Raw genomic sequence first — 57,671 nt, 5'->3', positions numbered from 1 at the left:
CGTTTACAGTGATTTGGTTCTTTTTACAAGCTTCGGTTACCATATTTCTGGTCTTGTAATAACGAACGCACCATAAGTATTTATCTATTCTCATAATTTTTCTAAAATCCAAGTTAAATTCTTTACAAAAATAAATCAATATTGTATCTTGCGCACCTAAAAAATTAACAATAATGAATAAATTTAAATATTATTTTGTTTTATTACTCGCAGGACTTGCAATTGTATCTTGTAATAAAAAGGATGATGATGAAGAGATTGTGCCTCTAAGAGATTATCAAGAACAATATAATACTGATAATGCAAATATTGAAGAATATTTAAATACCTATTTTATAACAGTAACAGATGCTCCGGGAGAACAAACTGATCAGGATGTTACATTTACTAAAATTACTGATCCTTCAACGCAGCCTTCAATAATGTCTTACCTTAATAGTCCAACATTTCCAAAGCTGTTAAAAAGAGAAGTGCCTATGCATGGTATTGTATATCAAATGTATTATTTGGTTTTGAGAGAAGGTACCGGGACTTCCCCAATGAATACTGACGGTGCATTTACATCATATAGAGGTGAGTATTTAACTCGTGTTGCAAAAACAGATACTGAGGCAGAACATTTGTCAACAACGTTTTTTGAGCAGGTTTTATTTCCAACTAAAGCGTTAGATTTATATGGTACGATTATAGGCTGGAGCGAAGCTTTTCCTCAATTTAAAACAGGAACTGCTACAATGAAACCTGATGGCAGTATGAAATATGAAAATTTTGGTGCAGGAGTATTATTTATTCCTTCTGGTTTAGGTTATTATGGTTCGGGAGCAAGTGCAATTCCGGCTTATTCTCCTTTAATTTTCAGCATTAAATTATATGATTTAACTCGTTTGGATCATGATCTAGATGGTGTTTTTGATTTTGAAGAAGATATTAATGGAGATGGATATGTGTATGATTTTAGAAATACCACAGAATACCCAACTCCTCCTGCAAATCAATATGATGATGATACAGATAAAGACGGTATAGCAGATTTCTTAGATTCAGATGATGATGGTGATGGTTATTCTACCCTTTTTGAAATTACAAAACCTACTGGAACTGAATTTTTGGGTGGTTTGAGTAAATATTATCCATACAATCCTGTTTCAGATAATCCTGCTACGCCAAATTATGATGAAACAGAAAAATATGGTATTCCTAGAAGACCAACAGGAGAATTAACAAATCCTAATTTACCTGAATCTATAAATAATCCTAGAAAGTTTATTGAAGATGATTATTTAGCTGCAGGAAGAAAAAGAATTCATTTAGATAATACATATCCTTATAAAAAGAATTAAGGAGCGAAATAAATAGAATAAAAAAAACCTCGAATTGAATTTCGAGGTTTTTTTATGACGTTTTTCAATCCTTGGAAGCTTACATTCAATTGTTTTTGCTGGTGAATTGTGAATTCGATTGAATTTGATACCAGCTGGAAAAAGAAAAGCCTCGAAATTTGAGTTTCGAGGCTTTTTTGTATGTATGAAAAGATTACTTTCTTTTGATAACTTTTTCTACAGCTTCAACAATCGCTTGATTGTTTAATTTGTATTTTTCCATTAACTGCTCAGGAGTTCCAGATTCACCAAAACTGTCTTTTACAGCAACAAATTCTTGTGGAGTTGGATTGTTTAAAGCTAATACGCCTGAAACGCTTTCTCCAAGACCTCCTAGGTAGTTGTGCTCTTCTGCAGTTACTACACATCTTGTTTTAGCAACCGATTTAAGAATTGCTTCTTCATCAAGAGGTTTAATAGTGTGAATGTTGATTACTTCTGCAGAAATTCCTTTTGCTTCTAAAGCTTCAGCAGCAATAAGAGCTTCCCAAACTAAGTGTCCTGTTGCGATAATCGTAACATCTGTTCCTTCGTTTAATAAAATTGCTTTTCCAATTACGAATGGTTCGTCAGCCGGAGTAAAGTTCGCTACAACTGGACGTCCGAAACGTAAATAAGCCGGTCCGTGGTGGTCTGCTAATGCAATTGTAGCAGCTTTAGTCTGGTTGTAATCGCAAGTATTGATTACTGTCATTCCAGGAAGCATTTTCATTAATCCGATATCTTCTAAAATTTGGTGAGTTGCACCATCTTCTCCCAGCGTTAAACCAGCGTGAGAAGCACAGATTTTTACATTTTTATCTGAATAAGCAACAGATTGACGGATTTGGTCGTAAACTCTTCCTGTAGAGAAGTTAGCAAAAGTTCCAGTAAATGGAATTTTCCCTCCAATTGTTAAACCTGCAGCGATTCCAATCATATTTGCTTCAGCAATTCCAATTTGGAAAAAACGCTCTGGGTGATTTTTTTTGAAATCATCAAATTTTAATGATCCAATTAAGTCAGCACATAATGCTACAACATTTTCATTTTTTTGACCTAGTTCAGTCATTCCCGCTCCAAAACCAGAACGAGTATCTTTACTTCCTGTATTTTCGTATTTTTTCATTTTGTTTTTTGCTATACGCAATAGGCTGTAGGCAATAGGCTTAAAGCTTAATGCTTACTGCTTAAAGCATTTTTTAATAATCCGCTAAAGTTGAAACGTTTTGAGCTAAAGCACTAGCCAATTGGTCATTGTTTGGTGCTTTACCGTGCCAAGCATGAGTGTGCATCATGAAATCTACACCATTACCCATTTCTGTATGTAATAAAATACAAACTGGTTTTCCTTTTCCTGTTCTTGATTTAGCATCAGTTAAACCAGCGATGATAGCATCAATGCTGTTTCCTTCTTTAATTTCTAAAACATCCCAGTCAAAAGCTTCAAATTTAGCGCGGATACTTCCCATTGGTAAAACTTCATCGGTTGTTCCGTCGATTTGTTTTCCGTTAAGGTCGATTGTTGCAATAATGTTGTCTACTTTTTTAGCAGAAGCGTACATAATAGCTTCCCAGTTTTGACCTTCTTGTAATTCTCCGTCTCCGTGTAAACTATATACAATATGATTGTCTTTGTTTAATTTTTTAGCTTGCGCTGCTCCAAGAGCTACAGATAAACCTTGTCCTAATGAACCAGACGCAATACGAACTCCAGGTAAACCTTCGTGAGTAGTTGGGTGTCCCTGTAAACGAGAATCTAATAATCTGAATGTAGCTAATTCTGAAACTGGAAAATAACCGCTGCGTGCCAGAACGCTGTAAAAGACAGGAGAGATGTGTCCGTTTGAAAGGAAAAATAAATCTTCTCCAATTCCGTCCATATCAAAACCTTCTTTGCGGTCCATTATATTTTGATATAGTGTTACCAAAAATTCAGTACAACCTAAAGAACCACCTGGGTGTCCAGAGTTTACAGCATGTACCATTCTAAGAATATCTCTTCTTACTTGGATCGTTAAATCGCTTAATTGTTGTGTGTTAGGCTTCATTTTATATGTAAAATTTTAAACTGTAGCAAAAGTAACGGATATTTTGTGGGGAGACAAATGATTTTCTGCTTTAGTTTGTTTCAATTGTTAAATTTTTTTGCTCTTTTTTTATCAGATTTGGAAAAAATACAAGAAGTTGATAATTGCATATAAAAATTTTGCCGCAGATTAAATGAATCAAAATGATTTTAGAAATCAACTGAATTCGTTTAATCTGCTGCAAAAAATATTCTCGAAATTGATATACTTTTTAATTCGTATCGCTTTCGCTGTAATAGTTGTTTTCTTCATCTTCAGAACCAATATCTTCCTGCTGGTCGTCTAGTTCAGAGCCTGGAACATCTAAATCGTTGCCAATTTTATCACTGTTCTGTTTCCATTCGTGATTGTCATTGTTAATTATTCTTTCTCCAGAAATATCTTGAGGGTCAATATCTTCTAATCTTTCTTCTTGATTGTAAATATCTTCGTTTGCTGGGTAATCCATGTTTTCAAGGTTTTTTTCAATTTTTTCATCCTTGATGTCATCTAATTTATCTTCTGAGTTTATCATGATTTCTATATTTAAAATGTTCTTAATAAAGTTATGAAATCTATGGTTTGAGTTCTTATATTTTTAAAATCAGAATCTTATAGTATTCGCATCAATATAAAATCATCTAATGGAAGAAATTTCTTTCCAGGTAATTAATTGAATGTTATTTTTTTTAAGTTTTGCTTTGCATTCATCACTGGTGAAAAAATCAAAATCTATTTGACGCCATTCTGAACCAAAATTAGGATGGTTAACCGTAATTCCCTGCATTTCAAAATCATCATATGCAGGATGAAGCAGGAAAACATTGAATCCCGAAACAACATTGTCTAAAGCTTTTTCATATGATTTTCTAAGTTCACCTTTTTCGAAATCTGCATAATATCCAATAAGAAGATTATCAGCTAAAAGAGTGTCTTCAAAATTGTATTGTTTATCAGATAGACTTATAGATTCTACAAAACCTTTATTAATGAAAACCGGTAAGTTGTATGTTTTTCCTAATTCTCTATAAATATCTAAAATTTCTGGTGTTACACCAACACTGCACATATGTGAATCCAGATGTGTGGGCTGAATGCCAAATTGCAGCGCTTTTTCAATTTGAGCAATAAGTTCTTTTTTAATTTCAGAAAGTTTAGCGTTGTCTTTAAAATCTTTTCTGGTTTTATAAAAATAACCGTTTTGATCTGCTAAGCTAGAAACTTCGGAAATAGGAAGGACGGGACCAAACTTGTAATTTTCCCATTCGCAAGTCAAAGTTAAATGAATACCGCAATCAAAATCCGGATTCTTTTTAGCAAATTCAGCCATTTCGTAAAACCACGGACAAGGAACCATAATACTATAAGAGTTTACAGATCCGTTTTGAAGTGCTTTTATTGTGGCCTGATTTTCTGAATGCGATAATCCGGCGTCATCAGCATGAATAATTAATAGTTTGGCATTTTCGGGATATCCAAGTTTTTGAGCTAAATTCATTTGATTTTTTATTGTTGCGGATATACTGCGTGAAGACTTTGGCTGAACTCTGTCTGACAGCATTACATTTCATTTTTAATAGATTTTACTCAAATTTAAAAATTTCTGAAGTTTAGCTTTTATGTTGTTTTCGAATTAACTCAATTTTATAATTGACAAATAATCTAATTAATTAAATTTCCGTGAAATTAGATTATCTTTGCCGACTGAAAAAAGAAACAAATGAAGTTCGATTTATTACAAAAAGATCCGCAGTCGAAAGCAAGAGCGGGGAGTATTACTACTGATCACGGCGTAATTGAAACGCCTATTTTTATGCCAGTTGGAACGGTTGCATCTGTAAAAGGTGTGCATCAGCGTGAGCTTAAAGAAGAAATAAATCCGGATATTATTCTAGGAAACACTTACCATTTATATTTACGTCCGCAGACTGAAATTCTTGAAAAGGCAGGCGGACTGCACAAATTTATGAACTGGGATCGTAATATTTTGACCGATTCTGGAGGATATCAAGTATATTCTCTTTCTTCAAATAGAAAAATTAAGGAAGAAGGGGTAAAGTTTAAATCGCATATTGACGGTTCATATCACTTTTTTACGCCAGAAAATGTAATGGAAATTCAGCGTACGATTGGAGCCGATATTATTATGGCTTTTGATGAATGTACGCCTTATCCTTGTGATTACCGTTATGCACAGCGTTCTATGCATATGACGCACCGCTGGTTAGATCGTTGTATCAATCATTTGGAAAAAGTTCCTTATAAATACGGTTACGAACAAACGTTTTTTCCAATTGTTCAGGGAAGTACTTATAAAGATTTACGCCGTCAGTCAGCAGAATATATTGCTAACGCTGGCCAACAGGGAAATGCAATTGGCGGACTTTCTGTTGGTGAACCTGCAGAAGAAATGTATGCAATGACTGAGGTTGTCTGCGAAATTCTTCCTGAAGATAAACCTCGTTATTTAATGGGAGTTGGTACTCCTATAAATATATTAGAAAATATTGCGTTAGGAATTGATATGTTTGATTGTGTTATGCCAACGCGTAATGCGAGAAACGGAATGTTGTTTACAGCAAACGGAACAATTAATATTAAGAACAAAAAGTGGGAAGCAGATTTTTCTCCAATTGACGAAATGGCGCATACTTTTGTCGATACAGAATATTCAAAAGCGTATTTACGCCACTTGTTTGCTGCAAACGAATATTTAGGAAAACAAATTGCAACGATACATAATCTTGGTTTCTATATGTGGTTGGTTCGTGAAGCTAGAAAACATATCTTAGCAGGCGATTTTAGACCATGGAAAGAAATGATGGTTAAAAATATGAGTCAAAGACTATAAAATGCGTTAATTTGTTTAATCGTTTATTCGGTTAAACGGTTAAACAAATAATCGATTAAACTTTGTTATGTTAACAATAATAGACAAGTATATTTTAAAAAGATATTTAGCCACTTTTTCGGTGATGATTTTGTTATTTATTCCAATTGGAATTGTAATAGACGTTTCAGAAAAGGTAAATAAAATGCTGGAAAACAAAATTCCGTTTACACAAATTGCGATCTATTATTACAATTTTACAGTTTATTTTGCCAATTCATTATTTCCGATATTTTTGTTTTTATCGGTAATATGGTTTACTTCAAAACTGGCGAATAATACAGAGATTATAGCCATTTTAAGTTCTGGAATTTCTTTTACGCGTTTCTTGCGTCCTTATATTATTGGTGCATCGATTGTTTCTGTTTTTGTGCTTTTGATGGGATTTTTTATTGTGCCTGCGGCTAGTGAAGGATTTAATAATTTTAGGTACACTTATTTAAAAGGAAATGGTAAACAGCTCATGCGGGGAGAAAATACCAATGTTTTTAGACAAATTAACGATCACGATTTTATTTTTGTAAATAGCTTTAATGAAGAGTCGAAGACAGCTTTTAATTTTACTTTAGAGCATTTTGAAAAAGAAAAATTAACATACAAAATAACCGCAAGTCGTATAAAATGGGATCCCAAAAAGAAAATATACACTTTATACGATTATACAAAAAGAACAGTTGGAGATTTGAATGATGTAATTGAAAAAGCTCCTGAGAAAAATGTAGGTTTTAAATTTGAACTTGCAGATTTGACTCCTGTTGTTTATATCGCAGAAACCCTGACTCTGGGAAAACTAATTGATTTTATTGAAAAAGAAAGAAAAAGAGGTTCTGGAAATATTAATACTTATTTAGTGGTTCTGTACAAAAAATACAGTGTGCCGGTTTCGGCCTTTATTTTAACTATTATTGCTGTTGCAGTTTCTTCAATGAAGCGCCGCGGCGGTATGGGAATGAACCTTGCTATTGGAATTGCCATTGCATTTTCATTTGTTTTCTTTGATAAAATCTTCGGTACACTTGCCGAAAAATCTACTTTTTCACCTTTATTAGCTGTTTGGTTCCCAAATATTGTTTTCGGAATTCTGGCAGTTTATTTATTACGTAATGCGAAACGATAATTTAAAAAGTTATTTAAATCTTCACTTAATAGTTTTTATCTGGGGTTTTACAGCCATTTTGGGCGCTTTAATTACCATTGATGCCGATAATCTGGTTTGGTACAGAATGTTGATCGCCATGATTTTTCTAGGCGGATTTATTGCATTTAAAAAGCAGTCTTTTCAGGTTCCTGTAAAAGAATTTTTTAAATTGATTTTTGTTGGATTATTGATTGCATTGCATTGGATTTTCTTTTTTAAGGCAATTCATGTTTCTAATGTTTCAATCACCCTTTCTATATTTTCTTTAGGAGCATTTTTCGCCTCTTTATTAGAACCGTTATTTTACGGACGAAAAGTCCTTTGGTATGAAGTTTTCTTCGGACTTGTTATTATTGCAGGTTTGGGACTGATTCTTCAGGTTGAAATAAAATATCTTACGGGAGTTTATTATGCTTTAGCAGCAATAATTTTAGGCGTTTTATTTACTTTAATGAATGGAAAATTAATCTCAGATCACGAACCTTCGGTTATTACTTTTTATGAATTTGGAGCGGGAGTTTTCTTCATTACGATTTATTTTTTATTTCAGGGAAAATTCACAGCAGATTTCTTCCAAATGTCCTTAAATAACTGGGTTTTATTATTGATTTTGGCTTCAATCTGTACAGCTTATGCTTTTACGGCTTCTGTAAAAGTAATGCAGCGATTAACACCGTATACAGTAATGTTAACGACTAACTTAGAACCTGTTTACGGGATCGTTTTGGCTTACTTTATTTTAGGAGGAAAAGAAAAAATGAGTGTCGAATTTTACATAGGAGCTGTTATAATTATCATAACAGTTATTCTAAACGGTGTTTTTAAACATTATCAAAACAAGAAGGAAAACTTGTAATAGTTTACTTATTTTTAAATTGCATTTTTATACTTTAAATAACAATTAACTTCGCCAATGATATAATATTTTTATATTTGCGGTTCGATTTACAAACAAAATTCAAAAATACATGGAATATTTAGATTTTGAGCTTCCAATTAAAGAACTTGAAGAACAGCTAGAAAAGTGCGTTATTATTGGAAAAGAATCTGACGTTGATGTAACCCCAACGTGCAAGGAAATCAATAAAAAATTAGAGCAGACTAAGAAAGATATATACAAAAACCTTACGGCTTGGCAGAGAGTACAACTGTCAAGACACCCAAACAGACCTTATACTTTAGATTATATCAAAGCAATTTGCGGTGATACTTTCTTAGAGCTTCATGGAGACAGAGGCTTTAAAGATGATAAAGCGATGGTGGGCGGTTTAGGTAAAATAAACGGTCAGTCGTTTATGATTGTCGGGCAGCAAAAAGGTTACAATACAAAAACACGTCAGTACCGTAATTTTGGTATGGCAAATCCAGAAGGATACCGTAAGGCTTTGCGTTTAATGAAAATGGCGGAGAAATTTGGTATTCCGGTTCTTACTTTAGTAGATACTCCGGGTGCATATCCAGGTTTAGAAGCTGAAGAAAGAGGACAGGGAGAAGCTATTGCCAGAAACATTTTTGAAATGGTTCGTCTGCAGGTGCCAATCATTACGATTATCGTAGGTGAAGGTGCTTCGGGAGGAGCATTAGGAATTGGTGTTGGAGACAGAGTTTATATGTTAGAAAACACTTGGTACTCTGTAATTTCTCCAGAATCATGCTCTTCTATTTTATGGAAAAGCTGGGAGTACAAAGAACGTGCAGCTGAAGCTTTAAAACTGACTTCTTCTGACATGAAAAAACAAAAATTAGTTGATGATGTAATTCCAGAACCACTTGGCGGAGCGCACTACGACCGTGAAACTACTTTTAAAACAGTAGCAGATTACATTACTAAAGGATATAATGAATTAAAAGACTTATCAACAGCCGACTTAATTGCCCAGAGAATGGACAAATACAGTAATATGGGCGAGTATAAAGAGTAAATTCATATTTAATGATTAAAAATCCGAAGCCCTGCGGTTTCGGATTTTTTTTTGGTTATCAACAAAAAAAACATATTTATAAACAACTGAATAGTTATAACTAGATAGCAATTTTTTTTTAAATTTTGTTACTTTCGCTATATGGAAAATTTCAAGAATGTAAACCCCGTAAAGGTCGATAAAACCACAATAATTAATCTCGAAAAAGGAAAACTCCCTCCGCAGGTTCTTGATTTAGAAGAGGCTGTGCTTGGAGCAATGATGATTGATAAAAAAGGGGTAGATGATGTAATTGATATTTTACAGCCAGATGCTTTTTATAAAGATGCGCACAAACATATTTTTGAAGCAATTCTGCAGCTTTTTACAGAAACACAGCCAATAGACTTGCTGACAGTTTCGACACAATTAAAGAAAAACGGAAAATTAGAATTAGCAGGAGGTGATTTTTATTTAATTCAGTTAACGCAGAAAATTGCTTCTTCTGCCCACATCGAATTTCACTCGCGTATTATTCTTCAAAAATTCATTCAAAGAAGTTTGATTAGAATTTCTTCAGAAATTATTGAAGAATCTTATGATGAAACTACAGACGTATTCGATTTGCTGGATAAAGCCGAATCTAAATTGTATGAGGTAACACAGGGAAATATCAAACGTAGTTCTGAAACTGCTCAGAGTTTGGTTCTTCAGGCGAAAAAACGTATTGAAGAAATTGCAGGAAAAGAAGGTTTGAGTGGTGTTGCAACCGGATTTGAAAAATTAGATGAAGTAACTTCAGGATGGCAGCCTTCGGATTTGATTATTATTGCGGCACGTCCGGGTATGGGTAAAACCGCATTCGTACTTTCGATGGCAAGAAACGTTGCCATTCAGTTTGGACATGCGGTGGCAGTTTTCTCTCTGGAGATGGCTTCGGTTCAGTTAATTACAAGGCTTATTTCTTCGGAAACAGGATTGTCTTCTGAAAAATTAAGAACAGGAAAATTAGAAAAACACGAATGGGAGCAACTAAGTACTAAAGTAAAAGATTTAGAAAAAGCCCCATTGTTTATTGATGATACGCCTTCGCTTTCAATTTTTGATTTACGTGCAAAATGTCGTCGTTTAGCATCACAGCACGGAATCAAATTAATTATTATTGACTACTTGCAGTTAATGACTGCCGGAGGAAATGGTAAAGGAGGAGGAAACCGTGAGCAGGAGATTTCGACTATTTCCCGAAACTTAAAGGCATTGGCAAAAGAGCTAAACGTTCCTGTAATTGCACTTTCACAGTTATCGCGTGCGGTTGAGACCCGTGGATCAAGCAAACGTCCGTTACTTTCGGATCTTCGTGAATCTGGTGCGATTGAGCAGGATGCTGATATTGTATCGTTTATTTACCGTCCGGAATATTATAAAATTGAAGAATGGGATGATGATGAAGCATCTCCAACTGCGGGACAAGCAGAGTTTATTATAGCCAAACACCGTAATGGTGGATTGGAAAATATTCGTTTAAAATTCTTAGGACACTTAGGTAAGTTTGACAACCTTGAAGACTTTACAGGTGGTTATGATGATTTACCTTCAAAAATGAATCACGAGGATAATCCATTTATTACAAAAAATCTGCCATCGGCCAATGAAGCATTTGGAAGCAACCTGAATGACGATGATGATGATAGTGATGTACCGTTTTAATCAGAATAAAAATCCTAATAAAAACCTTTGTAAGTATGTTCTTTCAAAGGTTTTTTTTATTTTAATTAATTACATAATCGAATCTATAATTTACTCCATAATATTTCTTACATAAAAATTAATTCGGTAGTTTCGCTAGACCATAAACAAATTAACTAATATTAAATTTTTAAAAAACTATGAGCGAAGAAGCCTTTCCAGACGCAGTTCTGATTCCTTTGGGTATAGCCAAAGAGTGGGAAAAAAGGTATCAAGATGACACCACCATCGAAGATCCTAAAACCAAAGTAAAATCTTTTTTAATTCCAAGAGAAACTTTAGAAAAAGTTTTAAAACTTGAAACTGAGGTTGTACGTGCATGTCTTGCTATTAATGACAAAGACGAAAGAACCTTACTTTTTGTTGGAGCTAGATTAGATAAAGAAACTGGTAAATACATTGATGTTTACGGAGAAGGTTCTTCTTATATGGCTAAATCTGCAGCAGATGATGCTGAAGAAGTAGTTTATGACGGAATACGTCCTAGTCCGCCATTTTAATTCTAAAATATTATAAAGTATATAAAATGATTGATATTTTAGTGTACTCTACATATTTTGTTTTAATAGTAAACTTAATAGCCTATTCATATAGCTTTTTCCGAAAGGAAAAAGCTAATGTTTTTTTTCTCTGCTATTTAGCTTTTTCAACTGTAATGCAATTGTCAATGGAATTATTATACCATTTAGGAATGACTAATTTGGTGGTTGTCAATATGTTTTTTGCTGGACAAATGTTGTTGCTTGGAATGTTTTACAATTCGCTGACAAATGTTAAAAGCCAAAAAATGTTCATTAAAATTAGTTTAATAATTGCATTATTAGTTTTAGCGATACAATTTTGTATGAATTCAAGCGTATTTCTTAAGTTCAATTTATTTGAAATCATCTTAACCAATCTGCTTATTGTGGTTTTTGCTCTATTTCACTTTTATAATATGCTTACAGAAGATAAAACATATTATTATATAAGTGTAGGTCTCATATTTTACTTATTAGCGAGTACAGTATTGTACTTAATTGGAAATCTTTCTATAGGTTTAAGTGATGATGTTAAGCTTTTAACCTGGATATTAAACAGTTTTTTAGTTTTATGTTATCAATTTTTTATTTTGTTCGAATGGATAAAAAGTTTTTCAAAAAAAGCATTTTCACCTAATAAAACTACCTTGAAATAAATTTGATATGAATACCCACTCAATACCAGAAAAAGAGCTTGTCGCTATAATATTATATATATCACTTTTCTTTATAATCGTTTCAGTCGTACTGATCGTATTTTTCTACTTCTCAAGAAAAAAAATCATTCAAAAAGAATTAGAAAAGAAAGATTTAATACTTCAGTATCAAAAAGAACAATTACATGCTGTTTTGCAGATACAAGAAGAAGAACGCAAACGTATTGCTCAGGATCTTCATGATGATATTAGTTCTAAACTTAATATTGTTTCCTTAAATACACACTTGTTGTCAGCGCCAAATTTAACAGAAGCTGAAACAACTGAAATTACAGAGAACATTATAAATTTAACAGCAAAAGCTTTAGAAAATTCAAGGAAAATTGCGCATAATTTATTACCTCCGGTTTTCGAAAAGTTTGGACTTCATGCAGGTATAGAAGAATTATGCGGGGAATTTGAGAGTAGTAAATCAGTAAAAACCTATTATAAAAACGAACTTGATTTTGATGATAAAGAAATCGATCGTCATTTGCATGTTTTTAGGGTTTTACAAGAACTAATGAATAATTCTCTTCGTCATGGAAAGTCTAATTAAATCTGGATTAATTTTAAAGAAGATAAAGGAACAAATACCTGTTATTATAAAGATAATGGAGTAGGATTTGACAGCGAAGATTTTGAAAATTACAGAGGATTGGGAATGAAAAACATCAACAGCCGTATTTCTTTCTTAGACGGAACGATCAGTTTTGAATCTGAAAAAGGAAAAGGAGTTGAAGTTATATTTACATTTTAAGTTAAAAAGTGAATTTTACATCAATAAAATAAGGCGAAATGGCTTTTTTTGATTCATATTTCGTATTTTCGATATACCAAACGACCAAAAACGTAAAAAATGAATGCCATTATCAAAATAGCTTTAGTCGACGACGAAGTTTTATTCCGGAAAGGAATAGCTTTTTTATTGCAGAGAGAAGATAATATTGAGATTGTTTTCGAAGCTTCAAACGGAGAAGACCTTGTAAATAAACTTCTGGAAAATGAAATTAAACCAGATATTATTATCATGGATTTAAAAATGCCGGTTTTGAATGGCGTTGAAGCAACAAAAATAATTAGGAAATCTTTTCCTGAAATAAAAATTATTGCACTTACCAGTTACGATTCAAAATCTTTTATTGCCAATATGATTCAGGTTGGCGCTGTTGCCTATTTAATTAAAAATACAACTCCAAAAGATTTAATTAAAACCATTAATGAAGTTAACAAAAAAGGATTTTATTATAACGAAAGTGTTTTGAAGACTATTCAGGAAACAATAGTTTCTTCAAAAAATTCAAAAGGAAATCTGGAAACAAGTTTTCTTTCTCCAAGAGAAATAGAAATTTTACAGCTTATTTGTCAGCAAAAAACAACTTCAGAAATTGCTGAACATCTTTTTTTAAGTCCAAGAACAGTTGAAGGGCATCGAAATAATTTACTTCTTAAAACAGAATCAAGAAATATTGCCGGTTTAGTGGTATATGCTATTCAAAATGAAATAGCAGTTTTAACGCTTTAACTTCCGCTTGTTAAAAACTGAATAGATAAAACATAATAAGCTACAATAGTAATTACAAGAACTCCAAGACCAATTTTTTGCATTACATTTAAACCTCTAGGCTGATGATTATTTTCATTAAACTTCATGACTGTTGTTTTTTTATGGCGGTTATTTAGATTATGGATTTCAAATGTAAGTAGAAAAAATAGTACAAAAATAGGTGTTTTTACCTGTTTTTACGAAAAGTATGGTCAATTTTACCGACGTAAAACTTTAACGTACTGCATTAGGGCAAAACCTTTGGATCGGTTATGTTTTTAATGACTTCCTCATTATCTTTACTAAAATATTTTTTTGATGAAAAAGAGTTTACTGTATATTTTTTTGCTGGTATTTTCATTGCAGACGAAGGCATCTTTTATTTTGCTTCCAATGGACGAAACTACACAGCAAAATCATCTAAAAGCATACGGAATAACATATTGGTGTTTAAGCCGCGATTATAAAGCAAGCTGGCTGTTAAATTATCGAGGTGGTTCATTCTTACTACCTGATGCTGAGGAAATACGAAAAGAATGTAAAATTAGAGGCGTTAGTTTTGAAGTGCTTTCTGATACTGAAGAAGCCTCTCTTTTAAATGATATTTCGAGTCCGTCACAAAATATGGAATCTGTAATTCTTGAAAAAGCACCAAAAATTGCTGTTTATACACCAAAGGGAAAACAACCGTGGGATGATGCCGTGACGCTGGTTTTGACTTATGCCGAAATTCCATTTACTCCTATTTATGATGAGGAAGTTTTGAGTGACCAGTTATTACTATATGACTGGCTGCATTTACATCATGAAGATTTTACCGGTCAGTATGGTAAGTTTTATGCCGCTTATAAAAATACACCTTGGTATATTGAACAAAAAAGAGATTCTGAAGCTTTAGCAGCAAAACTTGGTTATTCTAAAGTTTCACAGGAAAAAGGAGCTGTAGCAAAAAAGATTAGAGATTTTGTTATTGGAGGCGGTTTTATGTTTGCTATGTGTTCTGCCACAGATAGTTTTGATATTGCATTAGCTGCAGATGGAGTTGATATTTGCGAAACTATGTTTGATGGTGATCCAAGTGAATCTAACTATCAGGCAAAATTAAATTATGGAAATTCTTTTGCCTTTAAAGATTTTATTTTAGAAAGAAGACCAGAAGTTTATGAATTTTCAGATATTGATATGACTGGAAAACGCAGAGTTCCTATGGAAAAAGATTATTTTACTTTAATGGAATATTCTGCAAAATGGGATCCTATTCCTAGTATGTTATGTCAAAACCATACTCAATTAGTAAAAGGTTTTATGGGGCAGACTACTTCATTTAACGAAACATTGATAAAATCAAATGTTTTGGTTATGGGGACTTGTGAACTTAATGGCGAAGCTAGATATATTCATGGCGAAAAAGGAAAAGGAATGTTTACTTTTTTTGGAGGCCATGATCCGGAAGATTTTCAGCATCAGGTTGGTGATCCGCCTACAGTTCTGGATTTACATCCTAATTCTCCGGGATATCGTTTAATTTTAAATAATGTTTTATTTCCGGCTGCCAAAAAGAAAAAATTAAAAACATAGTTTTAATTTAAAAAGAACTCAAACCAAATAGGAATGTGGTCTGATATTTTTCTGGCTTCCTGAAGTGAATCGTAATTATTATAAAATAAAACAACTCCTGACTTAATAGGTTTTAACGTATTTGATTTGTAAAAAATATTATCAAATTCAGAAGCAAGACAGACTTCTGCTTTGCATTTTTGCTTTAAAGTTGTTTTTTGTTTTTGAAATACAGAAACATATCCCATTTTTTTTAATGGATTAAAAACGGTATGTGATTCGGGACAATTAAAATCGCCGGTAAAAACCAGATTTAGATCTGGGTATTCTTGCGGAAGAAATTTGAAGTATTTAATTTCAGTTTCAGGCTGTTTACTTTTTGTTATAGCATGAAAATTAACAAACGTAACTAGTTTTTTGTTTACTTCGAAGGTTGCAAAATAAGGTTCCCGGTCTATTTCTAAGTGATATTTTTTTTCCAGCCAGGGTTTGCCTTTCAATTTTACTTTACTTGTTTTCCAAATAAAAGCATAGCGCTCTTTTTTGTAACTGTTTCCACTTGTGGGATCACTTATTGTATAATCCCATTTTGAACCTTTTTCGTTTAATATTGAAGCAAGTTTTGCGACAGCCTGTGAGCCTCCGTATCCGGCAACAACTTCTTGGATAGCTATAATATCGTATTCTTGTACCGTTTTTGCAATAAAACTTAAAGAGGCTTGATACTTAGATTTTCCAAAGTTTTCTAAATTCCAGGAAATAAATTTGGTTTGAGAAAAGGCTTGGAATGAAGTAAGAAGGAATAAGAGGAAATAAAATGTACTATTTTTCATTAAATTTTAAAATCCAAATATAGTATATAGATTTCTATTTTCCTGCTTACTTACAATTAATGTTTCTTGTACCTGTTTTTTAGAGCTGTTCCAATAATTATAATTTGCAAAACCAGAAGAGCCGGGATACAAATTAGTTTCCAATCAATATCAAGCCAGCCTGTTTTCTCAGAAACAAAAGCAAAACTTACAGAAAGAAAAAGACAAAGAAGCATAGTTTTCATAATAATTCTATTATTGGGTGTATTGATCTTGGTAATGGGATCAAACTTATATTTAGGTTTCATCAGTTAATAATTTATACAAACTTAAATCTATGTAAGAGAATTTCCTTACGGGAAACCGTAACACATGTGTTAAACTCTACACCAGACCAAAGTCTTTTGCAATGGCAATTAAGTGTACATTGTTATTTGCTTTAAAATATATTTTTAATTTGTTGATTCGTTTTTCTATACTGCTGGTTCCATTTGGTGTAATCGATTTTTCTTTAAACTCATTTGAAATGTTTTCTAATATGTAACCTTTTGCCAGAAGTGATAAAATAGAGATATCATAAGATTCAATTTCGATAAGAGATTTGTCATTGAAACTAAAGTTTAAATCAGATGAAAGTATTCTTTCTTCGTTTTTAAAAGTTTTTTCAAGGGCAGATCTTAATTCCTGAATACTATTTCTTCCTTTAGATACATATGCATTTATTCCTAACTCATCAAAAAGAGTTTTAATGCGATACGATTTGTCTTCAATTGAAAACACAATTTTTTTTAATTCAGGCTGCACTTTATTGATTGCTTCAATTAATTCATCACCGCTTTCAATATTTGCTTTCCTATGGTCAGTCTTAAAAGATAAATCAGTAATAAGTAAATCGTACGGTTCTTTTTCGTTTAATGCTTTTTTTACTTTTAATAAACCTTCGTCACAATATTTAACATGGTCAATAACAGGAATATTAAGGTCTTCGAGAACTTGAACAACTGCAATACTAATACTATCTAAATCTTCTGCAACTAAAACTTTCTTAAACATATTACTTGTTTTATAATGGGAATGTGAAACTTATTTTGAAACCATTTTCTGTATAATTGCCAAAATTAATAGTTCCATTCGTGGTTTTAATACGGTTTTCCACATTTTCAAGATGTTTTTTTAAAATTATTCTTTCATTTTGCGTTTTAGAACTGTTGTCGCTGTATGTAATTACAATATTTTTATTGATTATTTTAAATGATAATATGATCAAAGTCAAGTCGTTGTATTTTTTCATGTTGTAAAATAGCTCTTGTAATACCCTGTAAATAATAATTTTTTTGATCTTGTTAATTTTATTCCACTTTATGGTATCAAGACCATTTACTAATAAATTTAGATTTGGAGTTTTAAAACCCGATATCATTTCCTTCAACCCCATATCGTAATTTTCATTGGTTACAATAGAACTGTTTTCTCTGGAAATGTTTCTGGTTTGAGAGTATATTTCATCTAATTTTATTAAAAACTGATTTTTATTTTCATCATTTTGTAAATCTTTATTTTGTGCAAAAAGCAATGTATGATGCACCTTATTTGTCAATTCATTACGCAGTTTCTTAGAAATTCTCATTTCACTTTCAAAAACAGCTTCTTTTTTTTCTTTTTCTCCTTTTATAAATAAGTAGAGTGGCAAAAGTAAAAGAACAGCTATCGTGAAAGTAATAATGATATAGGATATGGTATTTCTATTTTTATGCTTTTGTAATAACAGTTCATTTTCCGCTTTTTCGGCTTTGAGTTTTAGATTTTCTTCTTTATCAGTTTTAGATTCGTATTTAATTATTGAGAATTGATTTTTTGCTTGTTTTCTGCTGGATAATATACTGTCAATTATTTTTACGTATGCTTTAGAATATTTTTTAAGTTCTTTTCCTTCAGATTTTCTAATTAAGTCTCCTAAAGTATTTGCTTTAAATGATGCAGACTTTGCCCTGCAGGCAGACTGATATTGTTTTTCTGTATATATTTTAGATAATTTAGGATTGGTTTCAGCATAAACCATAGCTACACTAGAATAGGTACTCATTAATTCATAATCTGACTTTAATCTTTCCTGTATCTTCAGACTCTTTTTATAATATTCTAATGCTTTTGGATTTCCGAGCTTGAAATAACAAAATCCTAGGTTGTTTAATAGTAAGGAATAATTAATATCGGTTTTTGCAGAATCAGTTTCGTGTTTAATTTTTATTCTGGCTAATGGCTCCAATGCATCTATTATCTCTTTATATCTTTTTTGTCTTAAGTAAACTAAAGCAATGTCATTTATGATTACTGATTTTTTGTATGGTGTTGCAGCTAGTCTCAATGCTTTTCTGTGGTATAACAGTGCATCACTATTGTCATAAGTAAAGAAATAGTTGTAAGCTAAGAGGGTGTAAGTGTTATAAGTGTATTTAGGTTTGCTTGTTTTTTTTAAATATGGAAAAACTTTTAATAAAGCTTCTTCGCATGCCGTGTAGTTGTTTGTATTCTGATGTAAATTTGCTATAGATAATTGAGAATAAACATAATCATCTGCATAATCATCAATAGGATCACAAAGTGCAATTGCTTTTTTATAAAAGAAATATGCGCTGTCGTAATTAATTTGGTCAAATAAGCGATCAGCTTCAGTTATGTTTTTATTTATTTCAACAGAATTGTTTTTTTTAATCTGTTGAATAATTATTACCTGGTTTCTATGCAGCTGATAAAGTAATACTACCCCAATTAAAAGTATAATCAGAAAAAAAATAAGATACTTTAGAAAAGTTTTATTTTTTATAATTTCAAGCATCTTCATATTAAAAAGGAATTTTAATTGATATTTTAAATCCATTGTCGGGATTTGATTCAAATTGAATTTCACCTTTTACATTTAAAATACGATTCTCAATTATTTGAAGACCACTTTTAGATACTTGGTTCATGTTAACACCTTTACCATTATCTGTATAATTTATAATAATATTTTTTTTAATGACTTTAAAATTAACTCCAGCAAGTGTTGCGCTGCTGTGTTTTTTCATGTTTACAAGTAGTTCTTGTATGACTCTGTAAATAATTATTTTTTTGTTTTTATCAATTTTAATCCAGTTAATATCAGTAAGGCCATTTGTAAAAACATTTGTATCTGTTGTTTTAAAAGTAGATATCATATTTTTCAATGTCAAACTGTATCTTTTATCAGTTATAATATCGCTGTTTTCTTTTGAGATATTTCTGGTTTGAGAATAGATTTTTTCGAGACTTTCTAATAATTCATTTTTATTATCAGCAGTTTCTAAATCATTATTTTTAGCATATGTTAAAACATTCTGAACTTCATTTAAAAGTTCATTGCGTAATTTGTTAGAAATCCGGGTTTCACTTTCTTGTATGGCATTGTTTTTTTGTTTCCTCCCTTTTATTGATAAGTAAAAACTAAGTATGATGCACAATGTTAAAATAAAAGTTATTATTACCCCCGAAATTATATTGCTGGTTTTATGCTGCTGAAGTTTAAGTTCGTTTTCTGCTTTTTCTGCTTTAAGGTGTAAATTCTCGTCTTTATTTATTTTTGAGTAATATTTGATGTTTGTAAATTGATTTCTAGCCGATTTTCTAGAATTAATTACACTGTCAGTCAGTTTTATATAATCTATAGTATATTTTTTTAACTCAGATCCTTTACTAAGCTTTATTAAATAAGCAAGTAGTTCCATTTTGGCACTGTTAGCATTTACTTCCCTTGCTGTTTCGTAGGATTTCTTTGCGTACTGTAAAGCAAGCTCAGGATTATTTTCCATGTAGTAATCAGAAAGAGATTTATAATTATTAAGCAATATGAACTTATTAGTTCCCTGTAAGGTGGTTGCTAAACTTTTGAGATAAAGATCTAATGCTTTAGGTTTTTTTAAATTAAAATAACAGACTCCAAGACTGTTCTGCAAAGAAGCATAAAAATAATCACTTAACAGAGGTTCTCTTTTGTAAACTATTTTTCTTGCAGTCAGCATTTCTAGTATTTCTGCAGCTATATCGTAACGGTTTTGTTCCATATATACACGAGCTATGTCGTTTAAAACAATAGCCTTTTTATAGGGTGTGCCAGGTAATTTTAATGCTTTTGTGTGGTAAAAAAGCGAATTTTCAAAATCATAAGTATTATAATAATTCATTCCCATATTACTGTAAACATTTCGAGCATAAATAGGCTCTTTAATTTTACTTAAATAAGGAAGGGTTTTTGTCAATAATTCTTCACTTTCAATAAAATTACCAATAAGTGTTTGTATTTCAGCCATCGAAGACAGCGTATAAACATACTTTGTATAATCAATTTCTGGATCATACATTGGTAAAACCTTATTATAAAAATAATAAGAGCTGTCTAGTTTTTCTTCATCATAATATTTATCAGCTTTCTCTATAAGCTTATCAAGTTCTATTGCTTGATATTTCTTTTTGCTTTTTTTCTCAACTGTCTTCTCATTGGGATTTATAAAAAAAACAGCCCCAATAAATGAGATAAGAATTAAGCCTATATACAAAGACTTTATGGAATGATTAATAAAAAAACTTTTTTTACTCATTTATCGAGAAAACTTAAAAGTTAGTTTAAATCCTTTACCTGCTGCCGAATCTATTTGCATTTCTCCTTTAAGATGGAGAATTTGATTTTCGATATTATGTAAGCCGTTTTTAAAAATAATATCTTGATTGTCTACACCCTTTCCATTATCATAATAATGAATTATAATATCCTTTTTTGCTGTTTTAAAATTGATTCCTACGACAGATGCATTACTGTGTTTTTTCATATTTACAAGTAATTCTTGTAATATTCTATAAATCGTTTTCTTTTTGTTTTGGTCAATATCTTCCCAGAAAATAGAATCTAAGCCATTTATGATAATATTAATAAAAGGCGTGTTAAAACTTGAAATCATTTTCTTTAGATGAGAAACATAGTTTTCATCTGTTATTCTATAATTATTCTCTTTAGAAATGTCTTTTGTTCTGTAGTAAATAGCATCAAGACTGTTTAATAACTGCTGTTTATTTTCTGCAAGCGATAGATTTTTATGCTCAGCAAAAGCCATCGTATGATAGATATCATTTGCTAATTCATCATGTAATTTCTTTGCGATTTTTGTTTCAATCTTATAACTGGCCTCTATTTTATCTTTGTTAGCTTTAGAAGTTAAAAAGAAATACAATACTAAAATCAAACTTAGACTTAGCAGAATAATAAGATATAGAATGATGTTTCTTATTTTTTGTTTTTCTAATTGGAGTTCATTTTCTGCTTTATTGGTTTTAAGTATTAGATTTTCTTCTTTTTCTTTCTTAGAGTTATACTTGATTTTGGCAAATAAGTTTTTCGCTTTTTGACGTACTTCATATATGCTGTCTACTAAATCTATATATTTAATTGAATGCTGTTTGAGTTCTGTATTCTGACTGTTGTTCATTATGAGTTTAAGTGCAGAAAGCCTCCCATCAACATTCTTAGCTAAAATATATTTCTCATAACTTGTTTTCATATATTTTTTTGCCAAAAGAGGATTTTTATTTTCATAAAAAAGAGCTAAGTTGTAATTGCTTTTGGCAATTTCAAGAGGATCTTTTAGCTGCACTCGTATTTGTAAAGCATCATTTAAAAAAGTATATGCTTCAGAATTGCTTGATAAGTAATAACAATATCCAATTCTGTCCAGTATCTCGGCATGAGTTTTTGGGTTATCTTTTACCTCCTTTTTATCTATAAGTAATAATAAAATCTGTATTGCTTCTTGGTGTTTGTTTTCAGCTATAAAAACTTCGGCTATATTTTTTTGTGATTCAATATTTGTAAACTCATCGATATTTAGTTCTAAAGCTTTTTTGAAATATTTCTCAGCTTTTCTGAATTGATATGTGTTTAAGTAATTAACCCCTAAAACTGAATAAGTATCCCAAATATGTTTAGAATTAGTTATGAGTGTTAAAAAAGGCAGAGCTTCTTTTAGTGTAGTTTTACTGCCAACAAAATCATTTTGATTCTGCTGTATAACGGCCATAGAATTTAGGGTGACAACATATGTGTCAGGATATGTTAACGGATCGCAGATTGATTTTGCTTCATTATAATAATAGAAGGCACTATCAGTTTTTTTCTTCTCAATAAAGAACTCTGCTTTTTTTGTAAGAGCGGCAATTTTTGGCTTTTCATTGTTAGAAGCGTCAAATTTAGGTTCCTTTTTTTGGCATGAAAAAAGAACTAAAATAATAGCTTGAAAGCAGTAAAAATGGACATTTTTTAACATCATGTGCCAAAAATAAAAAATCTGAATTCCTGTGAAAGAGTATAAATACCTGTTTTTGCAAAATCGTTAATTTTCTAATTTTACTAATGTTCATTTACAGCTATATACAAACAACCCCTCACATAGGAGGGGTGTTAAAGTTTTGTAATGTTGTAAATTTATACTTATAAAGCAATTATACAGCTCTCAAACCTGTTGTAATAGCTAATCTGTTCCATGAGTTAATTGTAATGATGGCGAGAATAATTTCGGCAAGATATTTTTCATCAAATAAACGAGCTGCATTTTGATAAACTTCATCAGAAACATGGTTGCTGATTAAAGTTACTTGTTCTGTTAAAGCTAATATTGCTTTCTCTTCTTCGGTATAAACATCAGCTTCACGCCATGCACTTGTTAGGTATATTCTTTGTTCAGAAATTCCATGTTTTCTTGCATCAGCACTGTGCATGTTTATGCAATAAGCACAGCCATTTATTTGAGAAGCGCGTATTTTAATTAATTCCTTGTGTACTGGAGTTAATGAAGTAGATGAAATATATTTTTCCAGGTTTAATAAAGCATTATATGCTTCTGGAGCAACGTTTGGGATAACAATTCTTGATTTCATTTTATATGTTTTAAAAGTTCATTACAAAGGTCAATAATGTATGCTTCCAAAAACTTGAACTACTTCAAGAAATTCAAATCAGACTTTCCCATCTCTTATTTTACTCATAAATTCAGCCGAAAAATCTAAATAGGAGGCAAGCATATATTGTGGTACACGTTGTACAAATTCAGGGAAATGATCATTAAAATGATGATACCTTTCTTCGGCTGACATTGTAAATAAGTACTTAATTCGCATTTGCATAGCGCCAAAACTTTTTTGAGTAACGATTCTGAAATACCTCTCCAGATTCGGAATTTCAATTAGGAGTGCTTCAAAAACAGTTTTATCAATAGCTATTATTTCCGAATTTTCAACAGCCTGCAGATAAAAATTGGATGCTATGTGGTTATGATAACTCAAATAATCGGTAATCCACCAATTTTCAATTGCAAACTGCAGTGTCTGCTCACTTCCTTTAGAATTGATGATGTACTGGCGCATACAGCCCTTTAACATAAAATATAAGGTATTGCAAACTTGTCCTTCCTGTAATAAGTGCTCTTTCTTTTTGACTTTAGTGACACCCAGGTATGATTCTAAAATATCAATTTCTGATGGTTCTAGTATTATAAATTTCTGTATATGATCAAAAAGAGAAGTGAGCATTTAATAATTGTTTTTAAGAAGTTTAAAGGTAAAACAGATTATTATAAAAACAAAAAACCATTCGAATTAACGAATGGTTTCTTTATGATAAGTAAGTAATCTAAATTGAGTTTATAAAACGTTTATTTTACTTTATTAAGTATTGCTTTGAAAGCTTCTGGGTGGTTCATAGCTAAATCTGCAAGAACTTTACGGTTCAATTCGATTCCGTTAGCTTTAACTTTCCCCATGAATTGAGAATAAGACATTCCTTCTAATCTAGCTCCAGCGTTAATACGTTGAATCCATAATGAACGGAAGTTTCTTTTATTCTGTTTTCTGTCACGGTAAGCGTAGCTCATTGCTTTCTCTACCGCGTTCTTAGCAACTGTCCAAACGTTTTTACGTCTTCCAAAGAAACCTTTGGCTTGCTTCATTATTTTTTTTCTTCTTGCTCTTTTAGCAACTGAATTTACCGATCTTGGCATAATTTTAATGTGTTTTTGTAGCAGGCGTCCTGAATTGAATCAAAGGAACTTGAAAGCCATACTCCAAGGTTATATAAATAATTTTTTAACCTAAAGAAAATCTTTAGCCTAATGTCTTAAAGTCAAATGTCTAAAGTCAGATACTGACTTTTAAACTTTATGACTTTCTAACTTTTGACTTATAATTAGATAATTCTTAATTGTTGTTTGATGCTTTTCTCATCAGTTTTGTGAACTAGCGCTGAGTGTGTCAAAGCTAATTTACGTTTTTTAGATTTTTTAGTCAAGATGTGACTTTTAAAAGCATGCTTTCTTTTAATCTTTCCAGAGCCAGTAACTTTAAAACGTTTCTTAGCGCTAGATTTAGTTTTCATTTTAGGCATTTTTCCTAGTGTTTTAATTTATTCTTACTTACTTATTTTTTTAGTTGTCAGTCTCGGTTTTCAGTTTACAGTGCGAAAACTGAAAACTGTGACTGCAAACTGTTTTACTTTTTCTTCTTCGGAGCAATGAACATAATCATTCTCTTTCCTTCTAGAACCGGCATAGCTTCAACTTTACCATATTCTTCTAAATCAGTAGCAAGACGTAATAATAAAATTTGTCCTTGATCTTTATAGATGATAGAACGACCTTTAAAGAAAACGAATGCTTTTAATTTAGCTCCTTCTTTTAGGAACTTCTCAGCATTTTTTCTTTTAAATTCATAATCATGTTCATCTGTTTGAGGACCAAAACGAATTTCTTTTACTACAACTTGAGATGATTTAGCTTTTAATGCTTTATCACGCTTCTTTTGTTCATAAACAAATTTCTTGTAATCCATGATTTTACAAACCGGCGGTTCAGCGTTTGGCGAAATTTCAACTAAATCCAATTCAAATTGGTCAGCTAAACGTAACGCATCAGCGATTTTAAAAACCCCAGGTTCAATGTTTTCACCTACAAGACGTACTTCAGGAACACGAATAAGATTGTTTATTCTGTGCGCATCTTTTTTTTCTACTCGAGGTTGAAAACCTCTGTTACTTTTTATTGCTATGACTTTCTAATTTAAGTTAAACTGTAAATACTTTTAATGTCTTTTTTATTTCTTCGTCTACAATCGAAGCAAACTCTTCGATAGAAACTGTGATGTTTCCTTTTCCTTCTTGTCCGTGACGACGAATTGAAATTGTTCCGTTTTTCTCTTCTTCCTCACCAACGATAAGCATAAATGGAATTTTCTGCATTTCTGCATCTCTAATTTTCTTACCGATAGTTTCATTTCGGTTGTCAATTAGGGCGCGAATTTCGTGATTTTCTAGCAAATCTAAAACTTTTTTAGCATAATTTTCGTATTTCTCGCTCAAAGACAAGATAATAGCTTGCTCAGGCATTAGCCAAAGTGGGAAATTTCCTGCTGTATGCTCTAGTAAAATTGCTATAAATCGTTCCATAGATCCAAAAGGAGCTCTATGAATCATCACAGGACGATGTAGTTCATTATCAGCACCTTTATATGTCAATTCAAAACGCTCAGGTAAATTGTAATCCACCTGAATTGTTCCTAACTGCCATTGTCTTCCTAAAGCATCTTTTACCATGAAATCAAGTTTCGGACCATAAAATGCAGCTTCACCATATTCTACAACAGTATTAAGACCTTTGTCTTTTGCTGCATTAATGATAGCATTTTCAGCTTTCTCCCAGTTTTCATCAGTACCAATGTACTTTTCTCTATCTTCTTGATCTCTTAATGAAATTTGAGCAGTAAAGTTTTCAAAGCCTAACGAACCAAATACATACAATACAAGGTCAATTACTTTTTTGAACTCTTCATCCAATTGTTCTGGAGTACAGAAAATATGCGCATCATCCTGAGTAAATCCTCGAACACGAGTTAAACCATGTAATTCACCAGACTGCTCATATCTGTAAACAGTTCCAAATTCAGCATAACGCTTCGGTAAATCTTTATATGACCAAGGTCTTACATTGTAAATCTCACAGTGGTGAGGACAGTTCATTGGTTTTAATAAAAACTCTTCACCTTCAGCTGGCGTATGAATCGGTTGGAAACTATCAGCTCCGTATTTCGCATAGTGACCAGAAGTAACATATAATTCTTTCTGCCCAATATGTGGACTTACTACTTGCTCATATCCAGCTTTCTTTTGAGCTCTTTTTAAAAATTGCTCTAAACGATCTCTTAAAGCAGCTCCTTTTGGTAACCACAAAGGTAAACCTTGACCAACTTTTTGAGAGAAAGCGAATAACTCTAGTTCTTTTCCTAATTTACGGTGATCGCGACGTTTTGCTTCTTCAAGAAGTTCAAGATATTCAGTAAGATCTTTCTGTTTAGGGAAAGAAGTTCCATAAACACGAGTCAATTGCTTGTTTTTCTCATCACCTCTCCAGTAAGCACCAGCAACACTCATGATTTTTACAGCCTTAATGATTCCAGTATTTGGAATATGACCACCGCGGCATAAATCAGTAAAAGTAGCGTGATCGCAGAATGTAATAGTTCCATCTTCAAGATTTGAAATCAATTCAGTCTTGTAAACGTTGTCTTTATACATTTCCAAAGCTTCTGCTTTAGTTACCGGACGCATTTTAAAATCAAACTTTCCTCTTGCAATTTCAAGAATACGGTCTTCGATTTTTTTGAAATCAGCCTCAGAGATTTTTTGGTCTTCAAAATCAACATCATAATAGAAACCATTTGCAATTGCAGGTCCTAGAGTTAATTTAATTCCAGGATATAATTCCTCAAGTGCTTGAGCCATTACGTGCGAAGTCGAATGCCAGAAAGCTTTTTTACCTTCAGCATCATTCCATGTATATAAAATAAGATTACCATCGGTCGTTAATGGAGTTTCGGTTTCAATAGTTGTACCATTAAAAGATGCAGAAATAACATTTCTTGCAAAACCTTCGCTAATGTTTTTAGCGACCTCCATTGGAGTTACGCCTTGAGCGAACTCTCTAATTGACCCATCGGGTAAAGTAATCTTGATCATTGTTTATAATTTTGTGAATGCAAATATACATGATTACAAAAATACATACAATATATATGTACAAGTTTACTCTATTATATATAAGTATAGTTTTTGCTCTACTATATATAAAGGTAATTCTAGTTTTAACCCGCCAGTTTTTGAAAACCTGTCGGGTTTGTTTTTTTTTGTGTATACATATATAAGTATGGTATTATGATTTTCAGGAGCTAAATCCCGCTATCCGCTTCAATCTTTTTGTGGCGAACCCCGCCACAAAAAGGATTTCCGCTTCTATCGGGGCTAGGGCATCGGTTTCCGGGAGAAGCTTTTAGATGGAAAGATGCCGTTAAAAGGATAAAGAATCATATAAAAAGAGTTGGAAAAGCTGAAAACTCTGCAAAATCGGCAAACCCAAACCTGCGCAAAATAGGAAAATGACAAGTAAATAAAGAAAAACCTCACAGTTATTCAAAAAAGTTGAAATTGTAAATCAGCTGTTATGAGTGAGTTAAGAAAAAGTTTTAAAAAAGATTGAAATTATATAAGCAAAAGGCTTGTAAATGTAAATAAAGGTGGTACTTTTGCACCCGCAACAGCGAAAAACGTTCACATAAATACTGACAGGCATAAGAATTAAAAGAGAAGAAATTTTCAAAAAAAAAGATTCGAAAAAGCTTGTGAGATTTGAAAATGCTTTTTACATTTGCACCCCGCAAAACACGGAAGTTCATTGAAAGATTGGAAGAAAAAATAGAAAAAAAGAAACGAAAAAAAAAGTTTCAAATTTTTTTAAATTTTTCTTGCGAGAAACAAAAAGAAGTTTTAGTTTTGCACCCGCTTTGAGAGACAAGCGGAATACAAAGAAATTACGTTCGTAGACATATTGAATTGACAGCCGTTTTAACAGAGATGTTAGAACAAAAGAAATAAGAGTAATAGAATCGAAAGATTCGGAAAGAAACCGATAGATATTCATCGAGATATAATATTAAAATATACGATGAAGAGTTTGATCCTGGCTCAGGATGAACGCTAGCGGCAGGCTTAACACATGCAAGTCGAGGGGTAGAAGTCTTCGGGCTTTGAGACCGGCGCACGGGTGCGTAACGCGTATGCAATCTGCCTTTCACAGAGGGATAGCCCAGAGAAATTTGGATTAATACCTCATAGTATTATAGAGTGGCATCACTTTGTAATTAAAGTCACAACGGTGAAAGATGAGCATGCGTCCCATTAGCTAGTTGGTAAGGTAACGGCTTACCAAGGCCACGATGGGTAGGGGTCCTGAGAGGGAGATCCCCCACACTGGTACTGAGACACGGACCAGACTCCTACGGGAGGCAGCAGTGAGGAATATTGGTCAATGGACGCAAGTCTGAACCAGCCATGCCGCGTGCAGGATGACGGTCCTATGGATTGTAAACTGCTTTTGTACGAGAAGAAACACTCCTATGTATAGGAGCTTGACGGTATCGTAAGAATAAGGATCGGCTAACTCCGTGCCAGCAGCCGCGGTAATACGGAGGATCCAAGCGTTATCCGGAATCATTGGGTTTAAAGGGTCCGTAGGCGGTTTAGTAAGTCAGTGGTGAAAGCCCATCGCTCAACGGTGGAACGGCCATTGATACTGCTGAACTTGAATTACTGGGAAGTAACTAGAATATGTAGTGTAGCGGTGAAATGCTTAGATATTACATGGAATACCAATTGCGAAGGCAGGTTACTACCAGTTTATTGACGCTGATGGACGAAAGCGTGGGGAGCGAACAGGATTAGATACCCTGGTAGTCCACGCCGTAAACGATGGATACTAGCTGTTGGGCGCAAGTTCAGTGGCTAAGCGAAAGTGATAAGTATCCCACCTGGGGAGTACGAACGCAAGTTTGAAACTCAAAGGAATTGACGGGGGCCCGCACAAGCGGTGGAGCATGTGGTTTAATTCGATGATACGCGAGGAACCTTACCAAGGCTTAAATGCAGACTGACCGATTTGGAAACAGATCTTTCGCAAGACAGTTTACAAGGTGCTGCATGGTTGTCGTCAGCTCGTGCCGTGAGGTGTCAGGTTAAGTCCTATAACGAGCGCAACCCCTGTTGTTAGTTGCCAGCGAGTGATGTCGGGAACTCTAACAAGACTGCCAGTGCAAACTGTGAGGAAGGTGGGGATGACGTCAAATCATCACGGCCCTTACGCCTTGGGCTACACACGTGCTACAATGGCCGGTACAGAGAGCAGCCACTGGGTGACCAGGAGCGAATCTATAAAGCCGGTCACAGTTCGGATCGGAGTCTGCAACTCGACTCCGTGAAGCTGGAATCGCTAGTAATCGGATATCAGCCATGATCCGGTGAATACGTTCCCGGGCCTTGTACACACCGCCCGTCAAGCCATGGAAGCTGGGGGTGCCTGAAGTCGGTGACCGCAAGGAGCTGCCTAGGGTAAAACTGGTAACTAGGGCTAAGTCGTAACAAGGTAGCCGTACCGGAAGGTGCGGCTGGAACACCTCCTTTCTAGAGCCTGAGTGTTAGCAGTAATGCACGCTTAGGAAAAATGATGAAATTTAAAGGTTTTGAATTTTAGATTGTATTACTCTTGCTGTTAATTTAAAAAAAATGATAAAAATTAAGTAAAACAGAGTCTCGTAGCTCAGCTGGTTAGAGTACTACACTGATAATGTAGGGGTCGGCAGTTCGAGTCTGCCCGGGACTACTTTTTAAGAATTGACAATTAATACTTGTTAATTGATAATTAAAAAGACTGAAAAGCTTAAAAAGAAGGAAATTCTAGAGTTGAAAGATTACGAATTACAAATAATTCCTAATTCATAATTCACAATTCATAATTAGATTGGGGGATTAGCTCAGCTGGCTAGAGCGCCTGCCTTGCACGCAGGAGGTCAACGGTTCGACTCCGTTATTCTCCACGATTTTAGTCATAAAGATTAAAGTCATAAAGTCCAAAGTGATTCACTTGACGACTTTTGACTTTTGACTAGATAAAGTTCATTGACATATTGAGATAAGAAAATAATAAGAAAGTAGAAAGCGTTTTTTACAATTTTATTGTAAAAAACAAAAAAAACGGTCTTGTTTTAAGTAACAAGATTGGTACAATAAGCAAAATAAGGGCGTATGGGGAATGCCTAGGCTCTCAGAGGCGATGAAGGACGTGATAAGCTGCGAAAAGCTGCGGGGACTGGCACACACAGATTGATCCGCAGATATCCGAATGGGGCAACCCGCTATATTGAAGATATAGCACACCGATAGGTGGGCAAACCCGCTGAACTGAAACATCTAAGTAGGCGGAGGAGAAGAAAACAAAAGTGATTCCGTAAGTAGTGGCGAGCGAACGCGGATTAGCCCAAACCAGTGCTGTTACGGCAGTGCTGGGGTTGTAGGACCACGACATTTTATGCATGCAGAACCGGAAGTTACTGGAAAGTGACGCCAAAGAGGGTGATAGCCCCGTATGGGTAATAAATGTAATAGATAGTGGTATCCTGAGTAGGGCGGGGCACGTGAAACCCTGTCTGAATTCGGCGGGACCATCCGCTAAGGCTAAATACTCCTGAGAGACCGATAGTGAACCAGTACCGTGAGGGAAAGGTGAAAAGAACCGTGAATAACGGAGTGAAATAGATCCTGAAACCATACGCTTACAAGCGGTCGGAGCCCTTTCGTGGGGTGACGGCGTGCCTTTTGCATAATGAGCCTACGAGTTAACGCTGCTGGCAAGGATAAGTACTTCAGGTATGGATCCGCAGCGAAAGCGAGTCTGAATAGGGCGCTTTAGTCAGTAGTGTTAGACGCGAAACCGTGTGATCTACCCATGGGCAGGTTGAAGCTGTGGTAACACACAGTGGAGGACCGAACCGGTTGACGTTGAAAAGTCTTCGGATGACCTGTGGGTAGGGGTGAAAGGCCAATCAAACTCGGAAATAGCTCGTACTCCCCGAAATGCATTTAGGTGCAGCGTTAGTTATAAAGTTATACAGAGGTAGAGCTACTGATTGGATGCGGGGGCTTCACCGCCTACCAATTCCTGACAAACTCCGAATGCTGTATAATGTTCACTAACAGTGAGGGCTTGGGTGCTAAGGTCCAAGTCCGAGAGGGAAAGAACCCAGACCATCAGCTAAGGTCCCCAAATATATGCTAAGTTGAAAGAACGAGGTTTGTCTGCCCAGACAGCTAGGATGTTGGCTTGGAAGCAGCCATTCATTTAAAGAGTGCGTAACAGCTCACTAGTCGAGCGGACGAGCATGGATAATAATCGGGCATAAGCATATTACCGAAGCTATGGATTTGCAAGTAATTGCAAGTGGTAGGGGAGCATTCTAACAGGGTTGAAGGTTTTTCGTAAGGAGGGCTGGACTGGTTAGAAAAGAAAATGTAGGCATAAGTAACGATAATGCGGGCGAGAAACCCGCACACCGAAAAACTAAGGTTTCCACAGCTATGCTAATCAGCTGTGGGTTAGTCTGGTCCTAAGGCGAACCCGAAAGGGACAGTCGATGGCTAACGGGTTAATATTCCCGTACTACTAATTACTGTGATGGGGTGACGGAGTGATGAAAGCGCCGCGAACTGACGGAATAGTTCGTTGAAGTACCTAGCTATAGGTCCTGTAGTAAAATGCGCAGGAACTGGTGAAATACGATAGTACTCGGAGTCTTCGGACAAAGAGATAGTGCGCCTAAGGGCTTCCAAGAAAAACCTCTAAACTTCAGGTAATTAGTACCAGTACCGTAAACCGACACAGGTAGTTGAGGAGAGAATCCTAAGGTGCTCGAGAGATTCATGGCTAAGGAATTAGGCAAAATAGACCTGTAACTTCGGGAGAAAGGTCGCCCTGAGCAATCAGGGCCGCAGTGAAGAGGTCCAGGCGACTGTTTATCAAAAACACAGGGCTCTGCAAAATCGTAAGATGAAGTATAGGGCCTGACACCTGCCCGGTGCTGGAAGGTTAAGAGGAGATGTTATCTTCGGAGAAGCATTGAATTGAAGCCCCAGTAAACGGCGGCCGTAACTATAACGGTCCTAAGGTAGCGAAATTCCTTGTCGGGTAAGTTCCGACCTGCACGAATGGTGTAACGATCTGGACACTGTCTCAGCCATGAGCTCGGTGAAATTGTAGTAACGGTGAAGATGCCGTTTACCCGCAGTGGGACGAAAAGACCCTGTGCACCTTTACTATAGCTTAGTATTGACCTTGGATAAATGATGTGTAGGATAGGTTGGAGACTATGAAGCGGCGTCGCCAGGCGTTGTGGAGTCATTGTTGAAATACAACCCTTTGTTTATCTGAGGCCTAACCCCGCTATGCGGGGGACAGTGCTTGGTGGGTAGTTTGACTGGGGTGGTCGCCTCCAAAAGAGTAACGGAGGCTTCTAAAGGTTCCCTCAGTACGCTTGGTAACCGTGCGTAGAGTGCAATGGCATAAGGGAGCTTGACTGAGAGACATACAGGTCGATCAGGTACGAAAGTAGAGCATAGTGATCCGGTGGTTCCGCATGGAAGGGCCATCGCTCAAAGGATAAAAGGTACGCCGGGGATAACAGGCTGATCTCCCCCAAGAGCTCATATCGACGGGGGGGTTTGGCACCTCGATGTCGGCTCGTCACATCCTGGGGCTGGAGAAGGTCCCAAGGGTTGGGCTGTTCGCCCATTAAAGTGGCACGCGAGCTGGGTTCAGAACGTCGTGAGACAGTTCGGTCTCTATCTACTGCGGGCGTTAGAAATTTGAGTGGATCTGATTCTAGTACGAGAGGACCGAATTGGACTAACCTCTAGTGTATCTGTTGTCCCGCCAGGGGCACCGCAGAGTAGCTACGTTGGGAAGGGATAAGCGCTGAAAGCATATAAGCGCGAAACCCACCACAAGATGAGATTTCTTTTAAGGATCGTGGAAGATGACCACGTTGATAGGCTATAGATGTAAAGGCAGTAATGTCATAGTCGAGTAGTACTAATAATCCGTAAGCTTATGTACACCCTTTTCCCGGGCCGAAAGGCCCGGGAGGAAACTTTCTAAAACAAAAACTTACTTTTCTTTATCTCAGTATGTTAAAATATTGTTTAATTGATAATTAACAATTTATAATTGATAATTAATAATTAAAAGCTGCTAGCAGCGAATGACCTTAAGGTGGTTATTGCGGCGGGGCTCACCTCTTCCCATCCCGAACAGAGAAGTTAAGCCCGCCTGCGCAGATGGTACTGCAGTTTTGTGGGAGAGTATGTCGTCGCCTTTCTTTTAAAACCCTATCCTAATCGGATAGGGTTTTTTGTTTTTATGAATGTTTGGAACGAAGAACCCAAATCTTCGCCGTTTTGTAAACCTTTAATTTAAAAACTGCCAGGATTTAATTAATATATAACAGAATTTCCTGTACCTGAAACAACAGGAAAGGTTCTTAATATAGCTCGCAGAAGGGAAATAACACTAAATTATTTCTGATATAAAGTTTTAAAATCTTCTGATAATTTATGTTTAAGAAGATATAGAGTTCAATTTTTGTTAAATTATAGTCAATTGTCTGTCTTAGGTATAGATACTTTAGAATTTTAGATTTTGAATGAGTATTTTTGTGTTTAAATTATTTTATTAAACATGAAGAAAAGTATTTTACTGTTGGCACTTTTTGTTATCACAAGTTTGAGTGCACAACAACGTCCTAAATTAGTTGTGGGTATAGTTGTCGATCAAATGAAAATGGAATATTTATATCGATTTTCTGATGATTTTTCTCCAAACGGCTTTAAGAAATTAATGAATGATGGATTTACTTTCCAGAATATGCATTACAATTATATGCCAACTTACACTGCCCCTGGACATGCTTCAATTTATACTGGTACAACACCAGCTATTCATGGAATTGTTGGTAATGAATGGTTCAGCAGAACTCTTGGAAAAGAAATGTATTGTACCGATGATGCAGGAGTTAAAACTGTAGGTGACGGTACAGCAGAAGAAGGTGCAATGTCTCCTAAAAATCTTCAAAGTACAACAATTACAGATGAAGTTAGAATGGCTACTAATTTTAATGGAAAAGTAATTGGAATGAGCTTAAAAGATCGTGGAGCTATATTACCGGCTGGTCATTTTGCTAATTGGGCATTTTGGTATAGTAAAACTGGTTCATTTATTTCTAGTACTTTTTATGGCGATAAACTGCCTGATTGGGTTACTGAATTCAATAATGAAAAAAACTACTTAAAATACATTAATAAGGGATGGGATTTGTACAAACCTGCTTCGGTTTACAATGAAAGTCTTCCTGATAATAATCCTTATGAAGGAAAATTATATGGAAGTGCTGCACCAGTTTTTCCATATGATTTAAAATCAATGTATGAGAAAAATGATGCTGGAGTTATCCGTGCTACTCCTTTTGGAAATGATTTGCTGGCTGAATTTGCTAAAAGAGCAATCGAGAAGGAAGAATTAGGAAAAGATAATATTACAGACTTCCTTACTGTTAGTTTCTCTTCTACAGATTACGTTGGCCATTTGCTTGGACCAAGATCAATGGAACTTCAAGATACTTATTTGAGATTGGATCAAACAATTGCTGACTTTTTAGCTTATCTTGATAAAACGGTTGGTAAAGGGAATTATTTACTTTTCTTAACAGCAGATCATGCAGGTGCAGAAAATGTAATTTATTTAAAGGATCGCAAGTATAATGTTGATAATTACCCTTCAAAAGAAGTTAAGAAAACTCTTCAGGATTTTTCTGTAAAAACTTTTGGGGTGGATTTGATCCAGAATTATTCAAACTTTAATGTTTTCTTCAATAAACAAATTATTAAAGAAAAAGGATTAGAACTTTTAAAAGTAAAGCAAGCTTTTAAAGAGTTTTTAATTACACAGCCACAAGTTAAAAAAGTGTATACAGAAGAAGAAGTTTTAGCTAATACTGGGAATGATTATGCTCTTAATTTTGTTGCAAAAGGCTATGATGTTACACAAAATGGTGATTTAGTAATTGTTGATAAACCAGGTATGATAGAATATACTCCAACAGGAACCTCACACGGAACAATTTACAGTTATGATACCCATGTTCCGGCTATTTTCTATGGCTGGAATATTAAGAAAGGCGAGTCTTACGATAAAAAAGCCATTACGGAAATTGCTCCAACGATAGCTCAAAAGATTAAAGTTACTTTCCCAAATGGAACTGAAGCAAAAGTTATGACTGAAGTTTTAGATAATAAGAAATAAAAAAGTATACTATAATGAAAAACCTGTCTTGATGGCAGGTTTTTTTTATGCCATAAAAAAAGGCTTTTCAATTAAGAAAAGCCTTTGTAATAGTGACTTAGTAAGCACTTATTTAAGTATTAGCACTATGCGTTTGCTAATACTATTTCTTCGTTAAAAGGTAAGTTCCAAGCTTCTGCAACTCCTTTATAAAGGATTTTTCCATTAGCTACGTTTAATCCTTTTTTCAATTCTTCATTTTCAGCACATGCTTTTTCCCACCCTTTGTTTGCTAATTGAACAGCATATGGTAAAGTTGCGTTTGTTAAAGCTAATGTAGAAGTGTAAGGAACAGCTCCTGGCATATTAGCTACACAGTAGTGAACGATATCATCGATAATGAAAGTTGGGTTTTCGTGAGTTGTAGGAGTACAAGTTTCAATACATCCACCTTGATCTACAGCAACGTCAACAACAACAGTTCCTGGACGCATTAATTTAAGCATATCGCGAGTAATTAAGTGAGGTGCTTTTGCTCCCGGAATTAAAACAGCTCCAACAATTAAGTCAGCATCTTTAATTGCTCTTGTGATATTATAGTGGTTAGACATTTCTGTATTTACGTTCGCAGGCATAATGTCATCTAATTGACGTAAACGTGGTAAACTTAAATCCATGATAGTAACTTGCGCACCTAATCCAGCAGCCATTTTAGCAGCTTGAGTTCCTACGATTCCTCCACCTAGAACTAATACTTTTGCAGGCGGAACACCAGGTACACCTCCTAAAAGAATTCCTCTTCCTTTTAATGGTTTTTCAAGGTATTTCGCTCCTTGTTGAATTGCCATACGACCGGCAACTTCAGACATTGGAACTAATAGAGGTAAGCTTCTGTCTGTTTTCTCTACAGTTTCGTAAGCTAAACAAACAGCTCCTCTTTCTAACATTGCATGAGTTAATTCTTCTGAAGATGCAAAGTGGAAATAAGTGAATAGTAATTGATCTTTTTTGATCAATGGATATTCAGAAGCAATTGGCTCTTTTACTTTTATGATCATTTTTGCAATAGCATAAACTTCTTCAATAGTTGGTAAGACAACTGCACCAGCTTCAGCATATTCTGCGTCAGCAAAACCACTTCCTAAACCAGCAGTAGATTGAACATAAACTGTATGTCCATGTTTTTTCATTTCAGATACACCTGCAGGAGTTAAGGCAACTCTGTTTTCGTTATTTTTTATTTCTTTAGGAACACCTATTATCATTTTGTTATATTTTTTTGTTTTTATTGAAATTGTTTTACAAATCTACAGATAGAGAATAAATTATGGTTTAATGGATAATAAATAAGAAAATATTATTTTATTTTTTAATTTTACAGAAAAATATTCTGTTTAGAGGTAGATTTTATTCTTTAAAAAGAAAAAAAGACTAAATCATACTAATTTTAATAAAACGTTTTCGTTATGGCTTTAGATGAAATTGACAAAAAAATCTTACGTCTTTTACAGGAGGACGCACACTACACTTTAAAAGACATTGCAAACAAAATAAATTTGTCTTTGACACCAGTTCATGATCGAGTGAAACGCCTTGAAAAAGATGGTATTATCGAAAAATATGTGACGCTTTTAGACAAGAAAAAACTTGGAAATAATTTGACAGTTTATTGCCAGGTTACGCTGACAAAACAAACTTATGATACATCAGAAGGATTTAATCAGTCGATTTTGAATCTCCCTGAAGTTGTAGAATGTAATTATGTTTCAGGAAATTTCGATTATATGTTGAAAATTATAATTCCTGACATGGAAAGTTACCATCATTTTCATCAAAAAAAATTATCAGTTCTGCCTGAGGTCTCTTTAATAAATACTGTTTTTGTTATTTCAGAAGTAAAGAGTACAACAGTGCTTCCTATTTAAGGAAAAGAAAAACCACCAGGATATCCTGATGGTTTTAGAAAAAAGTTAGTTTGGTTGTGAATTAATAATAAGTATAACGTCTTACTTTAGCAATATATTTTGCTAAACGAATAACTTGGTGACTGTAGCCATATTCATTGTCGTACCAAATATAAAGTACAATATTTTTTCCATCTTTTGAAACAATAGTAGCATTGCTGTCATAAATAGAAGGAGCCGAAGTTCCAACAATATCAGATGAAACTAATTCATTATTCAATGAATATTTTATCTGCTCTACAAGTTCTCCTTCAAGAGCATATTTTTTCATGATTTTGTTGATCCCAGCAATTGATGTTGCTTTTTTAACCTCTAAATTTAAAACCACTAAAGAACCATTAGGTACAGGAACTCTGATAGCATTAGAAGTTAGTTTTCCTTCTAAAGACGGTAAAGCTTTTGCGACAGCACTTCCAGCGCCTGTTTCAGTAATAACCATGTTTAAGGCAGCAGCTCTTCCGCGACGGTATTTTCTATGCATATTATCGACCAGATTTTGATCGTTTGTATAAGCGTGAATCGTTTCTAAATGCCCTTTTACAACTCCTAAAGTTTCCTCAATAACTTTTAAAACTGGTGTAATAGCGTTTGTTGTGCAGGAAGCCGCAGAAAAAATATCATTTTCATCTGGATCGTATTCGTTATGATTTACACCATGAACAATATTTGGAACTCCTTTTCCTGGTGCTGTTAATAAAACTTTATTTACTCCATTAGATTTCAAATGTCTTTTTAATGCTTCTTGGGTTGTAAAAGCTCCAGTATTATCGATTACTAATGCATCATTGATTCCATATTCAGTATAATCGATTTCTTCTGGAGAATTTGAAGTAATAACATGAACTGTTGTTCCATTTATTATTAAAGCATTGTTTTTAGAATCAGCAGTTACAGAACCTTGAAAATCGCCATGAATAGAATCATAACGCAATAACGAAGCTCGTTTTTCTAAACTTGTTGCGTCGTTTTTATCTCGGGTAACAATAGCTCTCAAACGCAATTGATTTCCTTTTCCGGTTTTAGACATTAATTCTCTTGCCAATAAACGTCCTATTCTTCCAAAACCGTAGAGAACAACATCTTTAGGTTGAATTTCTTTTGAAGATTTTGACTTTTTTAATTTTTCGATAACAAAATATCTTGCGTCTGGATATTTTTCATCTTCAAGTCGGTATTCATAAGTTAATTTACCCAGATCTATTTTAGCAGGCGGAAGATCTAATGATAAAACAACTTTTGCGATTTCGACCGAATCGAAAATTGTAATAGGTTTGCCCACAAATTCACCGGCATATTGATGAAGATTGATAATGTCGCTGACATTTTTATCCAATAATTGATTTTTAAATAAAACCATTTCGATGGACTTGTCATACCATAAATCACTTATCACTTTGATTAATTCGACACCAGCTCTTCTTCGGTCGACCTGTAATGATACCTCTTTTTGGTATAAAGTTTTTTTGCTCATAATTGATTAAATTGAAATAATAAAACACTCACTTATTTTATAATTTGGCGCAAAAGTATCTATTTCAATCGATTTCGTAAACTATTTTAGCATTTATTTTATAAAAACACAAAGCCACCTTAATTTCTTAAGATGGCTTTTTTTAAAGTTTTCTGTCGCACTCACAGTTTACATTTTCAAAGAACTGAATACTGTGACTGTAAACTGAGACTAAATAATGATTCTAAATATTTCTCCGTTTTTATTGATCATTTCGATACGAATACTTTGTCCTTCGTCCTTTTTGTTCAATAATTTAGAAACAGTTTCAACGTTTGTAGCTTTTACGTTATCTATGCTCAAGATGATATTTCCTTGTAATTCATTTTGATACTGCATTAAATTCTCATTTGTGATGTTTTTGATCTTTACACCATAATCAATTCTGAATTTCTTTTTATCAGCAGCATCAATGTTTTCTAATTCAATACCTTTAAATTCAGTACTAAAGAATTCATTTTTGCTTAAAGTAACCGGAACAGTTTTAGTTTTTCCGTCTTTAATGTAAGTTACTTTTACGACATCATTCGGACGTTTTGTATTAATGTAACCAGATAAATCAGCAAAAGTCGAAATGTTTTGCTCATCTAATTTTACAATAATATCACCTTTTGCCAATCCCGCTTTTTCGGCACCAGAATTTTTAGAAACTTTGTTAATGTAGAAACCTTGAGTCTCAGTAATTCCTAATTCTTTTGAAGCCGTACTGTTTAATTCGCCTCCTTCAACACCTAGAATACCTCTTTGAACATTTCCATATTCCATAATGTCCTCAATAATTTTTCTGGCAATGTTTGAAGGAACTGCAAATGAGTACCCAACATACGATCCTGTCATAGACGAAATCATAGTATTAATTCCAATTAATTCTCCTCTTGTGTTTACTAATGCACCTCCAGAGTTTCCAGGATTTACAGCAGCGTCAGTTTGAATAAAAGACTGAATACCGCTTTGGTCTAAATTTCTGGCTTTCGCCGAAACAATTCCGGCAGTAACTGTCGACGTTAAGTTATACGGATTTCCAACTGCTAAAACCCATTCGCCAATTTTTACAGAATCAGAATTGGCAAAAGCAGTATAAGGTAACTTCTCATCAGCATTAATTTTTAATAATGCGATATCCATTTTAGAATCGGTGCCGACTAATTTTGCTTTATAAGATTTTTTGTTATTTAGTGTTATTTCAATTTCGGTGGCATCTTTAATAACATGATTATTTGTTACAATATATCCATCTTCAGAAATAATAACACCAGATCCGGTTCCTACCTGTTCTTGTTGCTGCTGTCCGCCGTATCCATAGAAAAATTCCATCATTGGGTTGCTGACAGTTCTTCGGGAAACATTTTTTACGTGAACAACCGTGTGAATTGTTTTGTCTGCCGCTTCAGTAAAATCAACAGCTTCGCCAGGTAATCCAACCGTTCTTCCGTATGAATTAGGAGCAAGGGTAACAACAGAATTTCCTTTTCCAAAAAAAGAATCACTGCTGTCAAATAATAACTTGTAAGCACCAAGGGTAGTAGCACCGCTTAGTAGTGAAACTAAAAATAAGGTTGAAAATTTTTTCATATTACAGTTTATGTTTTTAAGTTATTTTAGGTATTTGTTTTTAACATTTATAACGTAAAATTATACCAAAAAATTATTTGATAAAACGGTTTAACGCTCTTTAACAATGATTAACATTTCGTTAATTAATCTTCGGAGTTTCTTCGTACTTTTGTACTTCTTAACAACTAAAAAATGCAAGTAGAATTTTATAAATATCAAGGTACAGGCAACGATTTTGTAATGATCGATAACAGATCTAATTTCTTCCCAAAAGAAGATGTAAAACTAATTGAACGCCTGTGCGACAGACGTTTCGGAATTGGAGCTGATGGACTTATTTTGTTAGAAAATGATTCTGAAACCGACTTTAGAATGGTATACTATAATTCAGATGGAAACCAAAGTTCGATGTGCGGAAATGGCGGACGCTGCCTTGTAGCTTTTGCAAATCAATTAGGAGTTATTAATGACAAAACGACATTTATTGCTACTGACGGATTGCACCATGCATCAGTTGGTGATGATTCGATTGTTTCACTGCAAATGATCGATGTTGATGAAGTACAAAAAAATGATTCTTATACTTTTTTAAATACAGGATCACCGCATCATGTACAAATTGTAGATGATTTAGAACATTATAATGTAAAAGAAAACGGTGCTGCAATTCGTTACGGTGAACTATATGGAGAAAAAGGAAGCAACATTAATTTTGTAAAAAAAGTAGATGACGGCACTTTTTCACTTCGTACTTACGAAAGAGGTGTTGAAGACGAAACTTTAGCCTGCGGAACCGGAGCAACAGCAGTTGCAATTGCAATGAATGCAATTGGACAGACTGATAAAACTTCGATTAATTTAAATGTTGAAGGAGGAAAACTTGTAGTTTCTTTTGATAAATTAGGAGATCATTTTACAAACGTCTTTTTGACAGGTCCTGCTAAATTTGTTTTCAAAGGAATTATAGAAATCTAATTAACGATGTCAATCCGAGTGAGTCGAAGACAAATTCTAAAATCTAAAACAAGAGAATGATCACACTCAAAGGCGATACTATTTATCTTCGCGCACTTGAACCGGAAGATTTGGAATTTGTGTATGGAATGGAAAATGACCAGAGCATTTGGGAAGTCAGTAATACCAATACACCTTACAGCCGTTTTTTAATTCGTCAGTATCTTGAAAATGCACAACAGGATATTTATGAAGCAAAACAACTGCGTCTGGCAATTTGTCAAGACCAGGATTTTCCTGCCATTGGATTGATTGATTTGTTTGAATTTGATCCGAGGAATAACAGGGCAGGAATAGGTATTGTGATTCAAAAAGATGAAAACAAAAGGCAAAATATTGGTTCTGAGGCATTAGAACTTTTAATTAAATACTCTTTTTTTAATTTAAATCTGCATCAGCTTTATGCAAATATTAGTACAAAAAATGAAGCAAGTATAGCTCTTTTTACTAAATTTGGTTTCGAGAAAATAGGAATTAAAAAAGACTGGATTTTGCTCAATAACCAATACCATGATGAAGCAATTTTTCAGTTAATCAATAAAAACATTTAAACCAATCGCTTTGAAATTAAAGAAAATTATCACGATAACTGCTGTAGCCGTAATTTCTGTTCTTCTGATTTACGGTTTTATTTTAATCAGCCAAATTTTTAGTGCCAATACAAAATTTGAAGAAAAAGAAGTTTACGTTCATGTTCCTACAGGGGCAAATTACAGTGACGTAAAAAAAATATTAGAACCTTATATCAAGAATTTTGACAATTTTGAATTAGTTGCCAATAAAAGAAGTTACCCTGAAAATGTAAAATCTGGTCGTTTTCTTCTTAAAAAAGACATGAACAATATTGATTTAGTTCGTGCAATGCGTTCTAATGTTCCGGTTAAATTAGCGTTTAACAATCAGGAGCGCTTAGAAAATTTTGCAGGCAGAGTAGGTTCTGAAATAGAAGCAGACAGTTTATCTTTATTGAAAGCTTTTAGAGATCCTAAATTTTTATCAGACAACGGATTTAACGAAGAAAATGTTTTTGCTATGTTTATCCCTAATACGTATGAAGTGTATTGGAATACATCTGCAGAAAAGTTCCGCGATAAAATGATCAAAGAATACCATAAATTTTGGACTCCTGAAAGAATAGAACAAGCAAAAAAACAAGGCTTAACTCCAGTTCAGGTTTCTATTTTAGCATCAATTGTTCATAAAGAATCAGTTAAAAAAGATGAAAGACCTCGAATTGCAGGAGTTTATCTAAACCGTCTGCGTTTAGAAATGCCATTACAGGCAGATCCTACTGTGATCTATGCTTTAAAATTAAGAGATAATAATTTTGATCAGGTTATAAAAAGAGTTTTCTATAATGATTTAGTTATGAAATCTCCATACAATACTTATATAAATATCGGACTTCCTCCGGGACCAATCGCAATGGCTGATATTACTGCATTAGAAGCAGTTTTAAATCCAGAGAAAAACGATTACATATATTTCTGTGCAAGTGTTGATCGTTTTGGTTATCATGAATTTGCTTCAAATTATGCAGATCATACAAAAAATGCAAAAAAATACTCAGACTGGGGATTGCTAGTCAAGGTGTAACAAGATAAGTTTAGATATTCTCTAATAAAAGAAACCGAAGTTTACAGCTTCGGTTTTTTTATGGAATTATAAAAATTAAGATGATCATTTTATTTTAAACTCAATATTATTTTTAGGTAAAATAATAGGAGAAAATAGAGTAAAAAATGATTTTCAAAAGCAATTTTACACATAAATTATTTCAAATTGACCTAAAAAGAAAGTTTTAACTTGTTAATTAAAGGTAAATTTTTGTAAGTTAAAATATTGTTTTGATAAAAAACAGATCAATATTGTAGGTTTTGTCTTTCTATTTTAACTAAATTGATAAAAATTTGATAAAAATGCCGTTTTTTGAAAATTTAATATTGGGATTTTCAACCTCAGTTTCAATTTATGATAAAGCTTCGAAAACTGCATCATTAGCGGGTTAAGCGAGGTTTTAGAATTTCGGCAAACCTGTAAGTTGTTGAATAACAGTATTGTTTTGTATTCCTTATCTTTGCATCGTAGAAATTTCAAAAGGGTGACAGCGTTTTGAAGAAAAACAATTTATGATAAAGAAGTGGTATTTTTATGCGAGTTTAATCGTTATTATTACATTTTTAAGTTTGGGTTTTAAACCCTTTAACGTCGAAACCAAACCGTGGTTTCTAACAGAAAAAACAGATGGATCAGAATATATCTTTCCATCTTTAGAAAAGGATGAATATCCTAAAGTAAATCTAAACGTCCCTTATACCGGAAATCATCTAATCGGTTTTAAAGAAGCAGTAGCTTTTAAAGAATCTCAGGGAAAATACCGAATGGTAAATTCACTGGGTTACATGGGAAAATATCAATTTGGTACAAAAGCCTTACGCGCTATCGGAGTTAAAAATGACGAAGCCTTTTTAAAAGATCCTGCATTACAGGAAAAAGCTTTTGTTGCGTTATTATCTAAAAATAAATGGATTTTACGTAATGAAATCAGAAAGTACGAAGGAAAAGTTATTAATGGTGTAGAAATTACCGAATCTGGTATTTTAGCAGCGGCACATTTAGGAGGTGCCGGATCAGTAAAAAACTTTTTTAAACACAATGGCAACAGGCATTTTAGAGATGCTTTTGGAACCTCATTAAAAAGTTACATGCGAGATTTTGCAGGCTACGACCTCTCGTTTATTGAAGCGGATAATAACGCTGTAATAACCAATTAAACAAACAAAAAAATCCCGAATTTATTTCGGGATTTTTTTTGCACTTTATTTTAGTCTATTAATATTTCAAGTATTTGAATAGCCGCTTCACTAATTTTAGTTCCCGGGCCAAAAATTGCCGCAGCACCTGCATCAAATAAAAACTGATAATCCTGTGCTGGAATTACACCGCCCACAATCACCATAATATCTTCACGATCATGTTTCTTAAGTTCCTCAATAACTTGCGGAACCAATGTTTTATGTCCGGCTGCAAGAGATGAAACACCTAAAATATGTACATCATTCTCTACAGCTTGTTTTGCAGCTTCAGCAGGAGTTTGAAATAACGGACCTATATCTACATCAAAACCCACATCGGCATAACCAGTTGCTACCACTTTTGCACCGCGGTCATGACCGTCTTGTCCCATTTTGGCAATCATAATTCTTGGTCGTCTTCCTTCTTGTTTTGCAAAAGCATCAGCCAGCTGTTTTGCTTTTTCAAAATTCTCGTCGTTTTTTATTGCTGCACTATACACACCGCTAAATGATTTAATCTGTGCTTTAAACCTTCCAAAAATACTTTCCAGAGCATCGCTGATTTCGCCTAGTGTAGCTCTGTTTCTGGCAGCTTCTATAGCAATCTCTAGTAAGTTTCCTTCTCCGGTTTTGGCACAATGAATTAATTTTTCCAGTGATAGATTTACTTTTTCAGTATCTCTTTTTGCTTTAATTTCTTCAAGTCGCTCAATTTGCTGTTTACGCACCATTTGGTTATCAACATCCAAAATATGTAAAGGATCTTCTTTTTCTAATCTAAATTTATTTACACCAACAATAATATCCTGACCGCTGTCGATTCTGGCTTGTTTTCGGGCCGCTGCTTCTTCAATTCTAAGTTTTGGAATTCCGGCTTCAATTGCTTTTGTCATGCCGCCCAGTTCCTCAACTTCTTCAATAAGTTTCCAGGTATTTTCTAAAATTTCGTTTGTTAAAGATTCAACATAATAACTGCCGCCCCAAGGATCAACGGTTTTAGTGATTTTAGTTTCTTCCTGTAAATAAATCTGCGTATTTCGTGCAATTCTGGCAGAAAAATCTGTTGGCAGAGCAATCGCTTCGTCAAGTGCATTGGTATGTAAAGACTGCGTTCCTCCAAATGCGGCTGCAGTAGCTTCGATACAAGTTCTGGCTACATTATTAAACGGATCTTGTTCTGTTAAACTCCAGCCACTGGTTTGACAGTGCGTTCTTAATGCTAATGATTTATCACTTTTTGGATTAAACTGCTGAATTAGTTTTGCCCAAATCATTCGGCCGGCTCTCATTTTGGCAATTTCCATAAAATGATTCATTCCTATTGCCCAAAAGAAAGAAAGGCGAGGAGCAAATTCATCAATTGTCATTCCGGTTGATAATCCGGTTCGAATATATTCTAAGCCATCTGCCAAAGTATACGCTAATTCTATATCAGCTGTTGCTCCGGCTTCCTGCATGTGATAACCTGAAATTGAGATAGAATTAAATTTTGGCATTTTTTTGCTCGTAAATTCAAAAATATCAGCAATAATTTTCATTGAAGGTGCAGGTGGATAAATATACGTATTGCGCACCATGAATTCCTTCAAAATGTCATTTTGAATTGTTCCTGAAAGTTTGTTCAGTTCGACACCTTGTTCTTCGGCTGCTACAATATAAAAGGCCATAATAGGTAAAACAGCACCGTTCATGGTCATAGAAACCGACATTTCGTCTAGCGGAATCTGATCGAATAATACCTTCATATCTTCAACAGAATCGATGGCTACACCTGCTTTTCCAACATCACCAACAACTCTTTCATGATCAGAATCGTAACCTCGGTGTGTTGGTAAATCAAAAGCGATGGAAAGTCCTTTTTGACCCGCAGCAAGATTTCTTCTGTAAAAAGCATTACTTTCTTCTGCGGTTGAAAATCCGGCGTACTGGCGAATCGTCCACGGACGACGAACGTACATCGTAGCATAAGGCCCGCGTAAATTGGGTGTAAAGCCGGCTCCAAAATCAATGAACTCCAAATCTTCTATATCTTTTTCAGTATAGTTTTTTTTAAGTTCGATTCCTTCGGCGGTTGTGAAGTTTTTAGTCAAATCTTCAGCCTTTTGGCTTTCGGTTTTCGACTGTTGACTTTGAAGGTTAATATGTTTAAGGTCTTTTCTTATCATGGAGACACTTCTTTCTGTTGGTTATTAATTACGTTTAAAAGATTATTCTAACTCTAATCGTTCTTGCTCCAGCTTTTCAGCTAATCTTTTTTCTATAATGGGTGTAATTAATGTTTTTCTTGGTTTGATTTTTACAAAAGGAAACAATTCTAAATCGTGTTTCATTCTGTCTTCTTTGTTTGGGTATTTATTGGTGCCTAACAAAACTTCTTTTTTAGAATCGAATAATTCTTGTTCTTTGCTGGCACTTTCCTGAATTTTCTTTTTGATTGTTCCGTCGTTCAAAAGTTTTAAGAAACCTCCGTTTGCTTCAATGTCTTTAAACAAGGCAAGACTTTTTTCTGCCAACTGAACGGTTAAGCTTTCTATATAATAACTTCCATCGGCTGGATTGTCAACTTTATCAAAATAACTTTCGTGTTTTAGAATTAAAAGCTGGTTTCGGGCAATTCGGTCACCAAATTCGTTGTCTTTGTGATATAAAGCATCGTAAGGTAAATTAGCTACAGCATCGGCACCGCCTAAAATTGCCGACATACATTCGGTTGTGGTGCGAAGCATATTGACATTATAATCATAAATCGTTTTATTTCGCTTAGTCGGTGTAACTAAAAAATGACAATCTAAATCAGGATTATATTCTGCAGCAATTAATTTAAAAAGCATTCGTAAAGCACGAAGTTTTGCAATTTCAAAAAAGTAATTTGTTCCAACAGAAATTTGGAAAACTATTGTTTTTGTTGAAGCAGGGAAACGGTTTAAATACTCATTAGCATGTGCTAAACTATAAGCAATCTGCTGTGTAATATTTGCACCCGAATTTTGATACAAACCTAAATCTACACTAAGAAACGGAAGGTTAGTTTGGTTTGAAATTTTTTCAAGCGTCTCAAAATTATTTTTATCTGATGTTGTAAACCAGTTTCCGTCTCGAGCCAATTGTCCTATTGGATCAAGATTGCAATAAAAAATCGCATTTTTTTGAACCGAAATGACGTCCAGTTTTTTTACGAAATCGATTGAGAGAAAACTCAAATGAAAATAAACAGTTCTGCCTTCTAAAGGAAGATTTTCTAATAATTTCTGTACATCAGTATTTTCGTTTTGAATTGTAAAACGTAAACTTTCGGCACCTCTTTCAATAGTATTTAGGGCTCTATTAATAGATTTTTCGACATCGTGAACAAATATATTTTGGCAGATTTTAAATTCTGATGCCTGAGTTTGTACAGAAGCTGATTTTGTAAATTCGTCGCTGTGATAAAAAGGTTTTACCTGAATATCTTCTGGAGAATTCCAAATAACAGTTTGGTTGTAATCGGCTCCATCCAATTCAAACTGAATTTTTTGTTTCCATTGTTTGGATGAAATCGGATTAAAATCTTCGAATAGGTTAGTGGTCATTTGGTGTTTTTTCTGAATTATTCTTTTTCCTGAATAGTGTCTCCTTCAAAATGAATGATGTAAATATCTTCGCTGTCCTTTTTCATAAAGTATTTTTCGCGGGCATATTTTTCTATTTGTTCAGGATTTTTAAGTTGTTTGATCTGTTCCTGATCTTTTTTTATTTCTTCCTGATAATATTTTTTATTGTCTTTCAGCTCATTAATTTGTCCGTCTAAAAAACGATGGTCAAAATAGGAGTAATTGTCTAAAAATAGCATCCAGATAACAAAAAACAACAATACCCAGACGTATTTATTGCCCAGGAATTTAAACCATTTTTTGTCTTTATACGGATTTTTGAATTTCATATAAGATTGTTTCTTTTGTATATGATTGAGTTTTAGACATTATAGAAAGCATTCCCGATAATTATCGGGAAGCCTGTATTTTTATGGTTTAAATTTACGATAAAAATTATAAAATTCTCTGATTAATTACGGCCCGAACTACATCAATTGCAACCGTATTGTATTTATCGTTTGGAATAATAATATCTGCAAAAGCTTTTGTTGGTTCGATAAATTGTTCGTGCATTGGTTTTAAAGTTGTTTGATAACGGTTTAAAACCTCGTCAATATCACGTCCGCGTTCAGAAATATCTCTTTTTAAACGACGAATTAATCTTTCGTCAGAATCAGCGTGAACATATACTTTAATGTCAAAAAGCTCTCTTAATTCCGGATTTGTTAAAATTAAGATCCCTTCCACAATCATTACTTTTCTTGGATGAGTTGAAATCGTATCGTCGGTTCTGTTATGCTGAATAAAAGAATAAACCGGCTGATCGATAGTTTCTCCTGCTTTTAAAGCTTTAAGGTGTTTTACCAATAATTCAAAATCAATGGCACGAGGGTGATCAAAGTTTATTAATGCTCTCTCGTCAAAAGACAAGTTATGGTTTTCTTTATAATACGAATCCTGAGAAATTACTCCAACTTCTGTATCTGGCAATTCATTCATGATTTGGTGTACAACCGTTGTTTTTCCGCTTCCAGTTCCTCCTGCAATTCCAATAATGAGCATAAAATTTTTGTTTGATATTTGTTTGGCAAAAATAATAATTAAACTGAATTGCTAAACATAGAATGTAATTTAACCATATAAGTAATGTAACTAAATTTAAGTAGAAAAATTTTTAAGCAAAATAGTACTTAACTGAACTTATATCACTTATATGGTTAAAATGTTTGTTTTTATTTTAAAAAAAATCCCGAAAGTAAACCTTCGGGATTTCGTGCAATCAGTATAGTTTTAAAAAATATTCTGAATTTAGTAAGCACTTGTAATTATTTATTCTTTTTTGCTTTTATCATCATTTCAAGCTGATCCCAAAGTTCCTCTGGAATTGCTTCTAATAAATTAAATTGTCCGGCACCTTTTAACCATTCGCCTCCGTCGATTGTAATAACATCACCATTTACATAAGCTGAAAAATCAGAAACTAAATAAGCTGCTAAATTGGCTAATTCCTGATGATCTCCTACACGTTTCAACGGCACTTTTTTTGCCATATCAAACTTTTCAGAAAGATCTCCCGGCAATAATCTATCCCATGCTCCTTTTGTTGGGAATGGTCCCGGAGCGATTGCATTAGAACGGATTCCGTATTTAGCCCATTCTACAGCAAGGCTTCTTGTCATGGCTAAAACCCCAGCTTTAGCCGTTGCACTTGGCACCACATAAGCAGAACCAGTCCACGCATAAGTTGTTACAATATTTAAAATCGTTGCCGATGTTTGTTTTGTGTCGATCCAGTGTTTTCCAAAAGCCAGTGTACAGTTTTTAGAACCTTTAAGAACAATATCGATAACAGTATCAAATGCATTTGCAGATAAACGTTCTGTTGGCGAAATGAAATTTCCTGCTGCATTGTTTAAAAGAACATCCACTTTTCCGAAAATTTTTAAAGTTTCCTGAAGCATATTTTCTACTTCTTCATAATGGCGAACATCACATTGAAGAGGTAAACATTTTCCGCCAGTTTCGCTTTCGAGTTCTGCAGCTGTTGTTTTCAGCTTTTCTAAGTCTCTGGAAGTAATCGCAACCTGAGCGCCCAATTCTAAAAAATATTTGGTCATTGCTTTACCTAAACCGCTTCCGCCGCCAGTAACTACAATAACTTTACCTTTTAAAGCGTCGTCTCGTAACATTTTATCTGTGTAACTCATACTTTTCTTTTTTTACAATATTAATTAAAATAATAGGATGCACGCATAATAATGTTATAAAATTTTGATAAACTTTATATCTCACACAATTTTTTTGCAGCAGATTCCAGCGTAAAATTATCTTTTGCAAAGCAAAAACGAATTAATTTTTGATCTTTATGATCTGAATAAAAAGTAGAAATTGGAATGGCAGCCACTCCGTGATTAATTATTAGATTTTTGCAGAAAGTAACATCATCTTCATTTGAAATATTGGCATAAGAAGCAACCTGAAAATAGGTTCCTTCACATGGTTTGAGTTCAAAGCGACTGTTTTGAAGCAGTTTCTGAAAGTAATCTCTTTTTTCCTGATAGAATTTTCCAAGCAGATTTACATCAACAACATCCAGATATTCGCTGATTGCAAACTGCGAAATGCTGTTTACGCTGAAAACCAAAAACTGATGCACTTTTTTGATTTCTTTCATTAAATGTTCTGGCGCAATGGTATAGCCAATTTTCCAGCCAGTAATATGAAAGGATTTTCCAAAAGAAGAAACCATAATACAGCGGTCTAAAAGAAAATCTTTTGTATGTGCTGAAATGTGTTTTTCTTCAAAAGTAATGTATTCGTAAACTTCGTCAGACAAAACAATAATGTCTGGATATTTTTCAAGAAGATTTTTTAGCTGAATAAAATCATTTTCAGTTAAAATTTTTCCCGTCGGATTATGTGGATTATTGATGATAATCATTCGGCTTTTTTCCGAACAAGCTTTTTCGATTGTTTCCCAATTTGGAGTATAATCGTCATTTAGTGCCACACGAACAGGTTTTGCTTTGCAGAGTAAAACAGGAGATTCATACGAATCATAACTTGGATCAAGAATAATTACTTCGTCGTTTTCTTTTACCAGAGCCAAAATTGTAGTGAAAATTCCCTGTGTTGCTCCGGCTGTAACCAAAAGTTCTAAATCTGGATTAATGGTTCTTTTATAAGAATCCTTAATCAGCTTTGCAATTTTATTCATCAATGGCGGATAACCTGCCATTGGTGTATATTGATGCACATTTTCCTTGGATAATCTTGCAGCAATATCTGTTAATCTTTCGTCAACAGGAAAATTTGGAAATCCCTGCGAAAGATTTATTGCATTGTATCCAGATGCCATTTTGGACATTACTGTAAAAATGCTTGTAGTTACGTTAGGGAGTTTGCTCATGATATACATCTATTGGTATAGTTAAATAGTAACGAACTCTCACAAGTTTGTTGTTTTGTGTGCCTGGAAGCCATTTTGGACATTTTTTTAGAATGCGAATCGCTTCTTTTCCTGTTCCATAATCAGCATCTTTGGTAACTGTTATATCAGTTAGTGTGCCATCCTTTTCAACTACAAAATTTACATCAACTATTCCTTTTACTTTAAGTTCTTCGTCAGGATATTTGTAATTGTTTCTAATAAATTTATGAAGTTTTGCAATTCCTTTATCAAAATCAGGTTTTACATCTATTGAGTCAATATCATATACTTTAGTGTCCTCTTTTATTTTAACTGTATCTTTGTTAACAGTTGAATTAACTTCAGGAAGAAACTCTTCAGAGTTGTTTTCTTTAGTAATATTTTGTTCCGTTTTTTTGTTTTTTGAATCTTTAGTATCTGTTGAAGAATTACATTGTACAAAACAGATTGAAGTCAAAATTAGAATTAAAGCCTTTTTCATTATCTAGGTTCAATTAGATTTTATGAATAATAAAAATAGTTGGTCGTTTGTCAATATCGATTTTCAATTTTTTCCAATCCGAAACTTTCAAGGTTTTTATGAATTCCGTTGGCAGTGTAATATCTGTAGCAATACATAAATGTGTCGACGGATTTAAAATCTGTAAAAGATCTTCGATCAATTTATTGTTTCTATAAGGTGTTTCAATAAATAACTGTGATTGGTTTTTGTCCTGAGATAATCTCTCAAAATGACGTATTGCCGATTTTTTTTCGTCTTTGTCAATTGGTAGATATCCGTTGAAAGTAAAACTCTGGCCATTCATTCCAGAAGCCATCATCGCTAGTAAAATGGAAGAGGGGCCGACTAACGGAACAACCTGAATCCCTTTTTCATGTGCCAATTTTACAATTACGGCACCAGGATCAGCAACGCCCGGACATCCGGCTTCGCTCATTAATCCCATATTTTTACCTTCTAATAAAGGTTTTATAAAATCTAAATGTTCGCTTGGTTCTGTTCGTTTGTTTAAAGTAAAAAGAACAAGTTCAGATTGTTTTTTTTCTGGATAAACGGCTTTTATAGATTTTCTGGCTGTTTTATCGTTTTCAACAATATAATGGTCGATAACTTCTATCGTTCTTCTTACCGTTTGTGGTAAAACATCCATCGGATCGCTTTCGCCCATTGTAGTTGGAATAAGATATAATTTTCCGAGAAGTTTCATGTATATGTGTTTAAAATTAAAAAATTCAACTATCTCTTTTGCAGAAACAATTGAATTAAGAATGTTTTTTTAGAAGCTGGTCAGCAATTAAATCTGTTACTTCATCTAGCATTTGGTAAACGTTGTCAAAACCATTTGCGGAACCATAATAAGGATCTGGAACATCAACATTTTCGTCTGGGAATAATTCGTTAAGAATTAAACGAACTTTACTTTTATGTTCAGGAGTTTTAGCCAGATGAACTACATCACGAAAATTTGAATTATCCATTACATAGATATAATCAAATTCATCAAAATCGGATGATTTAATTTGTCTGCCTTTTTGTGCGCTTATGTTGATTCCGTTTTTGCGGGCAACATCTATGGAACGCTTATCGGGGCAGTGTCCTACATGCCATGATCCTGTTCCTGCAGAATCTACAATAAATTTGTCTGCGGGTAATTTTGATGCTAAAATTCCTTCTGCTAAAGGAGATCTGCAAATATTCCCCAAACAAACCATTAAAACTTTTACTGGCATGATTCGCGTTATAGCGTTAGTTTTTTGTTGATGTCTTCGACAAATTTTTTGAATTGTTTGTCTGTAGAAACTAAATTGTCAACAGTTTTACAAGCGTGTAATACAGTTGCGTGATCGCGGTCTCCAATTTGTGAACCAATATTTGCTAAAGAAGCTTTAGTGAATTTCTTTGCAAAAAACATGGCCAATTGTCTAGCCTGAACAACATGCCTCTTTCTTGTTTTAGATTGAAGCGTTTCGATATCCAGCTGGAAATAATCGGAAACAATTTTTTGGATATAATCGATAGAGATTTCTCTCTTTACGTTTTTAACAAATTTCTCAACTACACTTTTTGCTAATTCAATCGTAACTTCTTTTTTATTGAAAGAAGACTGAGCAATAAGAGAGATAATAGCACCTTCTAATTCTCTTACGTTAGATTTGATATTGCGGGCAACATATTCAAGAATGTCTTCCGGCATATCAACACCATCACGATACAAAATGTTTTTTAAGATCGAGATACGGGTTTCGTAATCAGGCTGATGAAGCTCAGCAGATAATCCCCATTTAAAACGAGATAATAAACGCTGTTCAATATCCTGCATATCAACAGGAGCTTTATCAGAAGTTAAGATTACTTGTTTTCCGTTTTGGTGCAGGTAATTGAAAATGTGGAAAAATACGTCCTGAGTTCCTGATTTACCAGATAAAAACTGAACATCATCAATAATCAAAACGTCGATTAATTGGTAAAAGTGAATGAAATCGTTGCGATTATTCTTTTTAACCGAATCAATATATTGTTGTGTGAAAATTTCGGCAGATATATATAAAACCGTTTTTTCAGGATATTTGTCTTTTACTTCAACCCCAATAGCGTGTGCTAAGTGTGTTTTTCCTAAACCAACTCCTCCAAAAATCAACAAAGGATTAAATGAAGTTCCTCCAGGTTTATTAGCAACAGCCATACCGGCAGAACGGGCTAAACGGTTAGAATCTCCTTCAAGGAAATTGTCAAAACTGTAATTAGGATTTAACTGAGATTCAATTTTTAAATTTCGGATTCCAGGAATTACAAAAGGATTTTTAAGCTCAGGATTTAAGTTTTTAAACGGAGCATCAACCTCTTGCGGTTTCATTGGAACTCTGTTGGAACTTGGGAGCTGTTCGGTAAATGGCTGTTTATTTCCATAAGTGTTCTCCATTTTAATTTTATAGAGTAACTTTGCATTTTTTCCAAGTTCTTTGGTAAGTGCAACTTTTAATAATTTTACGTAATGCTCTTCGAGCCATTCGTAGAAAAATTTACTTGGTACTTGAATATATAACGCGTTATCGGTTAGCTCAACTGATTTGATTGGTTCAAACCAAGTTTTGTATGCTTGATCTTGAATATTGTCCTTTATAAAAGACAAACAGTTTTCCCATACCGATTGAGCAGTTTTAGTCATAGATTCAAATAAATTTTTATATTATTAATAAAGATTCTCCTGTAAAAAAAGGAGCGATTTTATTCCTTATTTCGGGATAACAAATATGTGAACAAATTTCTGTAAAAAAAAATATTTTGGTATCTAATTTTATAAAAAAATGTTGTAAGAGGGCTTGAATAATTTAAATTTTTTTAATACATTAATAATGAAAAAACATCAAACGCAAGTGCGTGTTCGTTACTCCGAAACTGACCAAATGGGAGTTGTTTATCACGGAAATTATGTGCCTTATTTTGAGATTGGACGCGTGGAATGGCTTAGAAATAAAGGGATTTCGTATAAAAGCATGGAAGAAAGCGGTATTGGGCTTCCAATTGTTTCCATGCAGATCAACTATAAAAAATCTGCTCGTTACGATGAGCTTTTAACTATTCATACAACATTCAAAAGCCAGTCATCTGTTAAGATCGAATTTGACTGCGAAATTTATAACGAAGCAAATGAGTTATTAACAACGGCAGTGTTTATTTTAGTATTTATTTCGTTAAAAACGGGCCGCCCAACGGCACCTCCAGATTATATTTTAGAATTGTTTAAAACGATGGAATAATTGTTAAATCCAGATACGTTTTTATACTAAATTATATAATTTTAACATCAATTTCAAACATTAAATCAAAAATGTCGAATATCATTTCGGCATTTTTTTTTCGCGTTTTTGTGATGATTTTCCCAATTGGAAGACCGGAATTTTCATCTATTTCCATTTCCTGAGATGTTATTTCCAGTTTTTTTTCTTTTATAACACGCATTACTTTGTTCATGTTTTTATAATCAAAAGAAATTAAAAAATGAACATCAATCGTTTTTTCAACAATTTCACAAACTTCTAATGTCATTTGTGCGGTTGTTCGATATGCCGCAATTAATCCGCCGACTCCTAATTTTGTGCCTCCAAAAATACGAACCACAACTACAAGAACGTTCGTTACGCCAAAAGATTGTATCTGTCCGTAAATTGGTGCTCCAGCTGTATTGCTTGGCTCTCCATCATCATTTGCACGATAAGAAATTTTGGGAGCTGTCCCTAATTGATAAGCATAACAATAATGTACAGCATGCGGATGAAGTTTTCGTAAATCCTCTATAATAGGTTTTACTTCTTCTTCGTTTTCTATAGGAAAAGCATAACCAAAGAATTTACTTCCTTTTTCTTTAAAAAGTACTTCTTCAGATTTTCTGGCAATGGTTTGATACGTATCGTTATATTCCAAATCTATATTCTAAATTGTTTTGTTTTTTTGCCACGAATTCCACGAATTCCACGAATTTTTCACGCAGATTCTGCAGATTTTAGCAGATTTAGTTTGTATTATAATCTGTGTAGATCGGCTCAAATCTTTTTAAATCTGCGTGAAAAAAACCATTTAATCTGTGGCCAAATAATATTTTTATAATAATCCTTTAGTAAATAAATCTACAACATCTTCTTGTCCTACTTGTAAATTCCAAACATGCAAACCTAATGCTGCAGCGGCATCCGTGTTTTCTTTTTTGTCATCAACAAATAAAGTCTGTTCTGGAACTAAATTATGTTCATCAATTAAATGCTGATACGAATTAGCATTTGGTTTTCTTTTTCCAATTTCAAATGAAAAATGGACTTTTTCAAAACAATTGTAAAAATCAGTATAAAAAGGAACGCCGACTGTTTTTTCGAAAGTGGCAATATGAATAGAATCAGTATTGCTTAATAAAAACAAACGGTATTTTTTTGAAAGCTCTTTTACGAAATCTAATCTATAAGAAGGGAAATCTGCTAAAACCGCATTCCAGGCTTCCAGAATTTCTTCTATAGAAGCATTTGGAAGTTGTTCTTGAAATCCGCTCACAAAATCATCATATGAAATATCTCCAGTTTCAAATAATAAATTCAAGCGGTCAAGTTCAGCATTCCATTCTTTCAGACCTAATTTTTGCAAGCCAGAAATTGTTCCTTGTTTGTTTAAATTGATAAAAATATCTCCAAAGTCAAAAATTATCGTATCAATCATGATTTCTTACATATATTAATTCGTCGTTTTGAATATAAGTTTTAATGGCATTTTGTTTTTGAAGTTCCGGAGCTTTAGTTCCTTTTTTAAAAGTGTTTTTTCCAATAAATATTCGGGCTTCATCCCAAATGTTTTCATTTATAAAAGATTCTAAAGTCTGTCTGCCTCCTTCAATAATTATAGATTGAATTTGATGCTGGTATAAAACAGCTAAAATATTTTCAATACTATTTTTATCAAAATCAATTTTTTCAAAAATCGTATTTTCTGTCGAAATCATGTTTTCAGATTTCGTAAAAACAATAGTTTTTACACTTTCATCAAAAACAAAACTGTCTTTAGAAATTCGGTTGTTTTGATCTAAAATTACTCTGACCGGATTATTTCCTGACCAATCTCTGACGTTTAATTTCGGATTGTCGTCAACAACCGTCTGAGTTCCTGCTAAAATAGCCTGTTCTTCACTTCGCCATTTATGGACTAATTGACGTGAATATTGATTGGTAATCCAAACTGGTTTTCTTTCCTGATCGATTTCTTTTTCAGGAGCGAGAAATCCGTCCAGACTTTCAGCCCATTTTAAAATAATATACGGTCGTTTTTTCTGGTGGAATGTAAAAAAACGTTTGTTGAGTTCGTTACATTCATCTTCTAAAATTCCAACCACAACATTGGCACCGGCTTCAATTAGTTTTTTAATTCCTCTTCCTGCTACTTTTTCATTTGGATCGACCGTTCCTACAACCACATTTGGAATTTTGTTTGCAATAATCAAATCACAGCAAGGAGGTGTTTTTCCAAAATGGGAGCAAGGTTCTAAGCTGACATAAATTGTAGCTTTTTTTAATAACGATTTGTCTTTTACAGATCGAACTGCATTTACTTCGGCGTGCGGTTCACCGGCTTTTTTATGCCAGCCTTCGCCAATAATAGTATCTTCATAAACAATTACACTTCCCACCATCGGATTTGGATATGTTGTTCCAAAGCCATTTCTAGCAAGCTCTATGCATCGTTTTATATATTTTTCATGTTTATTCACTTTGCAAAAGTAACTTATTTTTAAATTTTGAGTCTAATCTTATAGCTATTGTTGTGAAACATTACAGATTGTTATGAAACTATCGAAAAAGTATT

At 33.7% G+C, this 57,671-nt stretch carries 51 protein-coding genes, 2 tRNA genes, 3 rRNA genes and 1 pseudogene (1 of these 57 running past the window's edge); 23 read left to right on the top strand and 34 right to left on the bottom strand.

Annotation, left to right across the window (positions count from 1 at the left end):
- Positions 1–94, bottom strand: partial view of an RNA-binding S4 domain-containing protein gene (locus tag FJOH_RS00300; protein WP_011921569.1) — the 5' end (the start) only. The gene continues 302 nt to the left of window position 1, outside the view; 94 of the gene's 396 nt are visible here — the first part of the coding sequence; it begins with the start codon at positions 92–94; its stop codon lies off the left edge, out of view.
- Between the two features lie 79 nt (positions 95–173).
- Between FJOH_RS00300 and FJOH_RS00295 the strand changes: the two genes are divergently transcribed.
- Entirely contained in the window at positions 174–1,340 is a 1,167-nt protein-coding gene (locus FJOH_RS00295) for an FKBP-type peptidyl-prolyl cis-trans isomerase (protein ID WP_011921568.1), read from the top strand.
- A gap of 193 nt (positions 1,341–1,533) precedes the next feature.
- Here FJOH_RS00295 and FJOH_RS00290 read toward each other — a convergent pair whose 3' ends face one another.
- The 4 genes from FJOH_RS00290 to FJOH_RS00275 all read right to left on the bottom strand — a co-directional run bounded on the left by FJOH_RS00290 (position 1,534) and on the right by FJOH_RS00275 (position 4,988).
- The gene (locus FJOH_RS00290) at positions 1,534–2,487 is read right to left on the bottom strand and encodes a transketolase family protein (protein ID WP_011921567.1); all 954 of its coding nucleotides are present in this window, start codon (positions 2,485–2,487) and stop codon (positions 1,534–1,536) included.
- Positions 2,488–2,560: 73 nt separating this feature from the next.
- Entirely contained in the window at positions 2,561–3,409 is an 849-nt protein-coding gene (locus FJOH_RS00285) for a transketolase (RefSeq protein WP_011921566.1), read from the bottom strand.
- 250 nt (positions 3,410–3,659) lie between these two features.
- Entirely contained in the window at positions 3,660–3,962 is a 303-nt protein-coding gene (locus FJOH_RS00280; RefSeq protein WP_011921565.1) for a hypothetical protein, read from the bottom strand.
- A gap of 102 nt (positions 3,963–4,064) precedes the next feature.
- Positions 4,065–4,988, bottom strand: coding sequence for a polysaccharide deacetylase family protein (locus FJOH_RS00275; RefSeq protein WP_011921564.1), 924 nt, complete (start codon positions 4,986–4,988; stop codon positions 4,065–4,067).
- Positions 4,989–5,147: 159 nt separating this feature from the next.
- Between FJOH_RS00275 and tgt the strand changes: the two genes are divergently transcribed.
- From tgt to FJOH_RS00230, 9 genes are all read left to right on the top strand, one after another.
- Entirely contained in the window at positions 5,148–6,278 is a 1,131-nt protein-coding gene (tgt, locus tag FJOH_RS00270; protein ID WP_011921563.1) for a tRNA guanosine(34) transglycosylase Tgt, read from the top strand.
- Positions 6,279–6,345: 67 nt separating this feature from the next.
- Positions 6,346–7,434 carry an LptF/LptG family permease gene (locus FJOH_RS00265; protein WP_011921562.1) on the top strand — a complete coding sequence of 363 codons (1,089 nt, stop codon included), beginning with the start codon at positions 6,346–6,348 and terminating at the stop codon, positions 7,432–7,434.
- On the top strand, positions 7,421–8,311 hold the full coding sequence (locus FJOH_RS00260) for a DMT family transporter (protein ID WP_011921561.1): 891 nt from the start codon (positions 7,421–7,423) through the stop codon (positions 8,309–8,311). The genes FJOH_RS00265 and FJOH_RS00260 overlap by 14 nt, the downstream gene beginning before the upstream one ends.
- A gap of 112 nt (positions 8,312–8,423) precedes the next feature.
- Positions 8,424–9,377 (top strand): acetyl-CoA carboxylase carboxyltransferase subunit alpha, encoded by a 954-nt coding sequence (locus FJOH_RS00255; protein WP_011921560.1) that lies wholly within the window; start codon positions 8,424–8,426, stop codon positions 9,375–9,377.
- 141 nt (positions 9,378–9,518) lie between these two features.
- Positions 9,519–11,063 carry a replicative DNA helicase gene (gene dnaB, locus FJOH_RS00250; protein ID WP_011921559.1) on the top strand — a complete coding sequence of 515 codons (1,545 nt, stop codon included), beginning with the start codon at positions 9,519–9,521 and terminating at the stop codon, positions 11,061–11,063.
- Between the two features lie 179 nt (positions 11,064–11,242).
- A complete protein-coding gene (locus FJOH_RS00245; RefSeq protein ID WP_011921558.1) occupies positions 11,243–11,602 on the top strand; it encodes a hypothetical protein in 360 nt (119 codons plus the stop codon).
- A 26-nt stretch (positions 11,603–11,628) separates the two neighbouring features.
- The gene (locus tag FJOH_RS00240) at positions 11,629–12,279 is read left to right on the top strand and encodes a hypothetical protein (RefSeq protein WP_011921557.1); all 651 of its coding nucleotides are present in this window, start codon (positions 11,629–11,631) and stop codon (positions 12,277–12,279) included.
- Between the two features lie 7 nt (positions 12,280–12,286).
- Positions 12,287–12,877 (top strand): sensor histidine kinase, encoded by a 591-nt coding sequence (locus tag FJOH_RS00235; protein WP_011921556.1) that lies wholly within the window; start codon positions 12,287–12,289, stop codon positions 12,875–12,877.
- 300 nt (positions 12,878–13,177) lie between these two features.
- The gene (locus tag FJOH_RS00230) at positions 13,178–13,843 is read left to right on the top strand and encodes a response regulator transcription factor (protein WP_011921554.1); all 666 of its coding nucleotides are present in this window, start codon (positions 13,178–13,180) and stop codon (positions 13,841–13,843) included.
- On the opposite strand, the gene FJOH_RS27330 is transcribed toward FJOH_RS00230, so the two are convergent.
- On the bottom strand, positions 13,840–13,971 hold the full coding sequence (locus FJOH_RS27330; RefSeq protein ID WP_256527431.1) for a hypothetical protein: 132 nt from the start codon (positions 13,969–13,971) through the stop codon (positions 13,840–13,842). The genes FJOH_RS00230 and FJOH_RS27330 overlap by 4 nt on opposite strands.
- A gap of 211 nt (positions 13,972–14,182) precedes the next feature.
- Here FJOH_RS27330 and FJOH_RS00225 point away from each other — a divergent pair, with 211 nt between their 5' ends.
- The gene (locus FJOH_RS00225; RefSeq protein WP_011921553.1) at positions 14,183–15,442 is read left to right on the top strand and encodes a hypothetical protein; all 1,260 of its coding nucleotides are present in this window, start codon (positions 14,183–14,185) and stop codon (positions 15,440–15,442) included.
- Positions 15,443–15,444: 2 nt separating this feature from the next.
- Here the strand turns inward: FJOH_RS00225 and FJOH_RS00220 are convergent, their stop codons facing one another.
- The 12 genes from FJOH_RS00220 to thrS form a co-directional block, all read right to left on the bottom strand.
- Positions 15,445–16,254 (bottom strand): endonuclease/exonuclease/phosphatase family protein, encoded by an 810-nt coding sequence (locus FJOH_RS00220; protein WP_011921552.1) that lies wholly within the window; start codon positions 16,252–16,254, stop codon positions 15,445–15,447.
- Between the two features lie 56 nt (positions 16,255–16,310).
- Positions 16,311–16,541 carry a hypothetical protein gene (locus tag FJOH_RS00215; protein WP_044047352.1) on the bottom strand — a complete coding sequence of 77 codons (231 nt, stop codon included), beginning with the start codon at positions 16,539–16,541 and terminating at the stop codon, positions 16,311–16,313.
- A 76-nt stretch (positions 16,542–16,617) separates the two neighbouring features.
- Complete coding sequence (locus FJOH_RS00210) at positions 16,618–17,286, bottom strand: DNA-binding transcriptional response regulator (RefSeq protein ID WP_011921551.1); 669 nt, start codon at positions 17,284–17,286, stop codon at positions 16,618–16,620.
- Between the two features lie 10 nt (positions 17,287–17,296).
- Positions 17,297–19,111, bottom strand: a complete 1,815-nt coding sequence (locus FJOH_RS00205; RefSeq protein ID WP_052295167.1) for an ATP-binding protein — start codon at positions 19,109–19,111, stop codon at positions 17,297–17,299.
- Positions 19,077–20,846, bottom strand: a complete 1,770-nt coding sequence (locus tag FJOH_RS00200; RefSeq protein WP_011921549.1) for a tetratricopeptide repeat-containing sensor histidine kinase — start codon at positions 20,844–20,846, stop codon at positions 19,077–19,079. The genes FJOH_RS00205 and FJOH_RS00200 overlap by 35 nt, the downstream gene beginning before the upstream one ends.
- Positions 20,847–22,565 (bottom strand): tetratricopeptide repeat-containing sensor histidine kinase, encoded by a 1,719-nt coding sequence (locus FJOH_RS00195; RefSeq protein WP_011921548.1) that lies wholly within the window; start codon positions 22,563–22,565, stop codon positions 20,847–20,849.
- A gap of 172 nt (positions 22,566–22,737) precedes the next feature.
- Entirely contained in the window at positions 22,738–23,172 is a 435-nt protein-coding gene (locus FJOH_RS00190; RefSeq protein ID WP_011921547.1) for a carboxymuconolactone decarboxylase family protein, read from the bottom strand.
- Positions 23,173–23,250: 78 nt separating this feature from the next.
- A complete protein-coding gene (locus tag FJOH_RS00185; protein WP_011921546.1) occupies positions 23,251–23,823 on the bottom strand; it encodes a Crp/Fnr family transcriptional regulator in 573 nt (190 codons plus the stop codon).
- A 122-nt stretch (positions 23,824–23,945) separates the two neighbouring features.
- A complete protein-coding gene (gene rplT, locus FJOH_RS00180) occupies positions 23,946–24,290 on the bottom strand; it encodes a 50S ribosomal protein L20 (RefSeq protein WP_008464948.1) in 345 nt (114 codons plus the stop codon).
- A 185-nt stretch (positions 24,291–24,475) separates the two neighbouring features.
- The gene (gene rpmI, locus FJOH_RS00175; RefSeq protein WP_011921545.1) at positions 24,476–24,673 is read right to left on the bottom strand and encodes a 50S ribosomal protein L35; all 198 of its coding nucleotides are present in this window, start codon (positions 24,671–24,673) and stop codon (positions 24,476–24,478) included.
- Between the two features lie 104 nt (positions 24,674–24,777).
- On the bottom strand, positions 24,778–25,272 hold the full coding sequence (gene infC / locus FJOH_RS26415; protein ID WP_217654116.1) for a translation initiation factor IF-3: 495 nt from the start codon (positions 25,270–25,272) through the stop codon (positions 24,778–24,780).
- A 76-nt stretch (positions 25,273–25,348) separates the two neighbouring features.
- Positions 25,349–27,295, bottom strand: a complete 1,947-nt coding sequence (gene thrS / locus FJOH_RS00160; protein ID WP_011921543.1) for a threonine--tRNA ligase — start codon at positions 27,293–27,295, stop codon at positions 25,349–25,351.
- Between the two features lie 979 nt (positions 27,296–28,274).
- On the opposite strand from thrS, the gene FJOH_RS00150 reads away from it, so the two are divergent.
- From FJOH_RS00150 to pafA, 6 genes are all read left to right on the top strand, one after another.
- Positions 28,275–29,788: ribosomal RNA gene (locus FJOH_RS00150) — 16S ribosomal RNA — on the top strand.
- A gap of 125 nt (positions 29,789–29,913) precedes the next feature.
- Positions 29,914–29,987, top strand: a tRNA-Ile gene (locus FJOH_RS00145).
- A 140-nt stretch (positions 29,988–30,127) separates the two neighbouring features.
- Positions 30,128–30,201, top strand: a tRNA-Ala gene (locus tag FJOH_RS00140).
- 187 nt (positions 30,202–30,388) lie between these two features.
- Positions 30,389–33,272, top strand: a 23S ribosomal RNA gene (locus FJOH_RS00135).
- A 152-nt stretch (positions 33,273–33,424) separates the two neighbouring features.
- Positions 33,425–33,534: ribosomal RNA gene (gene rrf / locus FJOH_RS00130) — 5S ribosomal RNA — on the top strand.
- The 16S, 23S and 5S rRNA genes sit together here with 2 tRNA genes alongside, the layout of an rRNA operon.
- Positions 33,535–33,893: 359 nt before the next feature.
- Positions 33,894–35,513: an alkaline phosphatase PafA gene (pafA, locus tag FJOH_RS00125; protein ID WP_011921542.1), complete on the top strand. Its 1,620-nt coding sequence runs from the start codon at positions 33,894–33,896 to the stop codon at positions 35,511–35,513.
- Between the two features lie 125 nt (positions 35,514–35,638).
- On the opposite strand, the gene ald is transcribed toward pafA, so the two are convergent.
- On the bottom strand, positions 35,639–36,757 hold the full coding sequence (ald, locus tag FJOH_RS00120; RefSeq protein WP_011921541.1) for an alanine dehydrogenase: 1,119 nt from the start codon (positions 36,755–36,757) through the stop codon (positions 35,639–35,641).
- Between the two features lie 201 nt (positions 36,758–36,958).
- On the opposite strand from ald, the gene FJOH_RS00115 reads away from it, so the two are divergent.
- Positions 36,959–37,417: an Lrp/AsnC family transcriptional regulator gene (locus tag FJOH_RS00115; protein WP_008467950.1), complete on the top strand. Its 459-nt coding sequence runs from the start codon at positions 36,959–36,961 to the stop codon at positions 37,415–37,417.
- Positions 37,418–37,478: 61 nt separating this feature from the next.
- On the opposite strand, the gene FJOH_RS00110 is transcribed toward FJOH_RS00115, so the two are convergent.
- Both FJOH_RS00110 and FJOH_RS00105 read right to left on the bottom strand, forming a co-directional pair.
- Positions 37,479–38,927 (bottom strand): glyceraldehyde-3-phosphate dehydrogenase, encoded by a 1,449-nt coding sequence (locus tag FJOH_RS00110; RefSeq protein WP_011921540.1) that lies wholly within the window; start codon positions 38,925–38,927, stop codon positions 37,479–37,481.
- Between the two features lie 210 nt (positions 38,928–39,137).
- The gene (locus FJOH_RS00105) at positions 39,138–40,538 is read right to left on the bottom strand and encodes a trypsin-like peptidase domain-containing protein (protein ID WP_011921539.1); all 1,401 of its coding nucleotides are present in this window, start codon (positions 40,536–40,538) and stop codon (positions 39,138–39,140) included.
- A gap of 174 nt (positions 40,539–40,712) precedes the next feature.
- Here FJOH_RS00105 and dapF point away from each other — a divergent pair, with 174 nt between their 5' ends.
- From dapF to FJOH_RS00085, 4 genes and pseudogenes are all read left to right on the top strand, one after another.
- On the top strand, positions 40,713–41,495 hold the full coding sequence (dapF, locus tag FJOH_RS00100; RefSeq protein ID WP_011921538.1) for a diaminopimelate epimerase: 783 nt from the start codon (positions 40,713–40,715) through the stop codon (positions 41,493–41,495).
- 56 nt (positions 41,496–41,551) lie between these two features.
- Positions 41,552–42,085, top strand: a complete 534-nt coding sequence (locus FJOH_RS00095) for a GNAT family N-acetyltransferase (protein ID WP_011921537.1) — start codon at positions 41,552–41,554, stop codon at positions 42,083–42,085.
- A gap of 10 nt (positions 42,086–42,095) precedes the next feature.
- Positions 42,096–43,138: pseudogene (gene mltG, locus FJOH_RS00090) on the top strand (endolytic transglycosylase MltG).
- Positions 43,139–43,663: 525 nt separating this feature from the next.
- Complete coding sequence (locus FJOH_RS00085; protein WP_011921535.1) at positions 43,664–44,308, top strand: hypothetical protein; 645 nt, start codon at positions 43,664–43,666, stop codon at positions 44,306–44,308.
- Between the two features lie 50 nt (positions 44,309–44,358).
- Here the strand turns inward: FJOH_RS00085 and scpA are convergent, their stop codons facing one another.
- The 10 genes from scpA to dnaA form a co-directional block, all read right to left on the bottom strand.
- Complete coding sequence (gene scpA / locus FJOH_RS00080) at positions 44,359–46,494, bottom strand: methylmalonyl-CoA mutase (protein ID WP_011921534.1); 2,136 nt, start codon at positions 46,492–46,494, stop codon at positions 44,359–44,361.
- A gap of 42 nt (positions 46,495–46,536) precedes the next feature.
- A complete protein-coding gene (locus FJOH_RS00075) occupies positions 46,537–47,898 on the bottom strand; it encodes a methylmalonyl-CoA mutase subunit beta (protein WP_011921533.1) in 1,362 nt (453 codons plus the stop codon).
- Between the two features lie 17 nt (positions 47,899–47,915).
- Positions 47,916–48,248 (bottom strand): FtsB family cell division protein, encoded by a 333-nt coding sequence (locus FJOH_RS00070; RefSeq protein ID WP_011921532.1) that lies wholly within the window; start codon positions 48,246–48,248, stop codon positions 47,916–47,918.
- Between the two features lie 106 nt (positions 48,249–48,354).
- Complete coding sequence (udk, locus tag FJOH_RS00065) at positions 48,355–48,963, bottom strand: uridine kinase (RefSeq protein ID WP_011921531.1); 609 nt, start codon at positions 48,961–48,963, stop codon at positions 48,355–48,357.
- A 263-nt stretch (positions 48,964–49,226) separates the two neighbouring features.
- Positions 49,227–50,108: an SDR family oxidoreductase gene (locus FJOH_RS00060; protein WP_011921530.1), complete on the bottom strand. Its 882-nt coding sequence runs from the start codon at positions 50,106–50,108 to the stop codon at positions 49,227–49,229.
- 74 nt (positions 50,109–50,182) lie between these two features.
- Positions 50,183–51,310 carry a methionine aminotransferase gene (locus tag FJOH_RS00055; RefSeq protein ID WP_011921529.1) on the bottom strand — a complete coding sequence of 376 codons (1,128 nt, stop codon included), beginning with the start codon at positions 51,308–51,310 and terminating at the stop codon, positions 50,183–50,185.
- The gene (locus FJOH_RS00050) at positions 51,294–51,812 is read right to left on the bottom strand and encodes an energy transducer TonB (protein ID WP_011921528.1); all 519 of its coding nucleotides are present in this window, start codon (positions 51,810–51,812) and stop codon (positions 51,294–51,296) included. The genes FJOH_RS00055 and FJOH_RS00050 overlap by 17 nt, the downstream gene beginning before the upstream one ends.
- Positions 51,813–51,825: 13 nt before the next feature.
- Positions 51,826–52,539 carry an SAM-dependent methyltransferase gene (locus tag FJOH_RS00045; RefSeq protein WP_011921527.1) on the bottom strand — a complete coding sequence of 238 codons (714 nt, stop codon included), beginning with the start codon at positions 52,537–52,539 and terminating at the stop codon, positions 51,826–51,828.
- A 55-nt stretch (positions 52,540–52,594) separates the two neighbouring features.
- Positions 52,595–53,062: a low molecular weight protein-tyrosine-phosphatase gene (locus FJOH_RS00040; RefSeq protein WP_011921526.1), complete on the bottom strand. Its 468-nt coding sequence runs from the start codon at positions 53,060–53,062 to the stop codon at positions 52,595–52,597.
- An 8-nt stretch (positions 53,063–53,070) separates the two neighbouring features.
- Positions 53,071–54,498 (bottom strand): chromosomal replication initiator protein DnaA, encoded by a 1,428-nt coding sequence (gene dnaA, locus FJOH_RS00035; RefSeq protein ID WP_011921525.1) that lies wholly within the window; start codon positions 54,496–54,498, stop codon positions 53,071–53,073.
- Positions 54,499–54,685: 187 nt separating this feature from the next.
- Here dnaA and FJOH_RS00030 point away from each other — a divergent pair, with 187 nt between their 5' ends.
- Positions 54,686–55,090: an acyl-CoA thioesterase gene (locus tag FJOH_RS00030; RefSeq protein ID WP_011921524.1), complete on the top strand. Its 405-nt coding sequence runs from the start codon at positions 54,686–54,688 to the stop codon at positions 55,088–55,090.
- Between the two features lie 31 nt (positions 55,091–55,121).
- Here FJOH_RS00030 and FJOH_RS00025 read toward each other — a convergent pair whose 3' ends face one another.
- The 3 genes from FJOH_RS00025 to ribD all read right to left on the bottom strand — a co-directional run bounded on the left by FJOH_RS00025 (position 55,122) and on the right by ribD (position 57,576).
- Complete coding sequence (locus tag FJOH_RS00025; protein ID WP_011921523.1) at positions 55,122–55,754, bottom strand: IMPACT family protein; 633 nt, start codon at positions 55,752–55,754, stop codon at positions 55,122–55,124.
- A gap of 177 nt (positions 55,755–55,931) precedes the next feature.
- The gene (locus FJOH_RS00020) at positions 55,932–56,534 is read right to left on the bottom strand and encodes an HAD family hydrolase (protein WP_011921522.1); all 603 of its coding nucleotides are present in this window, start codon (positions 56,532–56,534) and stop codon (positions 55,932–55,934) included.
- Entirely contained in the window at positions 56,527–57,576 is a 1,050-nt protein-coding gene (ribD, locus tag FJOH_RS00015; protein ID WP_011921521.1) for a bifunctional diaminohydroxyphosphoribosylaminopyrimidine deaminase/5-amino-6-(5-phosphoribosylamino)uracil reductase RibD, read from the bottom strand. Before ribD ends, FJOH_RS00020 begins: the two co-directional genes overlap by 8 nt.
- Between the last annotated feature and the right edge of the window lie 95 nt (positions 57,577–57,671).

The sequence above is a fragment of the Flavobacterium johnsoniae UW101 genome, from assembly GCF_000016645.1.
In the GTDB taxonomy this organism is placed as follows: Bacteria; Bacteroidota; Bacteroidia; order Flavobacteriales; family Flavobacteriaceae; genus Flavobacterium; species Flavobacterium johnsoniae.
This window is presented reverse-complemented; position numbering and strand designations above follow the sequence as displayed.

Excerpts from the sequence above, each read along its gene's own strand:
- FJOH_RS00105 (WP_011921539.1), bottom strand. The coding sequence starts at position 40,538 with ATGAAAAAATTTTCAACCTTATTTTTAGTTTCACTACTAAGCGGTGCT.
- rpmI (WP_011921545.1), bottom strand. The coding sequence starts at position 24,673 with ATGCCTAAAATGAAAACTAAATCTAGCGCTAAGAAACGTTTTAAAGTT.
- FJOH_RS00205 (WP_052295167.1), bottom strand. The coding sequence starts at position 19,111 with ATGGATTTAAAATATCAATTAAAATTCCTTTTTAATATGAAGATGCTT.
- FJOH_RS00190 (WP_011921547.1), bottom strand. The coding sequence starts at position 23,172 with ATGAAATCAAGAATTGTTATCCCAAACGTTGCTCCAGAAGCATATAAT.
- FJOH_RS00235 (WP_011921556.1), top strand. The coding sequence starts at position 12,287 with ATGAATACCCACTCAATACCAGAAAAAGAGCTTGTCGCTATAATATTA.
- FJOH_RS00255 (WP_011921560.1), top strand. The coding sequence starts at position 8,424 with ATGGAATATTTAGATTTTGAGCTTCCAATTAAAGAACTTGAAGAACAG.
- scpA (WP_011921534.1), bottom strand. The coding sequence starts at position 46,494 with ATGATAAGAAAAGACCTTAAACATATTAACCTTCAAAGTCAACAGTCG.
- rplT (WP_008464948.1), bottom strand. The coding sequence starts at position 24,290 with ATGCCAAGATCGGTAAATTCAGTTGCTAAAAGAGCAAGAAGAAAAAAA.
- FJOH_RS00045 (WP_011921527.1), bottom strand. The coding sequence starts at position 52,539 with ATGAAACTTCTCGGAAAATTATATCTTATTCCAACTACAATGGGCGAA.
- FJOH_RS00230 (WP_011921554.1), top strand. The coding sequence starts at position 13,178 with ATGAATGCCATTATCAAAATAGCTTTAGTCGACGACGAAGTTTTATTC.
- FJOH_RS00055 (WP_011921529.1), bottom strand. The coding sequence starts at position 51,310 with ATGAGCAAACTCCCTAACGTAACTACAAGCATTTTTACAGTAATGTCC.
- FJOH_RS00195 (WP_011921548.1), bottom strand. The coding sequence starts at position 22,565 with ATGATGTTAAAAAATGTCCATTTTTACTGCTTTCAAGCTATTATTTTA.
- FJOH_RS00020 (WP_011921522.1), bottom strand. The coding sequence starts at position 56,534 with ATGATTGATACGATAATTTTTGACTTTGGAGATATTTTTATCAATTTA.
- FJOH_RS00215 (WP_044047352.1), bottom strand. The coding sequence starts at position 16,541 with ATGAAACCTAAATATAAGTTTGATCCCATTACCAAGATCAATACACCC.
- ald (WP_011921541.1), bottom strand. The coding sequence starts at position 36,757 with ATGATAATAGGTGTTCCTAAAGAAATAAAAAATAACGAAAACAGAGTT.
- FJOH_RS00030 (WP_011921524.1), top strand. The coding sequence starts at position 54,686 with ATGAAAAAACATCAAACGCAAGTGCGTGTTCGTTACTCCGAAACTGAC.
- pafA (WP_011921542.1), top strand. The coding sequence starts at position 33,894 with ATGAAGAAAAGTATTTTACTGTTGGCACTTTTTGTTATCACAAGTTTG.
- FJOH_RS00245 (WP_011921558.1), top strand. The coding sequence starts at position 11,243 with ATGAGCGAAGAAGCCTTTCCAGACGCAGTTCTGATTCCTTTGGGTATA.
- FJOH_RS00260 (WP_011921561.1), top strand. The coding sequence starts at position 7,421 with ATGCGAAACGATAATTTAAAAAGTTATTTAAATCTTCACTTAATAGTT.
- FJOH_RS00050 (WP_011921528.1), bottom strand. The coding sequence starts at position 51,812 with ATGAAAAAGGCTTTAATTCTAATTTTGACTTCAATCTGTTTTGTACAA.
- FJOH_RS27330 (WP_256527431.1), bottom strand. The coding sequence starts at position 13,971 with ATGAAGTTTAATGAAAATAATCATCAGCCTAGAGGTTTAAATGTAATG.
- FJOH_RS00060 (WP_011921530.1), bottom strand. The coding sequence starts at position 50,108 with ATGAGTTACACAGATAAAATGTTACGAGACGACGCTTTAAAAGGTAAA.
- dnaA (WP_011921525.1), bottom strand. The coding sequence starts at position 54,498 with ATGACTAAAACTGCTCAATCGGTATGGGAAAACTGTTTGTCTTTTATA.
- FJOH_RS00110 (WP_011921540.1), bottom strand. The coding sequence starts at position 38,927 with ATGAGCAAAAAAACTTTATACCAAAAAGAGGTATCATTACAGGTCGAC.
- FJOH_RS00285 (WP_011921566.1), bottom strand. The coding sequence starts at position 3,409 with ATGAAGCCTAACACACAACAATTAAGCGATTTAACGATCCAAGTAAGA.
- FJOH_RS00295 (WP_011921568.1), top strand. The coding sequence starts at position 174 with ATGAATAAATTTAAATATTATTTTGTTTTATTACTCGCAGGACTTGCA.
- FJOH_RS00265 (WP_011921562.1), top strand. The coding sequence starts at position 6,346 with ATGTTAACAATAATAGACAAGTATATTTTAAAAAGATATTTAGCCACT.
- FJOH_RS00280 (WP_011921565.1), bottom strand. The coding sequence starts at position 3,962 with ATGATAAACTCAGAAGATAAATTAGATGACATCAAGGATGAAAAAATT.
- dapF (WP_011921538.1), top strand. The coding sequence starts at position 40,713 with ATGCAAGTAGAATTTTATAAATATCAAGGTACAGGCAACGATTTTGTA.
- FJOH_RS00075 (WP_011921533.1), bottom strand. The coding sequence starts at position 47,898 with ATGACCACTAACCTATTCGAAGATTTTAATCCGATTTCATCCAAACAA.
- FJOH_RS00085 (WP_011921535.1), top strand. The coding sequence starts at position 43,664 with ATGATAAAGAAGTGGTATTTTTATGCGAGTTTAATCGTTATTATTACA.
- udk (WP_011921531.1), bottom strand. The coding sequence starts at position 48,963 with ATGCTCATTATTGGAATTGCAGGAGGAACTGGAAGCGGAAAAACAACG.
- FJOH_RS00225 (WP_011921553.1), top strand. The coding sequence starts at position 14,183 with ATGAAAAAGAGTTTACTGTATATTTTTTTGCTGGTATTTTCATTGCAG.
- FJOH_RS00290 (WP_011921567.1), bottom strand. The coding sequence starts at position 2,487 with ATGAAAAAATACGAAAATACAGGAAGTAAAGATACTCGTTCTGGTTTT.
- FJOH_RS00070 (WP_011921532.1), bottom strand. The coding sequence starts at position 48,248 with ATGAAATTCAAAAATCCGTATAAAGACAAAAAATGGTTTAAATTCCTG.
- FJOH_RS00115 (WP_008467950.1), top strand. The coding sequence starts at position 36,959 with ATGGCTTTAGATGAAATTGACAAAAAAATCTTACGTCTTTTACAGGAG.
- dnaB (WP_011921559.1), top strand. The coding sequence starts at position 9,519 with ATGGAAAATTTCAAGAATGTAAACCCCGTAAAGGTCGATAAAACCACA.
- FJOH_RS00200 (WP_011921549.1), bottom strand. The coding sequence starts at position 20,846 with ATGAGTAAAAAAAGTTTTTTTATTAATCATTCCATAAAGTCTTTGTAT.
- FJOH_RS00220 (WP_011921552.1), bottom strand. The coding sequence starts at position 16,254 with ATGAAAAATAGTACATTTTATTTCCTCTTATTCCTTCTTACTTCATTC.
- FJOH_RS00185 (WP_011921546.1), bottom strand. The coding sequence starts at position 23,823 with ATGCTCACTTCTCTTTTTGATCATATACAGAAATTTATAATACTAGAA.
- tgt (WP_011921563.1), top strand. The coding sequence starts at position 5,148 with ATGAAGTTCGATTTATTACAAAAAGATCCGCAGTCGAAAGCAAGAGCG.
- FJOH_RS00210 (WP_011921551.1), bottom strand. The coding sequence starts at position 17,286 with ATGTTTAAGAAAGTTTTAGTTGCAGAAGATTTAGATAGTATTAGTATT.
- FJOH_RS00040 (WP_011921526.1), bottom strand. The coding sequence starts at position 53,062 with ATGCCAGTAAAAGTTTTAATGGTTTGTTTGGGGAATATTTGCAGATCT.
- FJOH_RS00240 (WP_011921557.1), top strand. The coding sequence starts at position 11,629 with ATGATTGATATTTTAGTGTACTCTACATATTTTGTTTTAATAGTAAAC.
- FJOH_RS00275 (WP_011921564.1), bottom strand. The coding sequence starts at position 4,988 with ATGCTGTCAGACAGAGTTCAGCCAAAGTCTTCACGCAGTATATCCGCA.
- thrS (WP_011921543.1), bottom strand. The coding sequence starts at position 27,295 with ATGATCAAGATTACTTTACCCGATGGGTCAATTAGAGAGTTCGCTCAA.
- FJOH_RS00095 (WP_011921537.1), top strand. The coding sequence starts at position 41,552 with ATGATCACACTCAAAGGCGATACTATTTATCTTCGCGCACTTGAACCG.